We start from the raw sequence: 57,671 nt of genomic DNA on the forward strand, positions 1-57,671 counted from the left end.
CGGATAGTTTCGGGCTTTGTTTTGTTGTGCAAACTCACCCACATGGCATTGCCTGATCTGCTTCCTGTTCGTCAGGCCAGAGATTTACCGCCGGCTTCCTTCAGATTCCTCCTCGCGAAGGACACCCTTGCCTTGGGTTAACGCTTCCCACTATCAAGGCGCGTTCGGGACTTCCACCCTATAGTTTGCGCCCGTGCCGGGCGCACACAAAAGAGCCAATTGAAATAAATCTCAATTGGCTCTTTATATGTAACCGTAGTTAGACTAAGTGCCTAAGCCCGGCAATTCTATATAAAATATAGTTCCTTTGTCTACATTATTCTCGAACCAAATTTTGCCGTTGTGCAGCTCGATTATTTTTTTGGATATGGAAAGGCCCAGTCCAAAAGGCTGTTCGCCGTGTGTGCCGTTTCTTTTCGCCGGTGTAAACATTTCAAAGACCACTTCCTTTTGCTCTGGTGCAATACCCATCCCATTATCGGCAACCCAGATAAGTACCAGGTGATTATTTTCTTTTATGCCCACCTTAATCGTACTGTTTGAGTAGCTGAATTTAATGGCATTAACAATCAGGTTATTGACAACCCGCCATATTTTCTCGTGGTTAATTTCAGCCAAAACAGGCTTGTTATCATTTTCAAAAACAATTTGCTGGTTCTTCTCCTTTGCCCTAAACTGTAATAGTTCTACTGAGTCGTAAAGCAAGGAGCGCAAATCAAATTGCTGTTTTACTAATATTTCGTTATCGTCCTCAAGGCCCGATTTCAGCAACTCGTTTATCATTTCCATGGAATGGAGGCCAGTAGTTTCAATCAGTTTCAGCATGTACTTGCTGTCGTCCGAGAATTCTTCTTCGTCCATCAGCACACTGGCCAGCCCGGTTATACCCGAAAGCGGGTTACGCAGGTCGTGCGCCATTACTCTCATAATGCGCAGGTAGTTTTTATTTACACGCTCCAATTCCTCAAGCGATTGTTGCAACTGCCTGTTGTGCTGTGTAAGCACCGTCAGGTTTCCTTTAGAGTTCTTAAGTGTTCGGCTTATCATCAAAATATAGAATATGGTTAAGGTATATGATCGGTTTGAATGTTTTATATCAGCGTAAATTACCGGGTTAAACGGAAAACTTTGTGAAAGGGTTGTATTTTTTTATTGAATAAGCACACTATAATGATCAATGGCTTTTTATCATCCAATATTACCATGTATATTAACGCCGTAAACCGTTTCGCTGATTATGAAAAGCCTAAATAATATTTGCGCAGCCCTGCTGCTTTTTTTGCTAACAATCTGGTGTGAAAACACTAATGCCCAGGAGGTGCAAGCCGGTAAAAATTTCAGAGTGATCGGTTACCTGCCAGCCTTTGGGATGCGTATTGGTGGTAATGTTAATTTTGATTTTGGGCGGATAAATTACCTTAATATCGCATTTGTCAATCCGGATTCCACTGGTAATTTCAATGTTTCACCCGCGATAAGTACAATTGTTAACGCGGCCCATGCAAAACATACAAAGGTGTTGATATCCATAGGCGGTGGTTCGGCTCCGGCTTATTATTCAAAGTTACTGTCAGACACGCTGCGTAATGTCTTAATAACCAATTTGGTAAACCTTGCTGTTAAATACAACTTGGATGGAATAGATGTTGACCTGGAGGGTGAACGCATTGACAATAACTACGAGGCTTTTGTGACCGGACTATCGGCGAGTTTAAAACCCAAAAGTAAATTAATTACGTCAGCTGTAGCCACGGCCTACAAATCGCGTTATACCGACAAATCACTGGCTGTTTATGATTTCATAAACATCATGTCGTACGACAAAACCGGGCCATGGCGACCGCAGGATGCAGGTCCGCACGCGCCTTATGACATGGCTGTGGCCGATTTGGATTACTGGACTAATACCCGCCATATTGCAAAAGATAAGCTGAGCCTCGGCTTGCCTTTTTATGGATATGGCTTTGGTACCGGTGCACCGACCGATATCAACTTTAAAAACCTGTTAATCCAATATCCGGGTGCCGAAAATACCGACCAGTTTACCGTACCCGGCGGTGGGGTAATTTACTATAACGGCATCACAACTATTAAAAACAAAACCACGCTTGCCCTGCAAAAGGCAGGTGGCATAATGATATGGCAATTATTGGGAGATGCCGAGGGAGATAAGTCGCTTTTAAACGTAATCAACAACACCATCAGCAGCGTTAAATAATTGTGATTTCAACAGTATTTTTTGAATAATTTTGAAATCCGGCGTATTAAACACATCTTTAATAACCCAATTTAACCGATAAATATATTGAAACGGCTAATTGCCATAACCTTGCTGTCATTACACCTGTTTAATATAGGCGGGTATTTAGCGCTATATCAATATTTTTCGTACAAATCCGACAAGTTTTTTAACGAGCAAACCAGCAAAAACAAATATAACATTCACGACCTTACCGAAATTAAAATACCGGTGGATATGCCAACCGTTACGGAATGGCCGACTTACGAGAATGTGAGCGGGCGCATACAATTTGAAGACGCCAGTTACAATTATGTAAAAATGAGGGTAACGCGTACAGCCATTTACCTGATGTGCGTACCGAATTATGAAACCACCCGTTTAGTTGGCCATAACGTTATTAGTGCAAAACATATAAAAGATATTCCTGTACCCAAAAAGGATCATGTACCATTTGGTAAAATAAACGCTATTGAAAAATTTCAGTTTAACTTTATACAGTTTGCTTTTATTGTACCCGCTAAAAGCTTAAAAACTTTCGCTATTCAGCCCGTTCAAAGGGTACAATCAAATTCCCGGGACATCCCGGAGCAACCGCCAAAATCTGCCTGTTAATTCCTGCATTTATTTTTTCCGGAAAGGCTGTTACTGCTGCCAGCAATTTATTGCGTTACTTTTTTGAGTTTATTTTCATCTGTCTTGTTAAAAGGCGCAAACTCTTACACCGCATTAATTTATCGCGCAGCCAAAATACTTAAACCGTCTTTCCGGCCATTTCTCAAATTCTATTTCCTTAAAAAGACTATGGCACACATACCAGTTGAAGCACATCTGCCGGGTATTACCGGCTTGTTAGAATATCGTAAAGACACTGCTCAGCCAATTCGCGAGCTTACCCAGATTTTATTGCGTGGACCATCCACACTTACCGAAGGCGAGCGCGAATTGATTGCCACGGTAGTATCAAACGGCAACAAATGCAAATTCTGTACTGCCGCCCATACCGCTGCAGCCGATTTATATTTAGGCGATAAAGAAACATGCGAAATGGTCAAAACCGATATCAGTTCAGCACCGGTTAGCGAAAAGATGAAAGCCCTGCTGATAATTGCTGATAAAGTGCGGGAAGGCGGCAAGTTAGTGACCACGGCGCATATTGAAAAAGCCAAAGCCGAAGGCGCAACCGACCTTGAGATACATGATACTGTTTTAATAGCCGCGCTTTTTTGCCTTTATAATAAATATGTTGATGGCCTGGGTACCGCACTGCCCGAGGAAGCCGGCTACTTTGATGTGCTGGCCGATCGCCTGATTAACCATGGTTACATGCGCTTGCCGCAAGGATACGATCATTTAAAGAAAACTAATTGAATACTGAATAAACAACTATAGATCAGGTTTTTAAAACCAAGGAATTTAATATTAAGCAAAATTCTTTATAACCTTAGAATACAAAAATGGAGACATTAACTATTGACGTAGCCGAAAAGGCACAAATAAAATCGATTACCCTTTTTACCTTGTTTGTGATCTGTTTTTTAATTACTGCATTCGGCGGGGTAGTTTCAACACTTATGTCAACTTATTTACCGGCTGTAGTAAAAGATATGCCGGGCGACAATACCGCGGAACAGCTAAATTACCTGAGCGGCCTTGTCAATTCCCTGTTTATTTTTGGCTGGGCAGCAGGTGGCTTTCTTTGGGGACTTATCAGCGACAAAATAGGCCGAAAAAAAGCAATTATACTGGCTACAGCCAGCTATGGATTGTTTACCATACTCACCGGTTTTATGACAGGCTGGGGCGGTATTATGGTTTGCCGTTTCATGAGCGGCTTTGGCGTAGGCGGCGATTTAGTTATTGTTTTTACCTTAATCAGCGAGGTTTGGCCACAAAAAAGCAAAGCTGTTTACATAGGTATTCTATCCATTTCGTTCCCGGTCGGCATATTTTCTACGGGCCTTACCCGGTACCTGGCGACGTCGTGGCGTGAGGCGTTTTATGCGGGTGGGGTTCCGATTTTACTGGCACTGCTTACGTATTTGTTTATTTCAGAATCAAGTATATGGGTAAAAGACCGGTCGGATGATTTAAGCAAGCCAGAAACGGTAAACCAGCTATTTTCGGCTACAAACCGCAAATCACTTTTCATTGGTTCGGTAATTTTTGGCGCCATGCTTATCGGTTTATGGGGCATATTTTCGTGGATGCCAACCTGGATACAGAGCCTGGTACAAGGCGATGGCAGTAAGCAGGCCGGTTTAAGTATGATGTTTTTAGGCATGGGCGGCTTGGGCGGCGGCTTTATCTCGGGCTGGGTAATGAATTTAATGGGACTGCGAAAATCGCTGATAGCTTGTTTTGCAGTATGTACTGCAATGGCTTTTCTATTGTTCAAAACCAATTCGACTTTTTCGCCGGTTATCTACGCGGAAATTGCTGCTCTGGCAGTGTTTTTTGGGATAAGTCAGGGAGTACTATCGGTTTACATTCCGCATTTGTTCCCTACAAGCGTGCGTGCTTCGGCTACGGGTATTTGTTTTAACGCCGGCAGATTACTTACGGCTACTGCTGTATTGTTTGTTGGGGTGCTGGTAATTACCTTAGGCGGATACGGTAACGCCTTATTTATATTCTCGCTGGTGTTTTTACCGGGATTATTTATTGTACTTTTTGTAAAGAATATACAACCGGGTGACCACCCTTGAAAAAAGATACAAGAGGTTAAGAGTCAAGAGCCAAGAGAGAGAAAACGCAGATATTAGCTGTTTCCAGGTTATCGCATGGGCCTTTTTATCTTGACTCTTGGTTCTTGATTTCTTGACTCTTGTCCTAAAATTTATATAAAAATTAAATAACATGGCACATATTAAACTTGATAATGAATTGCCCGGTATACGCGGGCTGATGGCTTACCGGCCGGAGATGGCCGAGCCTTTGAATGCATTGGCAGAAGTGCTTTTGCGGGATGATAACAATACGCTAACCCGAGGCGAACGGGAATTAATTGGGGCCTACGTATCGTACCTGAACGATTGCTTTTTTTGCCAGAATGTGCACGGTGCTTTGGCCGGGCATTACCTAAAATGCGATATTGATGAAGTTGAACAGATTAAACAGGACTTCCAATCGGCAGAAATATCGCCTAAAATCAAGGCGCTGCTGAGCATTGCCGGCAGTGTTCAAAAAGGAGGGAAGCAGGTTACCGCTGGCCAAATTGAAAACGCGAAAGGCGCCGGCGCAACCGATATTGAAATACACGATACGGTGCTGATTGCTGCCTCGTTTTGTATGTTTAACCGCTATGTTGACGGCCTGGGTACCTGGGCGCCACAGGATAAACAATTTTATGTTGAACGGGCGCCACGCAGGGCCGAAGAAGGGTATAAATCAAGCGTTTATCGCTAAAATAATAAAACAAAACCATGGCACACATAGCACTAAAAAACGAAGAACTGCCAGGCATAGTAGGCCTGCTAAATTTTAGGCCCGAAACCGCCCGGCCATTGCTTGACCTCGCGGAGACACTTTTACGCGGCCCTTCAGACCTTACCAGTGGCGAGCGCGAAATAATAGCAGCATCGGTTTCGTATTGGAACCAATGTCATTTTTGCCACACGTCGCATGCTGCCGCTGCTTGCGCACATCTTGGCGCCGGGCTTGGTTTTATTGACGAAATAAAAGCAGGCTTGCCAAATACCCCGGTTTCGAATAAGCTGCGGGCTTTGTTGCACATTGCTCACCAGGTGCAAAAAGGCGGTAAAAATGTGTCGGATGCTGATGTTGCCGCGGCCCGCGAAGCCGGTGCAAATGACAGCGAAATACACGATGCGGTGCTTATTGCCGCTGCCTTTTGCATGTTTAACCGCTATGTAGATGGCCTGGGCACCTGGGCGCCGCAGCCAAATGAAGCTTACAAGGAAATGGGTGAGCGGATGGCTTTTGTTGGGTACGGAAAATCGTAGGTTTTTAGAACCAAGAGCCACGAATCAAGAGCCAAGATAGAAATGCCGGCAGTTTTCTTGACTCTTGGCTCTTGGCTCTTTTTTAATATTATTTGATAAAACCCTGTAAATCTCTATATTCAGTTCGCCAATATTAACCTGATTTTTTAAATGAAAAATACTACAACAAGTCCTTGGATATTTTGGACAGGCTTTTGTTTACTGCTTATCCCCGGGCTGGTACATGCTTACCTGTTGATGCCTTTTCCGGGTAGCCAGGATCTTAATGCTATAACCGCGTCATACTATCTTGAAAAAATAGTGACCCCGTTGCGCATTGCCGGTGCTTTAATAGTGCTTTACTATATCATAAAATACTTTACAGGCAACTCCACCAAAAACAAGATTATAAAAGTTGCCTGCTTAGTGCTGTTTTTGGGAAGTTATTATGTGAGCGATGTGATGTACAAAGCTGAAAGCATGTTCGAAGAACCGAAAACTGTAAAGTTTGCCGATGCTGCCGGCAATCATGTGCCGGGCAATATGGTGATATTGGGAGTGGTAAATAATGGCGTGGCAAAGGCTTATCCACTTGTTTACCTGGGTTATCACCACAAAGTGCAGGACGATGTAGGCGGCGAACCGGTGTTAGTTACCTATTGTACCATGTGTCGTACCGGTCGCGTGTATAGCCCTGTCGTTAACGGCAAACGGCAGCAGTTCAGGTTAGTTGGAGCCAGGCATTATAACGCAATAATTGAGGATGAGTCCACAAAAACCTGGTGGTACCAGGCAACGGGTATAGCGGCAGTTGGGGCATTGAAAGGGACTCATTTAAAAGAACTGAATTACGAACAGTCGACCCTGGCATCGTGGCTGGAGAAATATCCTGGCTCGCTGATCTTGCAGCCCGACAATCACTTTAAGACGGATTACGCCGACCTGGAAAACTACGATAGGATACAAGCCATCGACCGTGACAGCACTGTAAAAAATAAAGACACTATATTAAGGAAAAGCTGGGTACTGGGTGTTATCATAAACAACCAGGCAAAGGCATACAACTGGCGTAAGCTGGTTAAAACAAAAGTAATAAACGATAATTTTGCCAACACTCCCACTATGATTGGCCTTGAAAATGATAGTCTTACATTTCACGCGTACAATCGTATGGTAAAAGGGCGCGAATTACATTTCAACCTTGACTCTGTTGGCAGGCTTACAGATAAAGAAACCGTATCAACGTGGAACTGGAACGGCTTGTGTACCGACGGCTTAAATAAAGGCATACAATTGGATAAAATACAGGCTTACCAGGAATACATGCACTCATGGAAACATTTTCACCCAAAAACACTGTTTGAATAGTACCAAGGCCAGCAGCAAGTAAATATAACAGAGCCCGGTAAGCTTAAAGTGACCGGGCTCTGTTACGAAATAGAAACCTGAATTTATTTCAATCCTTATCTGCGCAAATTTTCCCCTTACCTGCGCACTTATCACAAACCTCGTAATTAGGTATGCTGCGGGTGTGGCTGTTTGATACGCTTTCAATTTCGGTGTGCCTGTTGCCATGGCTGTCAATAGAATAGCTACCGGGCACGGTGTACGAATATGTTGTAACTATAGGCTTGCTTAAAACTTTACGCCCACCGCATTTAGGGCATACCTCGAAATTTTTGCAGGGTTTTTCGCCCGGCAAATCGCCGTAAACAATTATAGCGCCCCGGGGAAGGTTTGCGGGTAAGGTATAAACAGGCTCTGGTGCAATAACCTGGCCATGGTCAAGTCTTATAGCTGTACCCGCAGGGTTGTAATATAATCCGTCGAACATATCACCTTTGCTGTCCCAACTTCCGGTAAACCTGTAGCCGTTATTAAACCGGTAGGTGCCGTTAACAATTGCGTTTGCATAAAAATTTCCTTCGAGTATATCACCGTTGGCAAAGGCCATGGTGCCTTTTCCCTGCCTACGTTCATCTACAAAATTGCCGGTATAAACATTCCCGCTTGGAAATTTGAAGGTACCGAAGCCTGTTTCACAATCACCGTTGATGCAACCCGCATTTGTTCCTTTTATTTCTTTCCAGTCTGCTGCGTTCACTTTGGCCGGTCCGGCTGCCGATTTTACCCCTTTGCTGTAAAGCACCGCTTCGGTTTTGCCGCTTTTATAGGTTATAACGCCTTGCCCGTCCTCTACGCCGTTGCTGAATGAGCCTGTATAGGTGTAGTCGTCATACTTCATCGTTCCATGGCCATCGGGCTTGCCATTTTTAAACTCGCCATTGTAAACGCACCAGCCAAAATCGTAAACTCCTTTACCGGTGGTGCAATCGCCGCTTTTGCATTGGGCGCCGGCAAGCTTAACTGCAAACAATAAAACAAACAAACAATACAGCCGTGCCATCGTCATTAATTTTTTGTGCCCAATTCCTTTGCCTTTTGATTATCGGCATCAGACATTGCTATATTGCCTTTAAACTTGTAAACCGCCGAACGTAGCGAGTAATACATATAATTATCAGGGAAAAGTTTAAGCCCATCGTTTATTGCCGCTATTGCATCATCATAACGCTCCATATTGCTGTAGGCGGTAGCTTTTAGCAGGTAGCCATCGGCGTTTACTTTATCCATTGCTATTACCTTTTCGGCCGCGGCCAGGCCTTCGGCGTTTTTATCGGTTCCTAATAAAATTTTTGCATAAACAGTGTAATAACTTGCTATCCTGTTGTTTATGGAAATGGCTTTTTCGATATTTTGCTGGGCGGGCGGGTAATTGCGTTGTTTTTGATAAAGCTTAGCTAATTCATAGTAGGCATCGTCAAAATTTGCATCAATAGTTTTTGCCTGGTTATAATCTGCCATTGCCTTATCGGCAGCGCCTGTTTCAGCATAAAGAATACCCCGGTTAACCAAAGCATATTTCTGGTCTTTATTAAGTTCTATAGCTTTTGAATAGTCAGCCATAGCTTCGGCATTTTTACCAAGCTTGTGATTGGTTGAGCCTCGCATATTATAACCTTCGTCGTTATCGGGTATCATTTCTATAAACTTGTTGTAATCGGTAAGCGCATTCTCATAACGGCTTATCGAGGCAAAATCTTCAGCACGGCTTAGATAAGCAAAAGGAAAGTCAGGCTTCAATTGTATCGATTTGCTGTAGGCGCCGATTGCCAACTGTATTTTGTTCTGGTCGTCGAGGACATTGCCTTTAATAACATAAAGTATAAATACATCATCGTGTTTAGTAATGGCGGCGTCCATAATGGTAAGCGCTTCATCATCACGGCTAAGTGCCATAGCGGCTTTAGCTTTTGTAATATTCAGGTCGATATTATCGGGGGCAATGCCGAGACCGCGTGTAGCGACATCATAACCCTGTTGGGCTTTATTGCTGCGTAAATAAAGCTGGCTAAGCACGTTGATGGCGTTAACGTTTTTGCCATCGGCGGTAATGATTTTCTCAAATGCAGCAATTGCTTCGGGGTATTTGCCCTGTTTTGCAAGTTCCAGCGCCGCCTGTTCTTCAGGCGATTGGCAAAATGCTGTTATGGATAAAATAAGGCAGCTAATGGTGATAAGTATCTTTTTCATAACAGGTTTTTTTTTGACTGAATTAATCATAACAAAAATGGCTTTGATTATGGCGGCAGACAATAATACATATGTAGTATTTTGATGTGGTGATGGCGATTTTTATGGTAGAGAACGCAATATTTTGCACATTAAACAAGATAGGTTTACAATTACCCCGGAGGTTATACCTGGTTTAAATAACTCATCGTAAATTAATAAGAATATCGATAAAAAATATCAACTACAATCAGTTATTAATATCCGCTTAATACCTAAAAAGTATATCCCCCATTATGGGTGATATTTTGACGCTATTTTTTGTTGATTTTTAAACTGATATCCATATTTTTAGCAACGCACATTATCATTACCGCCGCTACCTTATTTTGATGAAACTAAACAGTTACTTAAACATGATAAATTTAAAAAGGGGATTATACATCATTGCCGTTTTTATAATTACCTCCTGCAACAATTTATCAAACAAAAGCAACATAAACCTGCCACCGGCATTTAAAGAACCGGTTATCCAGCCATTAAAGTTCAGCAAAACAAAAAAAATAAACTGGGATGCTATTGTAACTGCACATGTACAACCCCTGTTCCGCAACCTTGATTTTAACAAATTGCCCGCTGAAACTTATGATACGACTGATTATAAACCATTTTCGAAGCCGGTTGAGCAGGCGACATTAAATTTCAAAGCACTACCCACTAAAAACCTTGATATAGATTTACTGCCGGCAAAGCCGCTGAAATTTAAAACCTACATTTTACAGCCGCCTAAACTTATTAAACGGGGACCGCTTGCCCGGGTAAATTCATCGCAGCTTATTTACGATTTTGGCGATATCCCCGGCCCGCAGGGCAATTCGGTTTCGTGCCTTTATACAGATCATGATGGTTTTTTGTGGTTTGCAACCTTCCAGGGCGGCCTTTTCAGGTACGATGGCGAAAATTTGCAGCAGTATCTCCCAGGTCCGCTTGATTATAGTATCGATTGTATTTTACAGGATAAGCAGGGGCAAATCTGGATAAGTGAGTTTGGTGGTGGCATATCGGTACTGGATATTAAAAATGGCATCATTAAAAAAACTGGTGTGGCGCAGGGCTTGAATAGCGACAAGCCCAACCGGATGATGATGGATAACGAGCAACGGATATGGGTAACTTATAGCACCGGCGGCGTTGATATACTGGATACACAATTATCGATTGTAAAATTCCTGGGTAAAGAAAACGGATTATCAACCGCGCTGGGGACAGTATCGACGCTTGAGGACGACAAGGGAAGTATATGGATCAGTACGTTAGGCGGTGGCCTGAATATCGTCGACCCGGTTAATAAAAAGATAAAATATCTCGATAAAGCGCATGGGTTAAAATCAGATTCGCTGACATGGTTGGTAAATGATCGCACTAACCATGTTTGGGCGGGCTATGCAGATGGAGTATTAAGCGTATTGGGCAGTGCTGATAACACCATACACAACATAAGAGAGGCACAACTGCCAAAAACTTTTGCCACGTGTTTGTTTGTAAATGATGACGGCAAGGTTTGGTGCGGCACCAACAGCGGCTTGTATATTTTTGATTTAAACAAACGCCTGGTGCGAACCATTAAACAGCATGACGGTTTAAGCAACGCGCTTATCCTGCGGATGGATAAAGATAATAACGGGCATATATGGATAGCGACGAACGGTGGGTTGAATGCAATTAATATTCATAAAACCGTAACCGAACGCATAGGCAGCGTGGGGACGGCCAGCGTATTTGAAGACAAAAACGGGCTGATATGGCAGGGTACAAATGATGGGGTTTATATCGTGAACCGTAAAAACAAAACTATAAGGCATTTGTCCAAATTACAGGGGCTTTTTAATGATACTGTACAGACTATAAGAGAAATACAGGGCGAAGTATTTATTTGCACTAACAATGGCCTGGATATAATTGATTCGGCGCACACTTCAATAGCTCATTTTGGTACTGAAGAAGGGTTTACTAACAGGAAAATTTTATCGGCAGCTGCTGATAAAAAGAACAGGCTGTGGATAGGCGGCGACCAGGACGGGTTGGATGTACTTGACCTTGGTGATTTAAGCCTAAAGCATATTGGCAAAGCAAGGGGATTAAGCAACGGGCAAAATATTGATGATATTAAGCTTGATCAGCAGGGCAATATATGGGTATCTACGCGTATCGGCGGTATAAATGTTATTGACCCGGATACATGGACTATAAAGTCGATAAATGCCACTAACGGCGTGAAAATGCTGCAAGCCGACGATAGTGGCAATATGTGGATAGGAACGGCAAAAGGCATTTTAATAAATGCTGCGAAAGACAACGAGTTAATATCCTTTTCTACGCCGCAGGGTCTCGTAGATGAGCGGGTAATTTCACTGATAAACCGTAACGGCAAAATGTATGCAGGCACCAACAAGGGGGTTAGCGAAATAACTCCGCCCGGGGCGGGTGTAACCACCGGGGATGGCTGGAAAGTAAGGTCGTTTGGCGAAGCTAACGGTATTATAAAACGCGCTAGAGGCAATTGGCTGACTGACATAATAACGCGTGATAATTATTTTTGCATGGGCGATTCGGGGCTGATAATGTTGAATCTTTCGCGTAAAAGCGTAGCGGCGCCGCAAGTATACATCAGCGGGCTTAATGTTATGGACGAGCCAGGTGCTTTTATGAACAAAACCGCCTACGATGTAACGGGCAAAGACACACTTTGGCTTAATGAAGATGTATCGTATATCAGCGGTCAGCACCCGGAAACTACCGGGTACACTTCGCAAAGCGGGATAAGATGGGATAGCGTTAAAACACCTTATAACATACCGGTTAATTTGCACGCGCGGTACGACCAGAATTTTATCCAATTTCAGTTTAATACGTTAAACCTCGCCAAACATGATACTACCTGGTATAGGTACCGGTTGCTTGGTCTTGATAAGGATTGGAACCAACTCACCAATTCAACAGCCAGCAGGAACTATTTCAGCCTTGCACCCGGCGAATATACCTTTGAAGTATCAGGCAAAACAATTGACAGGGACTGGACAGCACCGGCACGGTTAAGCTTTACGATCGACCCGCCGTGGTGGCAAAAATGGTGGGCTTATTTAATTTACCTGGGAGTTTTTGCAGGGTTGGTATGGGGCTTCACTCATATACGGGCGCTGCAACTGGTTAAGGATAAACGCAGGCTGGAGCAAAAAATAACAGAACGCACCGAAGAGGTGATGCAACAAAAAGAGGAAATTGAAACCCAGCGCGATCACCTTGAAAAGATGGTGGATGAGCTGAAGGTGGCACAATCACAACTGGTTCAGAGTGAAAAACTGGCATCGTTAGGTGAATTGACCGCTGCTATTGCGCATGAAATTCAGAACCCGCTTAACTTTGTAAATAACTTCTCGGAAGTAAGTATCGAGATGCTGAACGAACTGAAAGAGGCACAACAAAAAGAAAACCGGGATTTGGAGGATGAAAAAGATCTGTTTGACACGCTGGAGCAAAACCTGGATAAAATACAATTTCATGGCAAACGTGCCGACGGCATTGTTAAAACCATGCTGCAACACTCGCGTAACAACAGCAGCGAACGTGAACCAATCGACATTAACGCATTGACAGATGAGTACATGAGGTTATCATACCATGGGCTGCGCGCTAAGGATAAGTCATTCAACGCAGGCATGCTGATGGACCAGGGCAATAAAATACCTAAGCTAAATATCGTTCCGCAGGAGGTTGGCAGGGTTATGCTAAATATATTTAATAATGCGTTTTACGCGGTCCATCAAAAAAGCAAGCTAAATATTCCCAAATACCAGCCGCAGGTAACGCTATCCACCCGCGCCGAAAAAGGGTTTGTGAGCATAACCGTTAAGGATAATGGCACAGGTATACCCGACAGTATAAAGGACAAAATAATGCAGCCCTTTTTTACCACCAAGCCAACTGGGGAAGGTACAGGGCTGGGCCTTTCATTAAGCCATGATATTATTGTGAAAGGTTATGGCGGCGATATACGTATTAACACCAAAGAAGGGGAGTTTACTGAGTTTACGGTGATGATACCGGTGTAGGTAGAATAAGACTAAAAATTTCCGCGATTTTTTAGATCCAAAAACATGGAACAGGTTAATTTAAAATAAATTACAGCACAGCGTACACAAGTGTCAAATTTTATCACGTTTGATTATCAGCAACTTACAAATGTCAGAAAATTAAAGTAATTGATAATCAGAACGTTCCATAGTGTTCGGGGTGTTCCGCATGTTCAAAAATGGAACGCTTTGCCGGAATGTATTCACTTTAAACGGTCTGCACCCAGTAAAAGCCTGCTAAATCTGTGGAAGGAATTCCCCGATAATTACTTAATTGTCTAATAATCAATATATTAAATATTGTTAAAAACTTAAATGGCTGATAATTAGTATGTTCCGTAGTGTTCGGGGTGTTCCGCGTGCAAAAATGGAACGCTTTGGAACACTTATGCTTCTTCCTTAAAATAAACCTTATAATAATTCATTGCCTTGCCATCATCAAAACCTTTCTCAATCAGGTCCTTATTGCCGTGGATGTAAATGTGGAAATTCTTATCCAGTTTTAGCACGCTTTTATAAACTTTAGCCTGCTTCTTAACGGCGTTGTCTGATATTTCGAAGGTATCGGAGATAGGGGTATCAAACTCCTGTTCGTATTGGTTCTTGAAGTTTTTGAACGATTCTATTGCCTGCGGGTTGCCGATTACTTCACCCGTAAACTCATCCATATCAAAAGTTTCTTTTTCCTTAAAATATTTCATGGAGCGATTTAGCAGGTCAATTTTATCCGCTTTGCTCATTTCAAACTCATCATCCAGTTTATTGGTGACAAAGTTTTTGTAAACGCCCAGCGCATTGCTGGTTTGGTTGTAGCTATCGTTGCGAATTTTTAGCTGCAGGAAATTGTCTTTCCAATATACAGCGGCATCACTGCTGCCATTGCCGTTTTTATCAATTACTACCACTTTATAGCCGTTCTCTTTTTCAATGTTGAAAATCAGCGCGCCTTTGTCAAGCTTGTTAATATTGATAGCATTTTCCTCGTAATCAACCTGGAAACCGCCTTTGTCAGGGTAAACTTTCAGGTAAGTCTCTTTATTTTCGGATTTGAAGATGCCTATACAATCCAGTGGGTTACCCTCAATCTGCACCTTGTTAAAGTAAACCACGTAAAGTTCGCCGCCTTTTATATTGGGATGCGTGGTTACCTTAAAAAGGAACTTGGCAATCAGCTCAGATGCTTCATGAAATTTTTCTTTTTGCTCGAATATCCTGGTAACAAAATGGTGGATTTCGTTTAGGGCAAGGTCGCCGCTGCTGTGGGTGAGATGGTAAACCTCGTTCGCTTTTTCAAATGGCTTTAGAAAATACTGCATCAAAAGGTTGGGGATAACGTCGTCCTTTAATTCGAGCGGGTTATCAGATAGCGAATACAACTCATTTATCGACGGGTTGCCGACATGATGTACAGAAATAGTATCGAGCGAAGCTTCAAAAAAGGTTACCATAATAGGGCGAAAGTAGCTTTTTTAGTTCATGGTTCATAGTTGATTGTTCATAGCCGGAAATCACATCGAAGCGTAAGAAAGCTGTTTTATTGCGAAAGAATGCTACCAAATGCCGAACTTTGCGCCCTGTTTATCCGCTTGCTTCGCCGCAAACGCCCTAATGACTAATGACCCAATGACTAATGACCAAACAATCGTCGCCCTTGCCACCCCAACCGGAACCGGGGCTATAGGTATTATCCGCCTTTCAGGACCGGAAGCAATCACTATAGCCAACAGCGTTTTTAAAGGAAAGGATTTAACCAAACAGGCATCGCACACCATTCATTTTGGCAGCATTACCGATGGCGATATGATATTGGACGAGGTTTTGGTTTCGTTATTTATAGCCCCGCGTTCTTACACCAGAGAAAACGTAGTTGAGATTTCATGCCATGGTTCGGCGTACATAATTGAATCAATTATAAAACTGCTGATAAAGAAGGGGGCGAGGTCGGCTAAAGCAGGAGAGTTTACATTGAGAGCTTTTCTCAATGGTCAGCTGGATTTATCGCAGGCAGAGGCTGTTGCTGATTTAATCGCATCCAACTCCAAAGCATCACAACAGGTGGCCTTAAACCAGCTTAGAGGCGGCTTTAGCAATCAATTACAAGCACTGCGCGAGCAACTGGTACAATTCGCCTCGCTGATTGAGCTGGAACTGGACTTTGCCGAAGAAGATGTAGAATTTGCCAACCGCGATCAGCTTAAAAAGTTGATTAACGAAATTAACCGGGTAATTGGCAGTCTTATCCGGTCGTTCGAATTGGGTAATGCCATAAAGCAGGGTGTAAATACCGTAATTGCTGGTCGACCAAACGCTGGTAAATCAACGCTTTTAAACGCTTTACTCAATGAGGAGCGCGCTATAGTCAGCCATATCCCCGGTACCACCCGCGATACTATTGAAGAAGTCCTGAATATACAAGGAATCAATTTCAGGCTGATCGATACTGCCGGTATCCGTGAGGCCACTGATACCATAGAGCAGATCGGGGTGCAGCGGACGATGGAAAAAATCAGCCAGTCGGCATTGTTGATTTATGTTTACGATGCATCTGAAATGACAGAAAAACAGCTGAACCAGGATATTGAAAGCCTGCAGAAGCCTGGCATTAATATGCTGTTGGTGGCCAACAAAATTGATTTATTAAATGGTGCGCCTATCCTGCTGGATTTCCCTGCCTATGGCCTCTCAAACTTAATCTTTATATCAGCTAAAGAAAAACTCCATATCGACGAATTGAAAAGCAGTATTTATAACGCTGCCATAAAAAGCCGGCTGAACGATGATGAAACGCTGGTAACCAATATCCGCCACCTGGAGGCGCTGCAAAAAACCGAAGAAGCCTTAAGCCGCGTACTTAACGGCATGGATACCGTAACTTCTGATTTTTTAGCGATGGATATTAAACAGGCTTTGCACTATCTCGGCGAAATTACCGGGGCAGTTACTACTGATGATTTGCTTGAAAATATTTTTAGTAAGTTTTGTATTGGCAAATAGGACGTGCACAATAGCCAATATTTGCGAACGTTTCCGACAAGTAAACATCTCACTGTTAATAAGGTATGGCAATTCTTCTGGTCCAAGCTCTTGGGTAATTGTGCCTGTTTTTCCGACTTTTGTTAGCCAGTTGTTACTCAAAAACATATGAGCGTCCAGGTTATAAAATGATCCACGAATATCCGCTGGGCGGTAAGCCGCCTATGATGACCCACCTGTTTGAAAATGTAAAGGGACATCGGATCATCGCCGCTAAAGGCGCACCCGAAGCGTTGATCAACATCAGCCATTTAAACAGCAGCGAAAAGAAACAGATAGCAGGAGCAATTGAGGTGCTTGCCTCAGAGGGTTACCGGATATTGGCGGTGGGCGAAGCTGATTTTCCGGGAAGCGACTTCCCGGTTACCCACCAGGGATTTCATTTTGTATTTAAAGGGCTAGTCGCCTTTTATGCGCATCTGTTAGATATCCTGATCGATCAATGCGCTGACGGGAACTGGAGAATTGAACTGGAATGAGAATACGGTAACGAATCATTCCATCATAAAAAAGAGTTCAAGGTGAAACAGAATAAAATATTGTATTAAATGAAGCTATATTATAGTATCTTAAAAGCGATGTATGGACGGATTTAACCTAAAGCGCATAGGGATCATCATGCGGCCGGAACCCGGAAATGAGCTGGAGATCAAAGGCGTATTAAATCCGGCGGCCATACGTGGACCTGACGGCGACCTGTATTTATTTCCGCCGCTGGTTGGGAAAGGGAATTATTCCCGCATAGCAAAAGTAATGTTCGACGAAAAGGGTGACCCAGTTGCGGTTAAACGGCTGGGTCACCTATTTTGAGCCGATCGGGCAATATATCATGACCTATACTGCTTTTTCGTCAAAGGGGCCGCGCACATTGCTTTAGCGGTGTCAAAAGACCTGTTACAATGGGAACGCCTGGGCCTCGCCGATTTTGCAGATTATAAACAGATCACTTTTAATGACGTTTGTAATAAGGATGCCTGCATCTTCCCCAAACCCATGACCAGCCCGCATGGCGACACTTCCATTGTGATGCTTCATCGGCCCTTATTTCCCGGTACCCTGCCGGAGGATATCATGTGCGACACTGACGACCGCAGGGTCAGGGTCCACCATGAATGTATCTGGATATCGTATAGCGATCTCATGCTAAACGGCCGTGAGGCCGAACACCTGCAGGAGTTTGAATCTAATAGTACGCTGGCATTGCCAGAGGCGGCATGGGAAAAGATCAAGATCGGTGCAGGAACACCTCCGGTTTTATGCAAGCACGGCTGGCTGCTGGTCTATCACGGTGTCCACCAAAAGCTACCTGTCGGTGATCGGTCACACCATTTGGTTTATTCAGCAGGCGTAATGATCTTAGGTATAGATCAGCCGGATAATATCTTATACCGGTCCTCGCATCCCATATTAGAGCCGCAACTTTTAGAAGAACGTGTCGGGATTGTCCAAAGCGTGGTTTTTCCTACCGGTATTGACCGGCCTGACGATCTGGGTACACCCAACCGTTTTGACATTTATTATGGAATGGCTGATAATTATATAGGGGTAGCGCGATTGGATATTCCTGATGAATTGCTAATGGGTTAAGGTTTAACGGAGACCGTTATACTTAGGCCGTTCAGTTTTTATACAGAATTAAATGATCAGCAATTGACAATCAAGTGAATTAAATTTAAAAGCGATTGGTAATTATTCTCTATTTTTGCAGAAGTTTGAAAAAGTTTGCGGCCATATTGCTTTTAACAGCCTACCTGTTCTCAACAACTGAACTACACCAGTTGCTGAAATTGCCTGTGGTGTTTGAGCACTTTGCCGATCACCGGAAGGGGAATAAGAACATTTCATTTCTGCAGTTCCTGAACATGCACTACATGCATGGCAGCCCGAAGGATAAAGACTACAGCGAGGATATGAAACTGCCTTTCAAAACGGCGGATAATTGTGCAGCCACGGTTTCGCCCGTGGTAATTCCGCGACTGGTTCATATTTTCGGTACCCATGTTATACACATTCCTGAAAAGGAAGTGCATATACCCCAGGATGAATTGATCCCATCGTCCTATTTATCCCGTGTCTGGCAACCGCCAAAATCTTGTTAATTAGTGTTCCATTCAATTTTATGAATAGTGCTTAAGCATAGTTATTTCTGCTATGCGGTACTTTTTGAATTACTAATTTTTCAAGATCATATTTTATGTTAAATCATATTATCGCTTTTTCCGTGAGGAATAAGCTGATCGTGGGGCTTTTTATCATTGCTCTGATCGGCTATGGCAGCTATCAATTCACAAAGCTGCCCATTGATGCCGTACCTGATATCACCAATAACCAGGTACAGGTTATCACCATTGCCCCTTCATTCGGGGCTACTGATATCGAACGTTTAGTAACGTATCCTATTGAACAAGCCAACAGCAATATTTCGGGCTTAAAAGAGATCCGAAGCTTTTCGAGGTTTGGCCTTTCACTCGTGACCATCGTTTTTGACGATGCCACCGATATTTACTGGGCAAGGCAGCAGGTAGCCGAACGTTTGCAAAAAGTTCAAAACCAGATACCGGCAGGCATTGGCACACCCGAGCTTGGCCCGGTAAGCACCGGGCTTGGCGAGATTTACCAGTATGTGGTGCGCCCGAAAAAAGGTTATGCCGGGAAATACAACGAAACAGACCTGCGGACCATCCAGGATTGGATCGTTCGCCGGCAGTTACTGGGGGTGAAAGGTGTAGCCGAGGTGAGCAGCTTCGGCGGCAAGCTGAAACAGTATTCCATTGAAGTCGACCCCAACAAACTGCTTTCGCATAATATTACGATTACTGATGTTTTTAAAGCGCTGGAAAACAACAACCAGAATACCGGCGGCGCCTATATCGAAAAAGGGCCAACAGTGCTTTATATCCGTAGCCAGGGATTGATCGGGAGCATGGATGATATCAACAACACGGTGATTAAAAACACAACCGATGGATCTCCGCTTTTTATTAAAGATGTGGCTGATGTTAAAATAGGCTATGCCACCCGCTACGGGGCGATGTGTTATAACGACGAAGGTGAAGTTGCCGGCGCCGTTGTAATGATGCTCAAGGGCGCCAACAGCAGTGAGGTGATCAAAAATGTGAAGGAGCGTATCGTGCAGATCCAGAAAACCATGCCCGAAGGCGTGGTGATCGAGCCATTCCTGGACCGGACCAAAATGGTAAACAATGCCATCGGTACGGTAGAGCGTAACCTGCTGGAAGGCGCGCTGATCGTCGTATTTGTACTGGTATTATTCCTCGGAAATTTCAGGGCCGGCTTGCTGGTCGCCTCTGTGATCCCGCTGGCTATGCTGTTCGCCATTATTATGATGAACCTTTTTGGCGTAAGCGGTAACCTGATGAGCCTTGGCGCCCTGGATTTTGGTCTGATTGTGGATGGCGCCGTAATTATTGTGGAGGCAGTGATGCACACACTTAGTCATAGTAAGCATTTTACAAAGGTTGGTGCATTAGGCCAGGAAGATATGGACAAGGAGGTGAACAGCTCTGCCAGCAAAATGATGAATAGTGCCGTTTTTGGACAGATCATCATCCTGGTGGTTTATCTGCCAATCTTCACTTTACAGGGCATTGAAGGCAAAATGTTTAAGCCTATGGCGCAAACGGTAGCCTTTGCTTTATTGGGTGCTTTTATTTTATCACTTACCTATATCCCTATGATGAGCGCCGTGTTCCTGAGTAAGAAGATCAAGCATAAGCCCAATTTTTCGGACCGGTTGATGGCGAAGGTAGAAAGAGCTTATCAGTCAGCCCTTAACCGGGTAATTGCTTTTCCTAAAGTGATTTTGCTAACTGTTGTGGGGCTGTTTATATTTTCCGCTTATGTGTTAACCACGTTAGGCGGCGAGTTTATACCCGCGCTGGAAGAAGGTGATTTTGCGGTGGACACAAGGGTATTAACGGGCAGCAGCCTCAATACAACCATCGCCAATACCCAAAAAGCGGCTCATATCTTAAAAACACAATTTCCTGAAGTAGAAAAGGTGGTGACGAAAATAGGCAGCGGTGAAGTACCGACGGACCCGATGCCGATGGATGCCAGTGATATGATGGTGATCCTAAAACCCAAGGAAGAGTGGACATCAGCCAAGACCTTTAATGAACTATCTGAAAAAATGGGAAAGGCTTTACAGGCTGTTCCGGGCGTTACCGCGGGCTTCCAGTTCCCGGTACAAATGCGTTTTAACGAACTCATGACGGGTGCGCGCCAGGATGTAGTTTGTAAAATATTTGGTGAAGACCTGGATACTCTTGCAACTTATGCTAATAAGCTGGGTAAGATCATCAATACCGTAGATGGCGCTAAAAACCTGTATGTGGAGGCGGTTGCAGGTATGCCGCAAATCATCATCAACTACAATCGTAATGCCATTGCACAGTATAACCTCAATATTACCGATATAAATAAGGTGGTGAATACCGCTCTTGCCGGACAAAGTACCGGCACCCTGTTTGAAGGCGAAAAACGCTTTGAAGTAGTGGTAAGGATGAGCGGCGAGCAGAAAAAAAACCTGAAGGATATCCAAAACTTACTCATCCCGACACCGCAAGGAACCCAAATCCCATTATATCAATTGGCAGATGTACAGATCAAGGACGGCCCCAACCAGATCCAGCGCGAGGATGCCAAACGCCGTATCGTAGTCGGCTTTAATGTGCGTGGCCGGGATGTGCAAACTATTGTAAACGAATTGCAGGCCAAGGTAGATAAGCAACTCAAATTCCCGACCGGGTATTACGTTACCTATGGCGGTGCATTTGAAAATCTGAATGCGGCAAAGCAGCGCTTATTGATTGCCGTTCCCGTTTCGTTGCTGCTCATCTTTCTGTTGCTGTATTTTGCATTCAACTCTATTAAGCATGGATTATTGATCTACTCTGCAATTCCCTTATCGGCTATCGGAGGCATCCTGTTCCTGGCTTTGCGGGGCATGCCATTCAGCATCAGCGCCGGAGTGGGCTTTATAGCCTTGTTTGGGGTGGCTGTGCTCAACGGAATTGTACTGATAGCAGAGTTTAACCAATTAAAAAAAGAAGGAATGACCGATTTGAAACGTATCGTAATAATGGGTACTAAAGTAAGGCTAAGGCCGGTACTCATGACCGCATTTGTAGCCTCGTTGGGCTTTTTTCCGATGGCTATCAGCAATGGTGCAGGAGCCGAAGTACAACGTCCTTTGGCCACGGTAGTCATCGGTGGTTTGCTGATTGCCACTTTTCTTACCTTGTTTGTATTGCCGGTGTTGTATATTATGTTCGAAAAAGCGTTCCTAACAGCACCGGGCAAAAAAACAACTAAAATACTGTCGGTTTTCTTGTTAATGGGCCTCAGTCAGTTTGCAAATGCCCAAACGCCTATAACGCTTAAAGCTGCGTTAGACACGGCTCTAAAAAACAATTTGCAGGTGAAGCACGAACAGTTGAAGGCAAAATATCATCAAATGCTGATCGGCACTTCGGCTAATATCTCCCAGGCAAGCTTATTTGGCGAAGCAGGGCAGATCAACAGCAGCTATACGGATACCAGGTTTGGCATTTCTCAATCCTTCAGCTTCCCAACCATGTACAGCAGGCAAAAGGAACTTTTAAAAGAAGATTGGAAAAACAGTGTATTGAGCGTTGCTGTCAATGAGGCGCTGTTAAAAAAGCAGGTCAGCCAGGTGTACTATACCCTGGTTTATATGGAACAGAAAAAGTTGTTGCTACAGCATACCGATAGCCTGTACCTGGGGTTTTATAAAAAAGCGGAGTTACGGCTGTCTAAAGGAGAAACCAATATACTAGAGAAAACCAGTGCCGAAACCTTACTGGGGCAGGCACGAATGCAATTGAACCAGTTGAAAGAAGATGAAGCCATATTGCAATTACAATTCCAGCTGCTGCTGAATTCAACTAATCTATTCACAATAACGCGTGCCAGCCATAAATTAAGTCTTTCTGCTGCCGAAGACAGCCTGAATTTAAAGGAACACCCGGCGGTAAAATTAATAGCGCAGCAACAACAAATTGCGAATGCCGCAATCCGCGTGGAAAAAAGCAGGCTTTTGCCTGATCTGTCCATCGGATATAACAATACCAGTATCAAGGGTATCGGGGCTGATAATAAGCTGTATAATGGCTCAAACCGGTTTAATTCGGTGCAGGTGGGAATTGGTATCCCCATTTTCGCAGGCGCACAAAAAGCCAGGATCAACAGCGCCCGGGTGAACAAACAGATAGCGGAGAGTAATTTTGCGTTGGAGGTACAAAACATAACATCTGCTTATCGTGCGGCAAATCTCCAATACCAGAAATATCTGCAAACCGTATCCTATTTTGAAAGCAAACCCTTAAAAAATGCCGAATTGATCACCAATACGGCCAACCAGCAAATAGCGGCCGGGAATATCAACTACCTGGAATGGGCGCAGCTGCTTAACCAGGCTACCACGATCAAAAATGATTACTTGGAGGCTGTCCGCAGCCTCAATGAGGCGGTCATACAACTTAACTATTTTTCTAACAACTAAAATTCAGCTCATGAAATCCATAATATATTTATCAGCAATCATATTAACCCTATCAGCCTGCGGCGGTAAAAAACCGGCAGCAGAAACTACAGACAAAGCAGGCAATCCAAATATTGTCACTTTAACAGATGCACAGCTAAAAAATGCATCGATAGCAACCGGTAAGATTGGGCAACAGGAAATCTCGTCCATATTAAAACTCAACGGCAAAATTGACGTTCCCCCGCAAAACATGGTTTCCATCAGTGTGCCTTTAGGCGGGTATTTGAAATCTACCAAACTGTTACCGGGCATGCATGTGAACAAGGGTGAGGCGATCGCGGTCATCGAGGATCAGCAATACATCCAGTTACAGCAGGATTATCTGACCGCGAAAGCAAGGATCGGGTACCTTGAAAATGAATACAACCGTCAAAAGGATCTTAACCAAAGCAAAGCCAGCAGTGATAAAGTTTTTCAACAGGCCGAGGCTGAATACAGGAGCCAACAGGTTTTGATCAGCTCTTTAGCTGAGAAACTGCAGCTTATCGGGATCAACGTGCGAAACATCAGCGCGGCGAAAATATCGCGGAGCGTGAATATTTATTCTCCGATCAGCGGCTTTGTATCTAAAGTAAATGTCAACATCGGCAAATACGTATCACCTACCGAAGTGCTTTTTGAGTTGGTTGATCCGACAGATATCCACCTGGCACTGAAAGTGTACGAGAAGGACCTGGATAAATTATACATCGGTCAAAAGCTGGTCGCCTATACCAATAATGAGCCGGCAAAAAAGCATGCCGGGGCTATTTTACTGATCGGCCGAGACCTTTCCGCCGACAGGAATGCTGATGTACATTGTCATTTTGAAACGTATGATAAAACCCTCGTCCCTGGCACTTATATGAATGCCGAAATACAGGTTAAAAATAGCAAGGCCTCAGTCTTGCCGGCAGATGCAATTATTCAGTTTGAAGGTAAACAGTATGTGTACCGGGTTAGGGGTGGAAACCAGTATGAGATGACTGAAGTAAAAACAGGTGAAAGCGAAAATGGCGCTACGGAAATTATTACGCAGAACAGTGAAACGCTTTCGGGCGTTTATGTTACCAAAGGTGCATACTCGCTGCTAATGATGATGAAAAATAAGGCGGAATAAATGGAATTTTTTCAAAAAAATCTGTTAACGATGAAAAAAAAATCTAAAATAACACTGACCGTCTTTATGTTCAACATTATCATATTTCCCGGTTGTGAAAAGGCTGTGGTATATAATGGAAATATCAGCGTTACCCTAAAATACAATCAGCAGGCTGTACCAGATATTTACATTTACTACTATTCTGGGATACCTTTAAAAGACAGCTCGGGAAACACCTGATACCACGGAATGCAGCTTTCCGCTGCTGACGGGAGTACTATATTCAGACAATTAACACCGGGTTCATATCACTTTACAGCATCCGGCTTTCTAGAGAAAACCGGTAAAATCATGCGGGCAGATACCGATATTATTGTAAGAAAGCGTTACCGGGACGAAAGTAATTATCAAGTATTGCTTCAGCTTCGTTCAGTTCCGGCAAGATTTGAGAAGTTAATTAAATAACCAATTGGGTACAGGCTTAATTTGGAGAGGGAAATTAATGACCATGTTACGCTTGTATTAATTAAAATATGTGTACAATTCAAAAATTGCTTTAAAGATTTTAGACTCCGCAATATTGTAGAGTCTAAAATTAATTTCGTTATCGATTTCAAAATGATTTTCGATAAGCCTAAAACTTTTTTTTAACTTATACCTTATAATAAATATGTTGGTATTTGAGGAAACTTTTCAAAGTTATTCACATTCTAAACAATGAAAGTATCCTAAAAAAAAGGTCGGATTTTTTGCTGCCTATTTGTAATTCAAAACTTATAACTAACTGATAATCAACGCAAAATTGCTTTCTGTATCGGCAAATAGCCAATAATTATTTTACTCCAGCCTTTAAAGATGATTCCCTTATAATCAACTCCGACCGTAATACAAGGCTATGCGTGTTTTGCAGCTCGCCTGGATTTACTAAATGATTGATGATCATTCTTGCCGCAAACTCGCCCATTTCAAAGCCTTTATAGTCAATAGTTGTTAATTGGGGTTCAACCACGCAGGCCATCTGGTCGTTATTAAAACCTGCGAAGGCTATGTCTCCGGGTATTTTTAAGCCGGCTTTTTTTATTTCGAGCATACAATTTATTGCACAAAAGTCGCTTGCCGCAAATACTGCATCGGGGAGGGGGCGCATTTTTAAGATTTTTTTGGCGGCTTGTATAGCAGCAGCCTGGCTCAGGTCATTAACTATCAACAGTTCATCCTCAAAAGGTAGTTGGTTATCCTTTAAAGCCTGTTGATAGCCGCGTGTCCGGTCGGCGTAAACATTGCGTCTTTGATCGCCGCTAATGTGAACTATTCTATTGCAGCCTTGTTCAATAAGGTGGCTTACCAAAGTATTGGCCGCTTTATAATTGTCGATACAAATGGCCGGATATTTTTCGTGTTCTATTACCCTGTCGAAAAACACAACGGGTATATTGCGCCTGGTAAACTGCTCAAAATGACTGATATTGGTAGTGTCGTACGCCAACGAAACCAATATGCCGTCTACACGGTTGTTAAACATCGCTTTTGCGTTGGTTATTTCATGCTGCATCGATTCAAATGATTGGCTGATAAAGAGTGTATATCCAGCCTTGTTAACCACCTTTTCAATTCCGGCTATAACATCCGACATAAAGTTGCTGTTAAGGCGCGGAACGATTACACCGATGATATTACTATTTTTTTTACGAAGGTTGCTCGCGAAGGAGTTAAAACGGTAACCCATTTTCTCCGCGGTGGCAAGTATCTTCTTTTTCGTGTTTTTATTTATTCCCGGATGGTCTTTTAAGCCCCGGCTTACAGTTGCGGCAGATAGGTTAAGCTTTTGAGCAATATCGTAAATGGTTATTTCTTTACCTGCGTCAGCCATGTTATTTCTATATTATAAATATACATCCGGTTGGTAATTTCCCCCAACTAATTTTGCATGAAATTCTTTGCAATCGATTGCAAAACAAATATATTTGAGGGTATAAACTTATTGTTTTATTTTCAACTACCGCGTTAATATTTCTCCATAAATAGGCTATAAATGAAAAACTTGTTTTATGTGTTATTGCCTGTAGTTTTAATTGTTCCATGTGCATGCTACGGGCAATCATTAGCAAAAACTCCTCACATATCGTTTACAAACGGTGCCGGGTATTTTGCTGTTTCCACTAATGGCGAATCAACGACGTTGTACACAACCGATGCGGAGTTTCCGGGGGTTACGCTCGCAGTAAAAAGCCTTCAGAATGATATTAAATCCGTGACCAATTCGTCACCCGCTACTATAAATAAAATCGGCGCAGAAAAGCAATTGATAATCATCGGAACAATCGGTAAAAATGGGCTGATTGACAAAATGATAAAACGGGGAAAAATAGACGCCGGCAGTATAATAGGAAAGTGGGAAGCGCATATTACGCAAGTAGTTGATAACCCCATTCCCGGTGTTAAAAAAGCATTGGTTATAGTTGGTAGTGATAAGAGAGGGACTATTTACGGCATATATGACCTGTCTGCACAAATGGGTGTATCTCCCTGGTATTGGTGGGCGGATGTACCCATACCACATCACGATAATTTATATATAACGCCTGGGAAATGTATTGAAAAAGGACCGGCGGTGAAGTACCGGGGAATATTTATAAATGACGAAGCACCGGCTTTTTCGGGTTGGGCTAAGGAGAAGTTTGGTGGTGTTAACCATTTGGTGTACGAAAAAATGTTTGAACTTATTTTGCGCTTAAAAGGGAATTATTTGTGGCCCGCCATGTGGGGAAATGCATTTAATGACGATGACAAACTTAACCCCGTGCTGGCAGATAAATATGGCATAGTTATGGGCACCTCGCATCACGAACCTATGGACAGGGCGCAGCAGGAATGGAAACGTTATGGCGTAGGCGCATGGAATTATGAAACCAACGGCGCTGTATTGCGCGATTTTTGGCGAAAAGGCATCGAAAACATGGGTAGTAAGGAAACCATTGTAACCGTTGGGATGCGGGGCGATGGCGATATGCCGATGACTGAAGGCAGTAACATAGCCCTGTTAGAAAAGATAGTAAAGGACCAGCGGCAGATAATTGCAAGTGTTACCGGGAAAGATGCAGCGCAAACTCCACAAATGTGGGCGCTGTATAAAGAAGTTCAGGCTTATTACGATAAAGGCATGCGCGTGCCCGATGATGTAACGTTGCTGCTTTGTGACGATAATTGGGGAAATATCCGCAAGCTGCCCAGGTCAGGCGGCCCAGCCAGGAAAGGCGGTTATGGCATTTATTACCACTTTGATTATGTGGGCGACCCGCGTAATTATAAATGGGTTAATACTAATCAAATAAGTAAGACGTGGGAACAAATGCACCTGGCTTATGAATACAATGCCCGCCAGGTTTGGATTGTAAACGTTGGAGACCTGAAGCCCATGGAATTCCCAATAAGCTTCTTCCTGGATTATGCATGGTCGCCGGATAAGTGGCCGGTCACCAGCCTTGATAAATATACGGAGCAATGGGCGGCCCAACAATTCGGAACGGTGCACGCTGCAGAAATAGCCCATGTTTTAAATTTGTACACCAAATTTAATTCCCGCCGAAAGCCTGAACTGCTTAACGACAGTACTTATAGCCTGGTTAATTATAACGAGTTTGAAAATGTAGTAAAAGGTTATGAAAATCTTAGAGCTGCGGCTACAAGGCTTCGCGCGAAACTACCTCCTCAATTTAAAGATGCTTACTACCAACTGGTGTTGCACCCGGTGGAAGCTTGTGCAAACCTTTACGAAATGTATTACTACACGGCGAAAAATAAGGCTTATGCAACACAGCAAAGGGCGGCTACTAATGCAATGGCCGACAGTGTAAGAAAGTGTTATGAACGCGATTCCTTGATATCTGATTACTATAACAAGGTTATGGCCAATGGTAAATGGAACCACATGATGGATCAAACTCATATTGGTTATACCTACTGGCAGCAACCGGCTCATAACAAATTGCCGGATTTGAAAACGATTCAACTGCCGGCGGCCGCGCCGCAAATGGGGGTCAGTATTGATGGAACTGAATTGGGCCAGTCGAAACAATCGCTGGCTTTTTTCCAGGGTGAAAAGCGAAAGCATTATATCGAAATTTTTAACAAAGGGCAGGGCAGTTTTGGCTATAAAGTTTTGCTAAAAGCTGATTACATAACGATCGGGCCTGCAAACGGCAACATAATTGATGAGCAGCGACTTTGGGTAAATGTGGACTGGATAAAAGCACCAAAGGGAATAAGCAAGGTGCCTGTAGTTATTGATGGAAATAGTCAAAAAGTCGCGTTAGAGGTGCTTATAAATAAAACGTTACCGGCGAATGCTTCAGGCTTTTATGAAGAAAATGGCGTTGTTTCAATAGAAGCTGAGCATTATACCAAAGTTGTTGGGAACAAGAATGTGGCATGGACAATCATCCCTGGATATGGAAGGACACTATCCGGCGTAATGCCGGCTCCCGTTACCGCCAAAAGCCAAATCCCTGGTGGCAATGGTCCGCATTTGGAGTATACAATAAATTTAAGCGACACGGGCAGGGTAGAGTTTGAGGCCTATATTTCGCCTGCCATTGATTTTACAAACACACACGGTCTTCGTTATGCCATTTCAATAGATAATGAACAGCCGCAGGTGATTAATATCAACGCAGATCAGTCGCCACAGGCATGGAGCATCGATGTAAGCAATAATATCAAAAAGCTTACTTCTACTCACAGGATAAGTAAAACCGGGCGGCATGTTTTAAAATACTGGATGGTTGATCCGGGTGTGGTACTGCAAAAACTCGTGATTAATTGTGGTGGTGAAAAACCAAGTTATTTGGGCCCGCCGGAAAGTTTTTACCGGGTAACCAAATAATGTTTTCATTTGATCTATTTCCCAAGGTTAACAAAAATAAAATATTTATGCAATCGATTGCATAAATATTTTATACATTAGCATTTGTAAGCACTTTTTAGGCGGGTGATAATACCACGACCGCGACTAAAAACCCAAGTGATATTATAAATCTTATAAAATGAATATATCTCCTAAACTGGCCATAATAACTGGCGGGGCATCAGGAATAGGACTAGCCACAACGAAGGCTTTTGTAGCAAACGGCATTAAAACTATAATAATTGGGCGTAATGAGAAAAAATTGCAGGACGCTGCAAATGATTCCGGCGAATTATGTTGTTACAAGATTTATGATTTAAATAATACAGCTGGTTTACCGGATTTTGTTAACTCATTGGTAAAAGAGTTCGGCACGCCCGATATCCTGGTAAATAACGCAGGTATAAACATGAAGAAGTCGTTTACCGAAGTTACCGACCAGGATTTTCAACAGGTGATTCAAACCAATCTGCTCTCCGTATTTTCATTGACCCGTGAGGTTGTTAAATATATGCTGGAAAAGAGAAGTGGCAGTATAGTTAATATTAGCTCGATGGCTGCGCAATATGGTATACCGTTGGTAATTGCCTATACTGCTGCCAAAACGGCTATCGAAGGGATTACGAGGGCTATGGCGACCGAACTTTCGCCCCGTGGTATCCGTGTAAATTGCGTGGCCCCCGGGTTTATTGCTACGGCCATGTCGGGCACCGCATTGGAAAGTGATGCCGAACGAAAAAATAAAGTACTATCAAGAACTCCAATGGGCAAACTTGGTGATGTCGATGATGTTGCCGCAGCAATTTTGTATCTAACGTCGGATGCCGCTAAATTTGTTACCGGCGTTGTTTTGCCGGTAGATGGAGGCAATTCTATCGGTTTTTAATGTTTTCAGTTGTTAAATAATATGGCGAAACATTTGACAATCCAACAGGCAGGGCAAAGCAAGGGGAGAACAGTCTTCTTTACCGTTTGCACTTTTCTTACCCTGGCAGCCTGCATTTGCACCGCGCAGGTACGCTTGCCGCAGCTAATAAGTGATGGTATGGTGTTGCAACGCGATACGAAATTGAATTTATGGGGTTGGGCATCGCCGGGCGAGCACATCACAATTCAATTTAACCATCAAATTTCAAAAATCATTGCCGACGCCGCCGGGAATTGGAAAACAACAATGCTGCCAATGAAAGCCGGTGGGCCTTATCAAATGGATATCAATGCAAGGAACCATATCATTATCAAAAATATTTTAATAGGCGATGTTTGGTTTTGTTCCGGCCAATCAAACATGGTTATTAATATGGAGCGGGTAAAGGAAAGATACCCAAATGAAATAGCGACCGCGGAATATCCAAAGATCAGGAATTTTTTCGTTGCAACAGCCAGCGATGTAAGAAGTGTACATCAAGATTTGCCCGCGGGCAAATGGATAAGCGCCAATCCGACTGATGTGCTCACATTTGGCGCGGTGTCTTATTTTTTTGCGAGGGACTCGTATCTTAAATATCATGTCCCCATCGGAATCATAAACTCGAGCGTAGGGGGCACCCCCATCCAGGCTTGGACAAGCGCTGACGGGTTAAAGGGAATTCCTAAATACGCCGACCGTTTGGCTCAGCTTAAGGATACGGCGTATCTCAATAGATTACAAAACCCGGCGAAGCCTGCCATTGAACAGAAAGCAGGGATCAAACAACCAGATAAAGGACTCAGCGGTGAACTGAAGTGGTATGAGGTTAACTATCAACCAAAAGACTGGCACAAGTTCTGGCTTCCCGGTTACTGGGCCGACCAGGGCATAAAAGGGCTAAATGGTGTGGTATGGTTTCGTAAAGAGATACAGGTGCCTGCGCGCATGGCTGGTAAACCGGCAAAGTTGTTCGTTGGCCGGATTGTGGATGCCGACGAGACTTATGTTAATGGTGTAAAAGTTGGCAATATCACTTATCAATATCCGCCCCGAAGGTATACTATACCGGCCAGGGTGCTCAAGGCCGGGAATAACCTTATTGTGGTGAGGGTTACCAATACATCAGGAAAAGGCGGCTTTGTGCCCGACAAACGTTACGAACTGACTGACGATACTACTACGATCGATATTCGAGGCGATTGGCAATATAAGGTAGGGCAGGTGTTTGGTCCTGTGGAGGAGACGAGCAATACAATCGCGCCATTTTCAGCGCAGAACGAGCCGGCCGGATTATACAACACCATGGTTGCGCCTGTCATCAACTACGCAGTTAAAGGTTTTGTGTGGTACCAGGGTGAAGCAAATACTTTCAGCCCAAAAGAATACAATCAACTGTTGCCAGCATTAATTAGCGACTGGCGTGCAAAGTGGAAAATCCCAGACCTGCCTTTTTTGTACGCTCAGCTACCAAACTTTATGGAAGTTCAATACTCGCCATCCGAAAGCCAGTGGGCCGAAGTGAGGGAAGCTCAGTTGCATACTTTATCGGTACCAAAAACCGGGATGGCTGTGGCAATTGATGCCGGCGAGTGGAATGATATACATCCATTAAATAAAAAAGATGTTGGCGACCGCCTTGCACTTGCTGCCGAAAAGGTTGCCTATGGCGAAAAGCAACTTGTTTCTTCCGGTCCCATTTTTCAATCGGCCGCTATTGAAGGCAATAAAATTATCATCAGGTTTACCAGCGTAGGCTCGGGTTTGATGATAAAAGATGGTACCGAACTTAACCAGTTTGCGATTGCAGGCGCCGATAAAAAGTTTGTTTGGGCAAACGCGATAATTGATGGTGACAGGGTGGTGGTAACGAGAGAAGAAGTATCCAGGCCAATGTATGTGCGTTATGCCTGGGCAGATAACCCGGAGGGAGCAAACTTGTATAATAAAGAAGGTCTTCCTGCATCACCGTTCAGAACGGATAGTCAGTAGTAATTTGATTAGATATTAACAAAGTATTTACTATGAAAAAAGCAGTTTACTTACTTATTTTCGCCGCTTTCCAGGCCGCTGCGCAAAGTACAAGCCAGTCCTCGCCCGGTAATTATCCTGCACCGGTAAATTTTACCGCCGAACAGGACCATCAAAACATGATGGACCAACTGGGCATTAAGTCGCTTCGCCCCGGTCCAAGTGGTAACGAGAACGATGCCAATCATGCCAATTACGACGAATCAAAAGCAAATCTATGCCCTGCCTTGCCGGATGTGCTTACCTTAAAAAATGGCAAAAAAGTATCGTCGCCTGATGTATGGTGGAAAATGCGCCAGCCCGAGATAGTTGAAGATATGGAGCGGGAAGTGTATGGGCGGCTTCCTAAAATTTTACCTAAGGTAACCTGGGAAACCAAATATATTGATCATGAGTATATTGGTTTCACCCCGGTTATCGCAAAGCAACTGGTGGGGCATGCAGATAATTCGGCATATCCATTAATTAGCGTCGATATTGAGATGACTGTGGTTTTACCTGCAAATGCAAAAGGCCCTGTACCTTTGCTAATGATGTTTGGCCCGGCTCGCGCTCCTTCTCCGAGCCAACCTAACCCTGCCCAGATTGATGAGTTAAACAATGCGCTCAGAAAATTACTGGTGCAACAGGACCCAGCCCTGCAAAATGTATTTAATGAGCATCCTGCATATCAAATGGTTACGGCATCATATCCCTTTTTTGGCCCTCCAAGGCAGCCAACCCCGGGTCCGGTTGACCAACCTGGGGTAAATGGTGTGAATAACGACCCGCCAACCAACGAACAGCTGATTGCAGCCGGTTGGGGTTTTGCTTATATAAATCCGGGCAGCATACAGGCTGATAACGGTACAGGATTAACGCGCTGCATAATAGGCCTTGTCAACAAAGGCCAGCCACGCAAGCCCGATGATTGGGGCGCTTTGAGGGCATGGGCATGGGGTGCTGCACGCGGTTTGGATTACCTCGAGGCAAATGAGCCAAAGGTTGATGTTAAACATGTTGGTATTGAGGGCGTCTCAAGATATGGAAAAGCAGCGCTTGTTACCATGGCGTTTGAACCGCGATTTGCATTGGGGCTCATCGGTTCATCAGGAGAAGGAGGTACTAAACTAAACCGCAGGAATTGGGGCGAAGCTGTTGAAAGTTTAACAGGTGGTGAATACTACTGGATGGCAGGGAATTTTATGAAATATGGAGCCTCCGAGGCAAAGTTCGGCAGCAAAACAGCCTGTGATATACCTGTTGATTCGCATGAGTTAATTGCGCTGTGCGCGCCGCGATTGCTTTTAGTAAGTTATGGTATTCCCGAAAAAGGTGACGCCAAATGGCTTGATCACCAGGGAAGCTACATGGCCGAGGTTGCTGCAGGTACAGTTTACAAGTTACTTGGCGTAAAGGACCTTGGTGTTTCCAACGACTATAACACTGAAAAAATGCCACCGGTTAACACACCCATGCTTGACGGCCAGTTGGCATGGCGACAACACGACCAGGGGCACCAGGACCAGGCAAATATGAAATGGTTTTTGAAATGGGCGAATAAAAATATTGGTCGGTAGTAGTTCTTAAAGCGGCATTTATAAAAGGGCTATTGTTAATTAATTTACTAAGATAAAAGCCCTTTTGCAAAAACAGGAACTAATCCATCGTGCAATTAGTCCCTGTAGGCCATAGACGAAGGCGAAGTCGACTGGATGTTTATTCCAGTGACTTTCCAAAGGTGCACCATTGAAATTTGCTTTACCAGACGCCAATCTGGTAACAACATTGGTTGATCTTAACGCAATACGACAGAAATCTTTTACTCCAAAATCAAGTGAATCAATGATTTGGATAATTACAAAACTATAATAACACCCTCTTTTTCACTAATATCCATGTATTGTTTCAAGTTCTGTACGTCATCATCTACCAGCTTTTTGAACAGCGGATTAAACACGTGGGCCAGGCTTGCACCCAAGCCGCCGGCGGGTGGCTGGTAGCTGATAACCACGTCAATGAGCGTTCCACCATCTTCGGTATCGCGGAAGCGGACTTTACCTGCATTATCAATAATTGAATCGGGGAGCGAACTCCAGCCTATCATATACCCAGGCTCATCATGAACAATTTCAGCATCCCAACTCACGTTAGCCACGCCGGTTGGAAGCTTAAGTACCCAATGCGAACGCTTTTCGTCAATCACATCTACCTTGTCCAGGTGTTTCATAAACAGCGGTAGGTTATCCAGCTGACGCCAAAAGGCATAAACTTCCTGCCTTGGTTTATCGATACTGAATGCCGTACGAATATTTACATTAACAGGGGAGGTGCTTAGTTTACCCGCTTGTGAGTAAAGTTCGCAATGACCGCTAATGCCGCGATTTACAAGGTAACCGCCCGCTCCAAGCTTTAATATACTGGTAAAAGGGCTCTTAAAGATATTCCGGATACCTGAAAAACTAAGTTTTACACCTGCCGCTATCGATATGTACCGCTCGGGCCAGTTTAAATTTATTGTTGCGTTACCATTGTGCCGGATACGCTGTAATGCTGTGGTTGCCATAATAATTGTTTAAATAGGTAATAGATATTTAACAATGGATATGGGAAGTAGTTTTATTTATTGTGATTTCACCGATTTTAACCACTGATTTGGGATGATTACGCTAATTTTGGATTGCTGATTTTGTCTGAACCTTGATTCGCCAGATTAAATGATTACCAGGTTGTATCTTTTTATTCAACTTAAACTTAATCAACTCAATCCAACTTAATCAACCCAATCAACTCCTAATACTTGAACTTAAAATTGGACAGATCGGGCACATACTTCTTAGTACGGCTCAACTCGTACTGATAAATTACCTGCCCCAAGTTTTTCATGAAAGGGAGGCATACAGTGGCATATTCGTACTTGTCGTCATTATAGATGCCGTCCTCGTTTGATTGTACAACTGCTGTTAATATGAATTCCACATTGTGCTTGAAATCAACAATATAAGCATTATCAATATTGTAGCCGTATGAGTCGCCCACCTTGTTGAATATCCTGATATACGGGTTAATAGTTGCTGTGCTGTCGCCATCGTAGAAGAGGAACTTGCAGTAGGCTGGGTAGTATTCGGGCCGGTTGTAGGTAGGCTTGGTGCTTTCGCCGGGAAACATGCTCATGTAGCGGTAGATAAATTTATAATGGTCAGCCGTTAGGTTAAACTGTTGTTCTTTGGGAAACACACCCGGAAACAGCAAGCGTTTTAACACCGTTTGCATATCGGCAATGGTGTAAACATTTTTCTCGCTGAAATCGAAAGGCTTGTTTATCAGCTTGTCGTTTTTATCCAGGTAGCCAATTCCCTGTATCATATTGTCAAGATGCATGGGATATTCGCTAGCATCATATTGCGCGGGTTGGTGGTAAACCAGCTTATCTCCGTTATAAAAGTCAATAGAATTGGTGTGTTTAGCATTTTCACCGGCATCGTAAATAGCCAGTCGGCCAATAATTCGGGTATTGTTAAGTCCGTATTTTTTTAGCTTTTGATTGATTTCGGCCCGGCCAACGAACTCATATAAGCGATTATAGGCAAAGTTATCGCTAACCAGCAGTATTTTTTTGATGTAGTTTTCAATACTTGGCAATCCGTTAGTTGATGAAGTATCTTCCAGCATTTTAGTTTCGCCGGTAAACGAACTGTCAGTTTTCATGACGGATTGCATCGTCAACCCGGGTATATTCAATTCGTTCAGTTTTTCAAGTGCAAATATGGCAGTAGGTAATTTCACTGTACTGGCAGGATAAAAATAGTGGTTGGCATTAAGGTGATAGCTGTATGATTTGAAGTGTGGCACATTGTTTTTGTCGCGGTTAATTTGCGTATACAATATCTGCACTTCATTATTGGTGCGATGTTTTAAAATGCCTGCAAACAGCTCGGGGTGTGATTGCAGCAGGCTTTTAAGGAAAATGGTGTCGGGCTGTTGCGCAAAAGCGGTAATATTCATCATCAAAAACAAATAAAGTAAAATGTATTTCTTCATGGTGCCGGGCGTTGTTAAATCAAACTTAATCAACGCAATTAACCCAGTCAACTTAATCAACAACAATATTTGAGTTTTTAAATTCTTATCCTACTTTTGCAGCGCTTAAGGTTCCTGGTTTATCATCAGGATTAAAAGGGAATATGGTGTAAATCCGTAACTGTCCCGCAGCTGTAAGCTCTATAACCAATGCCCATTCAAATGGTCACTGTTCGCCAACCGGCGGATGGGAAGGCCGGGCAAGAGGGGAGCAAGTCAGAATACCTGCCAAAGGCATTAATATTATTCATAGCTTTCGGGGATTGAAGCTTGAATGTGAATGCCCGTCCGGAGGTGTGTTTCCATTCCAAACTTTCCATTTCTGTGATGCTGTGGGTTTAAACTCACAACAACATGAAAAAAAATTACTTTGTTGCTGCAGGCCTGGGGTTTGCACAACTCGCGCTGTTGAGTACAGCTGCGCATGCCCAGGATACATCCAGGGTATTGAATGATGTGGTAGTAACTGCCACGCGGTCGCCAAAAAAATTGAGCGAAATTGGCAGGGTAGTAGCCGTTATTACTGCCGAACAAATCAACAAGTCAACAGGTAAAACCTTGCCACAGTTGCTAAACTCGGTGCCGGGTATTACATTTTCGGGAGCCAACAACGCGCCGGGAATAAGTTCGTCCATTTTTCTTCGTGGCGCCTCAACGGGCAATACGCTCATTTTAGTTGATGGTTTTGCAGTTAACAACTCGTCGTCTATCGATGGTAGTTATGATTTAAATGCATTCCCGCTCGATCAGATTGAACGCATCGAAATTTTAAAAGGAAGCGGCTCAACCTTATACGGTTCGGATGCGGTTGCAGGTGTAATTAACATCATTACCAAACATCCCAAACAACGAGGGCTTAAGGCTAACCTGCAGGCAAGTGGTGGTACTTATAGTACATTTAATGAGTCAGCCGGCTTAGACGGGCGGATTAAGAATACAGGCATCGCCATAAACCTTTCAAATACCGACTCAAAAGGTTTTGCGGCTGCTACTGATACTACAGGTAACGGCAATTTTAAGAAAGACGGCTTTCACCAGCGGTCGGCAAGTGTGAATTTAACCCAACAGATATCGGAGAAATTTATACTGAACGGGAATTTGCAGGCAAGTTATAACAAAGGTGATTTACCAGCTGCGGCCTTTAAAGATGATAAAGGATACACCTATGCCAACACTTTTATATTCGGCGGCTTAGGAGGTAAACTTAAACTGGAGAAAGGAGATTTGAGATTTAATATCAGCCAAAATAGTGTGAAAAACCGCTATAACGATTTGGCGGGTCCGTCTAACTTTAATTTCCCTTTTTACCAAAAAAACACAGGTAACATTACGAATGCCGACGCTGTTTTTAATTATGGGATTAACAAATACCTTGATATTACCAGTGGTGCGAATTTCAAATACAGCAAAACCGACCAGTTTAATACCTACGATACGCTAAAGGATAAACACAACAGTATTGCCAGCGTATACACTACCCTGTTTTTTAAAACCGGTATGTTCCATTTAGAGTTAGGTGGCCGGTACAATCACCATAGCAAATATGGCAGTAACTTTACTTATACCGTTAACCCTTCGCTTTACCTTGCCGACCAATTTAAAGTGTTCGGAACCATTGCATCAGCATTTAAAGCGCCATCATTATACCAGTTATTTTCTCAATACAAAAATCCAGACCTGAAACCGGAAACAACCACATCTTACGAGGCCGGTTTCGATTGGCAACTGGTTAAAAATACATTATCTTTTAATACCGTGTTTTATAAATATGATACAAAGGATGTTATCTATTTCAAAAATTTAAACGACCCGCCGTATGGTGTTTACGAAAACGGCGCATTTCAGAAGGATAAAGGATTTGAAAGCGAACTGAAATTAAACATTGATAAACTTACCGCATCGGCATTTGCTGCTTATGTAACCGGCAAACAAACCGATGTTAACGGTAAGCAAACAGCTAACCTTTTCAGAAGGCCTAAAAACACATACGGAGCCTCAGTTGCTTATCAATTTATTAAAAGCTTTTCGGCCGGTTTAGATTATAAATATACCGGTGACAGGAGCGATACCAAATTTAATCCTGATTTCTCATCCAGTATTGTTAACTTAAAACATTATAATCTGGTTGATGCACATCTGCAATATGACGCTAACAAACGAATTGTTTTATTTGCTGATTTAAAGAACCTGTTTGATGCAAAATATATTGATTGGGTAGGTTACAATACCCGCGGATTTAACTTTATGGCCGGGATTAAGTACCAAATAAACTAACATTTTTATTTAACAGGATAATACGTAATTTTACAGCATAAATAAAGATATGTCATTAAAGAAAATACACACCCGCACCATAGTACTTATTGCGTTAATGCTGATAGTATCGTTAGGCAGGTTAGTTAGTTATAACTTTCCTTATACCTTAAGTAATTTTACCCCGATTGGCGCAATAGCTTTGTTTGGCGGTGCTTACTTTACTGATAAGTGGAAAGCATATCTTACTGTTTTTTGCACTTTATTTTTGAGCGATATCCTGATTAACTATTTATATACATCTAAACTAATACTTTGGTATTCGGGTGCGGTATGGGTTTATCTGCCATTTTTGCTGATGGTGTTTATAGGGACTTTTATTAAGAAAGTCTCGGTTGGAAACGTTGCTTTTGCAGCATTGATTGCTGTTCTATTCCATTGGTTATTTACAGATTTACCTTTTTTCTACGGCGCACAATATCCGCATACCCTTGGCGGCTATGCTTTATCGCTGGTAGCTGCGATACCTTTCGAGCGGAATATGCTTTTGGGTGACCTGGTATTTGGCGCTATACTATTTGGCGGCTTTGAGCTGGCGAAAAGCAAATACACCGTTTTACGCACTAAAAACGAACTCGCTGTTTGATATAACATAGTATTAAAAATAAAAGCGGTTCACTAAAAAGGGTCGCTTTTTTTTGTGGGATGATTTTTCTGGTAGAAACACAATACTTTGTATCCCTATTCTGGTTGGTTCAAAAAATAATAAATCCAGAGATGCATTGCTTCTCTAAAAAGAAACATCATGAAAAAAATTGTTGTATTAACCGGCGCCGGCATAAGCGCCGAAAGTGGTTTAAAAACATTCAGAGACAGCGATGGCCTTTGGGAGGGTTATAATATACAAGACGTGGCAACCCCCGAAGCATGGCGCCGCAATCCAGACCTGGTGCAGGACTTTTATAACCAACGCCGCAAATCGGTATTGGAGGCAAATCCTAATGCTGCACATTATGCGCTGGCCAGGCTCGAGGAAAAATACCATGTAACTATCATCACCCAAAATATCGACGACTTGCACGAGCGCGGAGGCTCAAGCAATGTGGTGCACCTGCATGGCATTATCACGCGGTCGCAATCGAGTCGGAACTCCAATCTAACTTATCCGATAAACGGCTGGGAAATTAAAATGGGGGAGAAGTGCGAGATGGGTTCGCAGTTGCGTGCCCATGTGGTTTGGTTCGGCGAGGCTGTGCCCATGATTGAAAAAGCCGCAAGAATTTGTACAGAAGCCGATATCTTTATCCTTGTCGGCTCGTCACTGGCGGTGTACCCGGCCGCCGGGTTGGTTGATTATGTTCCAAATGGAGCTCCGAAATATATCATAGATCCCAAGATTCCTTATCTGGGTGATGATAGTTCCTTTATAAAGATTGAAGAGAAGGCGACAATGGGTGTTAGTAGGATCGTAGAAAAATTATTGCGCTAAAATGGTCGATTCATTAATAAACCAGCCCGTAATATGCTGTAATCATTAATATTTCCTAATAAAACAGCCCTGTATTAACAATATTTAATAAAAAATCGAATTTTACGCCTGGGATTTGAAAGAATTTAGATATAAACCTATATACTATACCTTTTATGTGGAATTTATTTACAATAAATGGTAATTTTTAGTAAAAAAATGGTAAAATATTGATAAATTATGTCTTTAAATTAGCTTATATGGTCATTTAGTTAAGAAAAATTGAATTTACTAGCTAACGGTGGCGCGCCATTTCAGTTTTTTTTATCAGAAACAAAATTTTCGCATATTTCTATTCAATATTTTCATTAACAGTCCTTTTTTTTTAAATTAACTATATGGTTAGTTATATTAATATATTATTATTGTAACAATAAATTTACATAAATAATATATTTATTGCAATAATTCTTTTGAAATCACGGATTTAATACGATTTCGTTAAAAATTCATTAGCTATTTGTAATGCAAATGTTACAACATAGATTGTGGATTAATTAACTATTAACTATTAACTAACTAATCATTTCAGAATGAAGAAAAATCTACTCCTCAGTATTTTCTTTCTTTTGCTTTTTGCGGCCGGCAATTATGCCCAGGCGCAAACCCGTACCGTTAGCGGAACGGTTATTGCAAAAGATGATGGCTTACCCATGCCCGGGGTAAGTGTTGTTGCTAAAGGTTCCAAAATCGGAACACAGACCTCTGTACAAGGAAAATTCTCGTTAAGTGTGCCGTCTTCGGCTACTACGTTAACATTTACTTTTATCGGGTACCAAAAAACAGATGTACCAATACCCACAAGCGGAGTTGTGAATGTAACATTGAACCCCGACTCAAGGCAATTAAACGAAGTTGTTGTTACCGGTTCGGGTATCGCAACAAGTAAGGCCCGGTTAGGTATAGCCGTTGAGTCGGTTTCGGGTAAAGCATTAACTTCTTCGCCGCAAGCGTCAATTGACCAGGGTTTGATTGGCCAGGTTGCCGGTGCCCAAATTTCGTCGGTTGATGGTACTCCGGGAGCACGGACTAACATTATTCTGCGTGGTATCAATACTGTACAGGGTAGTACATCGCCTATGATCCTGGTTGACGGTATCGAATCGCGCACGACTGACATTAGCCAGATCGATCCGGCGATAGTTGACCACATCGAAATTGTTCAGGGTGCTGCTGCCTCTACAATTTATGGCGCGCAAGGCGCAAATGGTGTTGTCCAGATATTTACAAAAAAAGGTAAATCTGGTAAAAACCATATTGACGTTTCGTCGAGCTATAGCGGCAGCAACTATATTAACCAGGGAGATGTTCACCAGGCTAAATTGAGCAGTTTTAAGGTAGATGCCAATGGTATTTTTATTGATGCCAGCGGAAACCCTATTGTTAGAAACCAGGACGGCAGGTACCTTGGCATTCAATGGGCCCACGGCGCCGATCCATCAATTGGTGCACCAACCGCTATGTCGAACCCGCTGAATATTGCGCACCAGCAGTATGGAACAAACCTAAAGTACTACGATCACCTTGCGCAATTGTTCAAAACCGCATACACATCTAATAATAGCGTTGCTTTTTCAGGCGCTACCGACAAATCTGATTATGCCTTAACGCTGTCAAACAACCACCAGCAAAGTAACATCAAGAATAATGGCTACAACGACAGGACGAACTTAACGGCAAATATTGGCGCCGAACTGTTTAAAGGGTTTACAATCCGTTCTGTAACCCAACTTATTTATACTAAAAACACATTGAACCCCAATTATGGCATCGGCAACGCCGGTGGTATATTCGATGTGTTAAATGCATCGCCGTTTTATGATTTCAATCAAAAAAATCCGGATGGCAGCTACCCGTTATCATTAAACTCGGGCACCATCAGCGTTAACGGATCTAATCCTAATTACTACACGCAATGGGCAAACCGGGTTACTAACCGCGAAGACCTGCTGCAAAGTATACAGGCTGATTACAAGATCAATAAGTTTGTAACCTTGAATGCTAAATATGGTCTGAATTATCAGCATACTGAACAAAACACTATTTTCAAAAATCAGGCTGCAACACTTACCGCTATCGACCTTGGTTCGTACTATGGAGCTTTCGCCTCCGATCCAAATGGTGAGTTAGATAAAAGCACCAACAGCACAACTTTTCAAAACTTTAACGGATCGGCAGTTATTAAAACTGATTTTGAAAAAGACTTTCATATCAACCTGCCAATTACTACAAGTACGTTGTTAGGGTATGATTACCGGAAAAACGTAGATAAAATATTCAACAGCTACGGTTTGGAGTTGCCGGTGTATGCCATTTATAACTTTAACCAAACGGCTACCCAAGCAGTATCATTTGATTATACCACCCCTTTTATAACTTACGGTTTTATAGTAAACCAAAAAATTGATTTTGGCGACTATGGTGGCGTTGCAGGTGGTTTCAGGAGTGATTATTCATCAGCGTTTGGCGGGGGTTCAAAACCGTTTACATTCCCTAACGTGAATGGTTACATCAGGCCTTCGTCTTTTGGTTTCTGGAAAAATTCAGGTTTAGGAAATTTGTTCCCTGAATTTAAGATAAGGGGCGGTTTTGGCGAAGCTGGAACACAGCCACAGCCATTTGACCGGTATCCTACTATAAACCCCGGAAACTTGGGCTCAAGTTTAACGTTTAACCTGCCAACCTCACTTGCCAACCCCGACTTAAAGGTGGAGGTATCGAAGGAATACGAAATTGGAACCGACCTGTCTATAAAAGGTGCATCAGGTAACTGGTTCAGCGAAATTAATATCGGCGCCACCTACTGGAGCCGTAAAGCAAGTAACGTTATTTACAGCATAAATACTGCTCCTTCAACAGGTGGTTCACTTATAAAAACAAATGCTATTGGTCTTTCTTCGCATGGTTTCCAGGCATCGTTGAACCTTGGGGTATTAAGAACAAGAGATTTTAACTGGAATTTCACCACCAATTTCAGTAACCAAACTACCACCATTACCAATACAAGCGGGCCGCCAATTATCCTTACCACCGCTGCGGGCAGCACCCAGTTAGCCCTGGTAGCAGGTCAAAAAATTGGCCAGATATACGGTAATAAAGCTTTAACCAGCGTGAACGAAACAAACAGCAAAGGCGTGCCATATATACAGCCGGCTGATTATGGTAAGTACACTATTGTTGATGGCCGGGTTGTAGATATAGCTACAAAAGGCATTCAATTTGCAAATGAGGTTAGTTCTTTTGGTGATCCAAACCCAAAGTTTAACGCGTCTTTTATAAATAATTTTAATTATAAGTCGCTTTACTTTGGTTTCCAGTTTGACTGGGTTTATGGCAGCCACCTTTATAACCAAACCAGGGAATGGCAATACCGTGATGGTATCAGTGGCGATTATGATAAATCTGTTGATATCGGCGGAACTTCTGGTGCTTATACATCTTATTATAGGAGCGCTTATGCCAATATTATAGGCGGCATAAACGGTGCAAGAAACGGCACGAAGGATTATTTTTATGAAAGTTCATCATTCCTGCGGTTAAGAAATATCTCACTTGGGTATGATTTTTCCAAAGTACTGGGCAATAAAGTGTTTAAAAAGGCCGTGTTAACCTTTACAGGGCGCAACCTGTTGACCATTACCAAGTATAAAGGCTTCGACCCCGAAATAAGCTCTGGTGCATCAAACTCACCGTTTGACAGGGGAGTGGATCATGATTCAACGCCTAACAGTAAATCTTATCAAATTGGCTTAAATCTTGGATTTTAATCGACTTAAATCAGAAAAAAATGAAAAAATATAAACACATTATAACAACGGTTTTTGTTGCTGGTTTAGCAATGACAACCGCCTGCAAAAAGGAATTGGATGTAAAAAATCCCAATTCACCCACACTTGAACAGGCAAAAACAGAATCGGGACTAACATCACTTGCCGCCGGCAGTATTTATATTAATGGTTTTGTTAATGGCGATGGCTGGTTAGGCGATAGTTTTTTCTCGTTATGCTACGGATTCCATGAATTACTGGCAGACGATGTTTCTGCACAGGCGGCAAACCAGAACGTGAACCTGGTGAATGTACCGGATTATGCAATATTGGATGACGGTACAAAAGTGGTGAACACTCAGCCACAAATAGCAAATTTAAGGCTTAATAACACCCGCGACAAGCAAAGTCAAAACATGTTCTACTATGAATGGCAGAGCATGTATGGGTTAAATAACGCTTGTAATCAGATCCTGGCACTTGCCGGCACAGTTCCGCTGTCCGGGGACGCTGGCACTAAAGTCGCTACATTTAAAGCTTGGGCTTACTGGTGGAAGGGTTATGCTTATGCTCGGCTTGGTTCGGTTTATTATTCCGGTATTATTAATAATGGAATAAGTGTTACCAACCCAACATATGTTAACAGTGCAGCATTAATTGCAGAGTCGAACAAAAACCTGCAGCAGGCAGCTTCTATTTTAAGTGGTATAACCGCTAACGATACCTATATTGCATTGATGGGTAAATTAATACCGTCATTCTTCCAGGTAGGTAATGGCCAGGTACCAAGCCCGGCAATGTTTGTCCGTAGTATTAACACCCTAATGGCACGCAACCTGCTGGCAAATACGCGCACAAGCGTAATGACTGCGGCCAACTGGCAGGCTATACTAGCCCTTGCCAATACTGGTATCCAGGCATCTGACAATGTTTTTGCCGGATTTACAACAACCAACAACTTTGTGTTTTCGCCGGGTGGAGGATCAGTTGCCGCAAACACTTCCGGCGACGAAACTGCCAGCAGCTTTACCATAAGTGAGCGGCTTGTGCAGGATATTAAGCCAAACGACAAGCGCCTTGCTGAGAACTTCCAGCAGGTTACCCCATTCTTTAACCAGGTTGGCGGATTTACATTTAGTACACGTTGGAAACTATATGATGCAAAAATTGACGTGGTGCCTCATAATGGCGCCATTCAGTTAGCCGACAAAACGCCAGGCAACCAGGAAGTTTACATCGGTCCGTCATACGAAGAAAACGAGCTGATGAAAGCCGAAGCATTAATCAACACCGGCCAGATAGAATTAGGTTTGGCAAGCATTGAAAATGTTAGAGACTACCAGGGCGCCGGGTTACCAAAAGTTACAAACACTGGCCTAAATTTAGCCCAGGCGCTTGAAGAACTGCGGAAAGAACGCCGCCTGTCATTGCTATTCAGAGGCACGGCGTTTTATGATGCCAGGAGATGGGGTGTGATCTATGATATTTCTGAAGGTGGTGGCCGCACCAATGCGGTAGTACTGTCACCAAACGGCGTATTAAGCACACATGCAACAATCAACTACAATTTCCTTGATTATTGGGACGTTCCTGCGGACGAAGTGGTTTTAAACCCACCGGGGGCCGGAAGTGCGCCTGTTAAGAATCCGAAATAATACCTCGTTCTTATAATATCAGTTAATGTTTACAATGATGGTCGTACATGAAAATTGTGCGGCCATTTTTTGTTTAACGTTACGTGAGTTCGATATAAGAGCGCGATGCTTTGGTTTGCGGGCGACACCACAATAGCTGGTCGTCGCCTCACCCCGCCCTCTCCAAAGGAGAGGGTTCTGAAATGGAATTTCCGAAGAGCGAAGCTCAAGTCCTCTCCTTTGGAGAGCATTATTACATGAGGGCTTCGCCGTTTAGGTGAGGCGAAGTAAGGTTTTGTGGTGTACCAATTCTTATATCGAACTCACTTTAACGTTAAAATTTTTTAGGATATGTTTGCCATAGGCAATTGCCATAAAAGATTATTATGTTAAAGTGTATTTTCAATTGGAGCGGAGGTAAAGACAGTAGTCTGGCTTTATACCATTCCCTTCAAAACCCGGACATCGATATTAAATACCTTGTCACCACCATAAATGATGTGGCCGACAGGATATCAATGCACGGCGTGCGGGTTGAGCTTTTAATTGCGCAGGCTGAAAGCATTGGTATTCCACTATATCAAATTCGCCTGCCCGAAATGCCGGACATGGAAACCTATGATAATGCCATGCGCGGGCACCTGGATTTTTTCAAACAGCAGGGGATAACCCACTCTATTTTCGGTGATATATTTTTAGAGGATTTGAAAGACTATCGCGACGCGCGTTTGGCCGAAGTAGATATGCTTGGAATTTACCCATTGTGGAAACGCGACACTCATGAGCTGATAAACGAGTTTTTAAGCCTGGGTTTCGGCACCGTAATAGCCTGCACCCAGCAACAACTGGGCGAACTGGCAGGGCAGGAGGTAAGCCCTAATCTTATTGCCTCATTGCCTGCTGGTGTTGATGTTTGCGGCGAAAACGGTGAGTTTCATACCTTCGCATTTAAAGGACCGATCTTTAAAAACGAAATAAAATATAAGTTGGGGGAGAAGGTGTTTAAAGAATTTAAATCACCTAAAACAGATGACGACGGCGTGCATTCACAAGCTGAAAACAAGCTCACCGGATTTTGGTATCAAGACCTAATTTTGGCTTGACTTCCTATTTATTTGGCACTTTTAGGGCACAGAATTAAATTTGGTAAGGATTTTAAATTGCACATAATAATTTAATAATCAATTGTTTAAATCTGTATTCCCAAATGATTTATTAGAACTTAAGTTGTTAATTGAAGTCAAAAACTGACATTTTTGCCAAATAAAATTTTGTAGTCTTTTATTATATGGGCTAATTTATTATTTATCAATTAGTTACAGTAGGTTAAATAAATTAATAGTTATAGCGACTGTAGGTTTCCTTAAAGTCTGACCGCATGGCGGTAAACCGGGTGGCAACGGTTTTTAAAAACTCTTCATCCAATAGTTCGAATACACTGTTTACACCGTCAAGTAAATCGGCTTCGGCAATTTTGTAGGTTTGTTCGTAGCTCCCCTGCTCTATCTTAACTATAAACTTACGGTTCATATTGAGGATAGATATTTTGAATTCGGGATGGGGGAGTTCGGCGATGATTCTCATGGCATAAATTTAGTAACGGATTGCTATTTTGCTAAATAAAACATTAAATATGAGATTGGGCTTATTAACTTTAGCCGGGGCTTGTCTATTTTTGTATTATGGCAGAAGATTTAAACATCACCACATCAACTAATAAAGCGGAGCAATACCGATCGTTACTCCCGCAGATTGAAGCCTTGTTAACCGGTGAACCGGACTTAATTGCCAACCTCGCCAATGTATGTGCCGCGCTAAAGGAGCAGTTTAAATGGTTTTGGGTTGGATTTTACCTTGTTAAAGGTAATGAACTGGTACTTGGGCCATTCCAGGGGCCGGTTGCCTGCACACGTATTGGTTTAGGCAGGGGAGTTTGCGGGGCCGCGTGGCAACAGGAAAAAACCTTGATAGTTCCGGACGTGGATGCATTTCCCTGTCATATTGCCTGCAGTTCGCTTTCAAAATCGGAGATAGTGTTGCCTTTTTTTAACGATGGCAAAGTTGTTGGAGTACTGGATGTGGACAGTAGCGAATTAGACGAGTTTGATGATACCGACGCTGTATATCTTCAGCAGATCATAGAGTTGGTAAACTTTAAATGAGCAAAATATTTGTAATACCCGGGCTTGGCGCTGATAGCAGGGCCTACAACAAAATTGATTTAAGCGGCCATGATGTTGTTAAGGTTGATTGGGTTGAACCCGATAAAACAGATACTTTAAAAACTTATGCCCAAAGGCTTATCTTACAATACAATATAACGCCATTATCGGTGGTTATCGGCAATTCGTTAGGCGGAATGCTGGCCATTGAAATTTCGAAAATCCTGCCGCTAAAAAAAACAGTCCTTATATCCAGCGTTAAAACAATTGACGAAGCACCTGCGTATTTCTCGCTGTTTCGCATATTGCCTGTTTACAAATTAATCCCCGGAAAACTGGTAACGTCATTGGGTTTTATGATAAGGTTTGTATTTGGCAAAATGAATGAAGCCGATGAATGGCTGTTTAATGATATGTTAAAAAACTCATCGCCAGGATTTGTAAAATGGGCTATGGGAGCAACGGTGACCTGGAATAATAAAATCATCCCGCAAAATGTATGCACCATTACCGGTAATAAGGATCATGTTTTTGATTACCGGCGAATAAGGGACGCGATTATAGTAAAGGGCGGTACCCATATTATGATATTTAACCGGGCGGATGAGATCAGTAAAATACTAAAAGATATCCTCGCAGAATGAAGTTACCCGCAACCTATTACCATAACCCGGATGTGGTTGCTTTAAGTCGCGACCTGATTGGTAAGTATTTATTTACCTGTATCGACGGTGTATTTACCGGCGGTTATATTGTTGAAACAGAAGCCTATAACGGCGTTATTGACAGAGCTTCACACGCTTATGGCAACCGGCTTACCCCCAGAACAAAAACAATGTACAAGGCCGGTGGAATTGCTTACGTTTATCTTTGTTACGGTATTCACGAGATGTTTAATATCGTTACCAATGTTGAAGGCAACCCAAACGCAGTTCTAATCCGCGCCATACAGCCGACTGAGGGTTTGGAAGTAATGCAGGTAAGGCGCAACATGCCGGTTAACAAACCAACTATTAATATGGGGCCGGGCTCGGTTGCAAAAGCACTGGGAATCTCGCGCGCTATTAATGCCTTTAGTCTTCAGAGTGATACCATTTGGATCGAGGACAGGGGATTAACTTTCCCGGATCAAAGCGTTGCCGCCGTTCCGCGCGTAGGCGTTGACTACGCCGGTGAAGATGCATTGCTGCCTTATCGTTTTTATGTAAAAGGGAATATTTACGTGAGCAAACCCAACAAATAAATCATCTCTGTTTGGTTTTTTGTAATATTGAACCATGAATTTCCAAAACACTTTGGAGTATGCCATCAAATTGGATGAGCAGGATCCGCTAAAAGATTTCCAGGGTAAATTTTTTGCGCCGAAACACAATGGGAAGGACGCGATTTATTTTTGCGGTAACTCCTTAGGATTGCAGCCTGTAACTGCCCGGCAGTATATTAACGACCAAATGAGTAACTGGCAAGACCTGGCTATTGATGGTTTTTTCGCGGGAGATGATCCCTGGCTTGGTTATCATAAACAACTCACCGGCACACTTGCAGGTATTGTGGGCGCAAAAAGCGAAGAAATAACCATTATGAATTCGCTTACAGTAAATCTTCACTTGCTTTTGGTAAGTTTCTATAAACCAACGAAAAAGCGTTTTAAAATATTGATGGAAGGCGGCGCCTTTCCATCTGACCAATATGCTTTAGCCAGCCAGGTCAGATTTCATGGCTACGACCCAAAACAGGCGATTATTGAACAATTTCCGCGGACTGGTGAGCACACCTTACGGACTGAAGATATCCTTAAAACGATCGCCGACAATACAGACGAACTTGCACTGGTGTTATTTGGCGGCATAAACTATTATACCGGCCAGTGTTTTGATATGCCCGCAATAACCAGGGCTACCCATGATATCGGCGCCATTGCTGGTTTTGATTTGGCACATGCCGCGGGCAACGTGGTTTTGAAGTTACATGACTGGGATGTGGATTTTGCCTGCTGGTGCTCGTACAAATATATGAACTCGGGGCCTGGCGGGATAAGTGGAGCATTCGTGAATGAAAAGCACTTTAGCGATAATTCATTGAACCGTTTTGCCGGTTGGTGGGGCCACCGCGAGGATCGTCGGTTTTTAATGCCGCCTGTATTTGAAGCCGACGGCGGCGCCGCAGGATGGCAAGTAAGCACTAGTCCAATAATGCTCCTGACGCTACATAAAGCCGCCCTGGACATTTTTGAACAAGCAGGTAACATCGAGCCTCTCCGGAAAAAAAGCGAGCTCCTGACGGCTTATTTGGAGTTTATTATAAACGAAGTTAACAAGGCTAACGGCGACGAACTTTTTAAGATCATCACCCCCCAAAATAAACAGGACCGCGGTTGCCAGCTTTCTATTATTTGCAAGCAAAACGCAAAAGCCACTTTCAATTACCTTACCGATAACGGCGTAATAGGCGACTGGCGCGAACCAAACGTTATCCGCATAAGCCCTGTACCATTGTATAATAGTTTTAGACAGGTATTTGAATTTGGGCAGATATTGAGTGAGGGAGTGAAGTTGTAAATGGAATAAACAACTTTGATTTATTAAAGGGTATGTGACTTTTTAACCTGTCGTTTATCATGGAGCGGCAAATTTCGGAAATAAAAATGAGGAAATACTGACACGGTTTTGTCAGTAATTTTTGCGTTTTTGACGATGTATTAAGACTAAAAACAACTTCTCTGGCCCATGAATGAACTTTTTGACGAAGGGTATCGACGTTTTACCGTTCCACCCTGTTCTATATGTTTCACTGTGAACAGCAACGTTTTTTGGGTTATTATCACAACCGATTGTGTAACATTATCCGCAAACCAGCAGATAGTGTTACTACTGAAGTCTCCTGCGTTCAGTTAAGGCTTAAATAAAACAGAGTTGAATGACCAATGACAGTGCAGCGAATTACTTATGACCAATTTAAAAATAGCTTACGATCCGATTTATGCACATCCTTTACCAGAAGGCCATCGTTTCCCCATGCTGAAATATGAGCTGATACCGGGACAGTTGTTACATGAAGGACTTATTGATGCTGATAATTTATTTTCGCCGGGCTTGCTTGATGAGCAAATTATTCTGTGGACACACAATGAAACCTACTGGGAACAGCTGCGCGATTTAACCCTTCCGCCGCGCGAACAAAGGCGCACGGGCTTTCCATTGTCGGCCAGGCTTGTCGAGCGCGAAATACGGATAGCAAAGGGCACAATTGATGGCTGCCATTACGCAAAAGAATTTGGAGTTGCCTTTAACGTTGCCGGCGGCACCCACCATGCGGGTACAAACTGGGGAGAAGGCTTTTGCCTGTTAAACGACCAGGCGATTGCTGCTAAATATCTATTAAATAACAATTTGGCCTCCTCTATCTTAATAATAGATTTAGATGTGCACCAGGGAAATGGCACTGCCCAGATATTCGCCGGGAATCCAAAAGTGTTTACATTTTCGATGCATGGCGCCAACAACTTCCCATTCCGGAAAGAGCAATCTGATTTGGACATTGCGCTGCCGGATGGTGTGGCAGATGAAGAATATTTACATTTACTAAAACAAACGCTGCCCGGTTTGATAAATCGGCAAAAGCCGGATTTTATATTTTACCTTGCCGGCGTGGATGTTTTGTCGTCCGACAAATTAGGCAAGATGGCATTGACAATTGAGGGCTGTAAAGAACGGGACCGGTTTGTTTTTGAGCAATGTATAACCAATAAAATACCGATACAGGTTAGCATGGGTGGCGGATATTCGCCGGACATCAGGGATATTGTAAACGCGCATTGCAATACTTACAGGCTGGCGGCAGAAATGTATTTTTGACAACACAACTAACACATTTATAATAGAATGCGGAAATTTATTAAACTGATTATTGCTACGATTTTAACGCTGACTCACGTGAGTGGAATTGCCCAGCCTGGAGTTCATGACCTAAAGTTTGATTCTCTTGCAGCCCGGTGGGACGAAGGTATTCCCCTGGGTAACGGAACATTGGGGGCGCTCATCTGGCAAAAACAAAACCACTTGCGCTTCTCGCTGGATAGGGCTGATCTCTGGGACGAACGCCCAATGAAAGGTCTGCACCGGAAAGAATTCAGTTACCAATGGGTGCACGAACAGGTTGTGCAAAAAACCAACTATGAGCAGGTACAAAAATATTTCGACGAGCCTTACGACAATGAACCTGCACCATCAAAAATACCGGGCGCAGGGCTCGAGTTTGATACCAAAGCATGGGGGAAAGTTAAATCGGTACACCTGTCAATAAACAATGCTCTTTGTGAGGTAAAATGGATAAATGGCACTATATTAAAAACTTATGTGAAAGCTACGACCCCCGTTGGCTGGTTCAGATTTGAAAACGTGCCGTTAGATTTCGTTCCTCAAATAGTACCGCCTTTATACCAGGCCCCACCGACAAAAGGCGAGGTAAATTCGCTGGTTGGGGATGATCTATCCAAATTGGGGTACAAACAGGGTACAGTAAAACGACAGGAAAACAGTATTACTTACGAGCAGCAGGGATGGGGTGGTTTTGAATATGAAGTTAACGTGCGGTGGAAAAGAACAGGTAACAGCGTGGAAGGTGTTTGGTGCATATCTTCGCAAAAAGCCGATAAAAAAGTAAATCCACTAGCATCGGTACTGACCGAACAAGCTTTACAACATACCTTTAAAGATGATTTTTCCAGCCATCAGTCATGGTGGAGAAAGTTTTGGAGCAAATCGGCCATCCATGTTCCGGACAGTATTCTCGAAAAACAATGGTACCTGGAGCAGTATAAATTTGGTTCGGCGGCCCGGGCTGACGCCCCGCCAATTTCATTACAGGCCGTATGGACGGCCGACAACGGCCGTATACCACCCTGGAAAGGTGATTACCACCACGATTTAAATACTCAGCTTAGCTATTGGCCATCATACAGCAGCAATCATTTGGAAGAGGGTATGGGCTACCTCAATCACCTGGATGCCAATAAAGCCAATTATAAGCGGTATACCAAAATGTATTTTAATGAACCGGGTCTTGCTGTACCTGGTGTAACAACCCTGGATGGTACCGAAATGGGTGGGTGGATACAGTATTCACTGTCTCCTACGGTGTCGTCGTGGCTCGGTCAGCATTATTACCTGCAATGGCGCTATAGCATGGACAGGCAGTTTTTAAAAAACAGGGCTTATCCCTGGATTAAGGACGCGGCAACTTTTCTGGAACACCTAACAATTACCGGTAAAGATGGTAAGCGCCAATTGCCCATGAGCTCGAGCCCTGAGATTAACGACAATTCATTAAGTGCCTGGTTTCCTCAAAATACTAATTATGATTTGTCGCTGATGAAGTTTACGTTCCGCGCTGCGGCCGAGCTGGCAACAGAACTTGGACAAAATGCAGAAGCCGCCCACTGGCGTAAGATATCCGCTGAATTCGGTGATTTTGCCCTTACCGCAAATAATGAGCTGAAGTTTGCACCAACCATGGCCTATAATCAATCGCATCGGCATTTTTCTCATGCTATGTCAATTTATCCGTTAGGTCTAATAAAATGGGAGGACGGCCCGATGTCACAAAAGATAATTAAGAATACCATCCATCAATTGGATAGCATTGGCCCGGCATATTGGTGTGGCTACTCTTACGCATGGCTGGGCAGCATGAAGGCCCGTGCAAAAGATGGGGCAGGAGCCGCCAACGCATTAGGTATTTTTGCAAAAGCATTTTGTTCTGTAAATAGTTTTCACCTAAACGGCGACCAAACAAAATCAGGGCTGTCAAAATTTACCTACCGGCCGTTTACCCTAGAAGGGAACTTTGCTTTCGCTTCCGGCCTTCAGGAAATGCTATTGCAAAGTTATGCCGGGTTTATAGAAGTTTTCCCGGCAGTAACTGATAGTTGGAAAGATATTTCCTTTAAAACGTTAAGAGCCGAGGGGGCATTTTTGGTGAGCGCTAAAAAATTAGGGGGGCAGGTAGACGAAGTAAAGATAATGTCCGAAAATGGTGGTTCAACTAAATTTAAGCTACCATTTAAAACCTTTATTGTGCGATCCAAAAAGGGAGTGCGGGTAGTAAGCAATAAAGCCGGCTACCTTAAATTAGCGTTTAAAACTAAAGGCGAGATAACCATAAAAAATGGCACTAGGTCGACAACTTAATCCTGCGCAATAATTGCGATGGTTTTATCCCTGTGTTTTTTACTTATAAACTGAAAACGCAAAAATAGCAGGATGGCTGATACCATTAGTCCTAGTGTTAAACCATACCAGATGCCTTTAACACCTAGATTAAATATAATACCAAGCAGGTAACCGACCGGCAAGCCAAAAACCCAGTACGCTAAAAAGGTGATAAACGTAGGTAAATTCACATCGCCCATGCCGCGTAGTATGCCCAGGCCAACAACCTGTGTGCCGTCAAATAACTGGAATACTGCGGCTATTATAAGTAGCTGTGATGCAATAGATATAACTACTTTATCTGTAGTATACATCCATGGTAGTAGCTGATTGCCAAGTGTGAAAATGCATGCTGTCACCAGCATAAACATCAATACGATATGGTAGCTCGATATAGCCGAATGCCGGAGGTTCTGATGATCGTTTGCACCAAAGTGGTTACCTGCTTTTATTGCCGCTGCTGCCGAAAGTCCGCTGGCCATCATGTAGGTCATTGATGCAAGGTTGATGGCTACCTGGTGGGCAGCCTGCTCATGATAGCCTATTGTACCGATTAAAATGGCCGCGCCGCTAAAAGCGCTAATCTCAAAGGCATACTGTAATGCCACCGGAGCCCCGATGCGCAAAATTTGCAGGCAACGTTCCCAGCTTACCCGTGTAAAAACGAAACTTTCCAGGTATTTTTTAAAGCGGCTTGAATTAAATACATAGAATCCCATTGCAGTTGCCATAACACAGCGGTCTATCAGCGTACTATATCCAACGCCTTTTATTCCCATGGGCGACACACCAAATAATCCCTTTACAAATATTATCCCCAGGCAAATGTTCAATACGTTTCCCCATATTGATATCAGCATGGCTTGTTTAGTAAAGCCCAGCCCCTCGGCAAACTGTTTAAAGGTGTTAAAAACCAGCATAGGAATAACAGACAGCCCAAGTAATATTAAAAATGGTTTGGCTTGGAGCATAACTGCATTATTTTGATGGAGGTGCTCCAGCAAAAAAGACGAGCAGCCTGCAATGGCCGCAAAAAGTAAAACGCCGGTTATTAAATTTATAAACAGGCTGTTGGACAGTAATTTACCACATTCATCGAAATCACTTCTTCCATTTAGCTGCGCTATCAAAGGCGTTGAGCCATAGGAGATACCGATACCAATTACCATTACAATAATAAAAATGCTATTTGCTAAGGACACAGCTGCCAGGCTTATGGTACCTGCAAAATGGCCAACAATTACACTATCAGAAAACTGTACCAACGTATGGCCCAATTGCGATATTACAACAGGAATAGCCAGCGCAAGGTTAGTTTGGTAATGTGGTCTATATTTTTTAAAAAAGGTCATGAATAAAAGTCGGCGATTTGAGGCTAAGGTAGTACATACTTATTAATCAAAAATTGCCCTGAGAAAAGAATTTCAATTATTATTCCAGTCTCAGAATTCTGACTATTGATCTCTGAATACTGATTTAAGCCGCAGTATAGAACTCTTCTTTTTCCGTGGTATTTATCCTGATGATACCGGAAAGTATTAAATCAACCAATAGCTTTTGGGCTTTACGCCTGCCAATCTTTAGCAAATCGCAACATTCTTTTATGGTGATACGGGCAGTAGTTTCAAGATATTGAAGCAGTGCTTTTTCGTTGGTGGAGTATTCGATCAGGACGCCCTCGTCGCCAGATGATCGTTTAAGCACGTCAACAACAATCTTGCTGGCCAGCACGCTTTTGTCTTTCACCCTAACGTAAACCCACCATTTACCGTCCTCAGCCAATGCGTAATGTGGTTTTATGGTACTTTCAGCAATATCAACTACCAGCACCAGCTTATCATCAACATAAACTTCTTCAAACATAGGCTCAAGTGCTGGCCTGGCGAACAGATGCGCTGCTCTGGTAATCATGTACCGCTCTTCGTCTTCTGATTTTACACCTTTTATGGTGCCGTCATCAGCCACGCCAATCAGTAGCTTGCCGCCCTTGTTATTGGCGTAGCTAACCATGGTGCGTGCGATTTTCTCGCAACTGGTAATGGTTTTTTTAAAGTCGAGTTTAACACCTTCGCCCTCAAAAATCAACCGCTTCACATTCATAATTCTTCCTTCTCTGTTTTAAGCGCTTTATAAGGTGCATGTATTTCCATCCAATTTTGGGGCTTACTCAGTTCGCTAAAACCAAACTGTTTGTAAAGCCCGTGTGCATCTGCAGTGGCAAGCGACCACCGCCTTAAGCCCTGTAAACCGGGATGTTTAACAATTGTTTGTACCAGCCATTTCGATAAGCCGATACGGCGATATCCGGAAAGGATAAAAACATCGCAAATGTAGGCAAATGTGGCATTATCAGTCACCACGCGGGCAAAACCTGCTTGTTTACCCTCATGGTAAACCCCAAAGCATAATGAGCCCTTAATTGCCTTTTTCAGCGTTTCTGCCGGGATGCCCTGGGCCCAATACGATTCCTGGTCTAAATAATTATAAATTAATTCAAAGTCGAGCAGGCCTTTATCGGTTGAAATTTTATAATTTTTTTTAAGAAAAGCTTCGTCGTTTATTACGGTATACATTGTTTATCTGTAGATTAAATACAAAACGAGTAGGAGAGTATCAACAAAAGTGATATATGCCCAAGTAGTTAAATATCAGAAATTTCTGCTGAAAAAGCCATTTAAAATTGTTGGAGGGAGGTAATTTTTTGATTTTATTGCATAAACAGCAAAGGCTTTAGAGCTTACCAGAGCCTTTGTTGTATTTCAAAAATAGTTAAAACGGGCTCTTTACCAAGCCGCCATCAGCTCTAATTGCGGCACCGTTGGTGCCAATTGATAAATCGCTGGCTATATAAACAACGGTACTGGCTATTTCGTCCGGCGTTAAAAACCGCTGAAGGATTGATGTTGGGCGGGCTGTTTTAAAAAACTCTTTTTCCATTTCTTCAACCGTGATATTTTGTTGCTTCGCCATGTCTTTAACAAATGTGCCTGCGCCTTCAGAAAATGTTGGGCCAGGCAATACGGCGTTTACCGTTACATTGGTGCCTTTGGTTAGTTCAGCAAGGCCGCGGGCAACGGCAATCTGGGCAGTTTTCGTCATCCCGTAATGAATCATTTCTTCAGGAATTTGAATAGCCGACTCACTTGAAATAAATATGATACGTCCCCAATTTTTAGCCAGCATTTTATTAAAATATGCCCTCGACAAACGCACGCCGCTTAATACGTTTACCTCGTAAAATTTGATCCAGTCCTCGTCCGGTATATCACTAAATTGCTTTGGTTCAAAAATTCCTACATTATTTATCAGTATGTCAACCTCAGGCAATTGATCAATTAATTTATTAACCTGGTATACGTCGGCAAAATCTGCCACCAAGCCTTTAATCGCCGCATTTCCCGTTTCCCGCTTTAAGTTTTCCACGGCGAGGTTAACGCGCTCCGCCGTGCGTCCATTTACAAAAACATTTACACCTTCATTAGCTAACGCTTTTGCAATTGCATAACCGATACCCGCAGTTGAGCCGGTTACCAGCGCTGTTTTATTTTTTATTTTTAAATCCATAGTTAATTCTGCTTTTAACAAGTTTAAGGATGTTTTTTCAATATGTTAAGATTTGCAAAAAAGAT

The 57,671-nt window shown here is 43.0% G+C and carries 44 protein-coding genes and 1 riboswitch; of the genes, 32 read left to right on the forward strand and 12 right to left on the reverse strand.

Going from position 1 to position 57,671, the window contains the following annotated elements:
* Positions 1-264 precede the first annotated feature (264 nt).
* Positions 265-1,047 (reverse strand): sensor histidine kinase, encoded by a 783-nt coding sequence (locus NAF19_RS11490; RefSeq protein ID WP_252790194.1) that lies wholly within the window; start codon positions 1,045-1,047, stop codon positions 265-267.
* Between the two features lie 190 nt (positions 1,048-1,237).
* On the opposite strand from NAF19_RS11490, the gene NAF19_RS11495 reads away from it, so the two are divergent.
* From NAF19_RS11495 to NAF19_RS11525, 7 genes are all read left to right on the forward strand, one after another.
* Positions 1,238-2,218: a glycosyl hydrolase family 18 protein gene (locus NAF19_RS11495; RefSeq protein ID WP_252790195.1), complete on the forward strand. Its 981-nt coding sequence runs from the start codon at positions 1,238-1,240 to the stop codon at positions 2,216-2,218.
* An 87-nt stretch (positions 2,219-2,305) separates the two neighbouring features.
* Entirely contained in the window at positions 2,306-2,854 is a 549-nt protein-coding gene (locus tag NAF19_RS11500; RefSeq protein WP_252790196.1) for a hypothetical protein, read from the forward strand.
* Positions 2,855-3,043: 189 nt separating this feature from the next.
* Complete coding sequence (locus tag NAF19_RS11505) at positions 3,044-3,610, forward strand: carboxymuconolactone decarboxylase family protein (protein ID WP_252790197.1); 567 nt, start codon at positions 3,044-3,046, stop codon at positions 3,608-3,610.
* A gap of 86 nt (positions 3,611-3,696) precedes the next feature.
* A complete protein-coding gene (locus tag NAF19_RS11510) occupies positions 3,697-4,947 on the forward strand; it encodes an MFS transporter (protein ID WP_252790198.1) in 1,251 nt (416 codons plus the stop codon).
* 151 nt (positions 4,948-5,098) lie between these two features.
* Positions 5,099-5,647 carry a carboxymuconolactone decarboxylase family protein gene (locus NAF19_RS11515; RefSeq protein WP_252790199.1) on the forward strand — a complete coding sequence of 183 codons (549 nt, stop codon included), beginning with the start codon at positions 5,099-5,101 and terminating at the stop codon, positions 5,645-5,647.
* A gap of 17 nt (positions 5,648-5,664) precedes the next feature.
* A complete protein-coding gene (locus tag NAF19_RS11520) occupies positions 5,665-6,204 on the forward strand; it encodes a carboxymuconolactone decarboxylase family protein (protein ID WP_252790200.1) in 540 nt (179 codons plus the stop codon).
* Between the two features lie 150 nt (positions 6,205-6,354).
* Positions 6,355-7,551: a DUF3179 domain-containing (seleno)protein gene (locus NAF19_RS11525; RefSeq protein ID WP_252790201.1), complete on the forward strand. Its 1,197-nt coding sequence runs from the start codon at positions 6,355-6,357 to the stop codon at positions 7,549-7,551.
* A gap of 88 nt (positions 7,552-7,639) precedes the next feature.
* On the opposite strand, the gene NAF19_RS11530 is transcribed toward NAF19_RS11525, so the two are convergent.
* Positions 7,640-8,590, reverse strand: coding sequence for an MORN repeat-containing protein (locus NAF19_RS11530; protein WP_252790202.1), 951 nt, complete (start codon positions 8,588-8,590; stop codon positions 7,640-7,642).
* 5 nt (positions 8,591-8,595) lie between these two features.
* Complete coding sequence (locus tag NAF19_RS11535; protein ID WP_252790203.1) at positions 8,596-9,777, reverse strand: tetratricopeptide repeat protein; 1,182 nt, start codon at positions 9,775-9,777, stop codon at positions 8,596-8,598.
* A 395-nt stretch (positions 9,778-10,172) separates the two neighbouring features.
* Here NAF19_RS11535 and NAF19_RS11540 point away from each other — a divergent pair, with 395 nt between their 5' ends.
* Positions 10,173-13,865, forward strand: a complete 3,693-nt coding sequence (locus NAF19_RS11540) for a two-component regulator propeller domain-containing protein (protein WP_252790204.1) — start codon at positions 10,173-10,175, stop codon at positions 13,863-13,865.
* Positions 13,866-14,272: 407 nt separating this feature from the next.
* Here NAF19_RS11540 and NAF19_RS11545 read toward each other — a convergent pair whose 3' ends face one another.
* Positions 14,273-15,334 carry a nucleoid-associated protein gene (locus NAF19_RS11545; RefSeq protein ID WP_252790205.1) on the reverse strand — a complete coding sequence of 354 codons (1,062 nt, stop codon included), beginning with the start codon at positions 15,332-15,334 and terminating at the stop codon, positions 14,273-14,275.
* Positions 15,335-15,494: 160 nt separating this feature from the next.
* Here NAF19_RS11545 and mnmE point away from each other — a divergent pair, with 160 nt between their 5' ends.
* The 8 genes from mnmE (at position 15,495) to NAF19_RS11585 (ending at position 24,829) form a co-directional block, all read left to right on the forward strand.
* Positions 15,495-16,880: a tRNA uridine-5-carboxymethylaminomethyl(34) synthesis GTPase MnmE gene (mnmE, locus tag NAF19_RS11550; RefSeq protein ID WP_370362871.1), complete on the forward strand. Its 1,386-nt coding sequence runs from the start codon at positions 15,495-15,497 to the stop codon at positions 16,878-16,880.
* A gap of 167 nt (positions 16,881-17,047) precedes the next feature.
* A complete protein-coding gene (locus NAF19_RS11555; RefSeq protein ID WP_252790206.1) occupies positions 17,048-17,398 on the forward strand; it encodes a hypothetical protein in 351 nt (116 codons plus the stop codon).
* A 103-nt stretch (positions 17,399-17,501) separates the two neighbouring features.
* Positions 17,502-17,729, forward strand: coding sequence for a hypothetical protein (locus NAF19_RS11560; protein ID WP_252790207.1), 228 nt, complete (start codon positions 17,502-17,504; stop codon positions 17,727-17,729).
* Between the two features lie 57 nt (positions 17,730-17,786).
* Positions 17,787-18,506 carry a glycoside hydrolase family 130 protein gene (locus NAF19_RS11565; RefSeq protein ID WP_370362875.1) on the forward strand — a complete coding sequence of 240 codons (720 nt, stop codon included), beginning with the start codon at positions 17,787-17,789 and terminating at the stop codon, positions 18,504-18,506.
* 125 nt (positions 18,507-18,631) lie between these two features.
* A complete protein-coding gene (locus NAF19_RS11570) occupies positions 18,632-19,018 on the forward strand; it encodes a hypothetical protein (RefSeq protein WP_252790209.1) in 387 nt (128 codons plus the stop codon).
* 95 nt (positions 19,019-19,113) lie between these two features.
* Complete coding sequence (locus NAF19_RS11575; protein WP_252790210.1) at positions 19,114-23,466, forward strand: CusA/CzcA family heavy metal efflux RND transporter; 4,353 nt, start codon at positions 19,114-19,116, stop codon at positions 23,464-23,466.
* Positions 23,467-23,476: 10 nt separating this feature from the next.
* On the forward strand, positions 23,477-24,607 hold the full coding sequence (locus NAF19_RS11580) for an efflux RND transporter periplasmic adaptor subunit (protein ID WP_252790211.1): 1,131 nt from the start codon (positions 23,477-23,479) through the stop codon (positions 24,605-24,607).
* 30 nt (positions 24,608-24,637) lie between these two features.
* A complete protein-coding gene (locus NAF19_RS11585; RefSeq protein WP_252790212.1) occupies positions 24,638-24,829 on the forward strand; it encodes a hypothetical protein in 192 nt (63 codons plus the stop codon).
* Between the two features lie 592 nt (positions 24,830-25,421).
* On the opposite strand, the gene NAF19_RS11590 is transcribed toward NAF19_RS11585, so the two are convergent.
* A complete protein-coding gene (locus NAF19_RS11590) occupies positions 25,422-26,459 on the reverse strand; it encodes a LacI family DNA-binding transcriptional regulator (protein ID WP_252790213.1) in 1,038 nt (345 codons plus the stop codon).
* A 162-nt stretch (positions 26,460-26,621) separates the two neighbouring features.
* Between NAF19_RS11590 and NAF19_RS11595 the strand changes: the two genes are divergently transcribed.
* The 4 genes from NAF19_RS11595 to NAF19_RS11610 all read left to right on the forward strand — a co-directional run bounded on the left by NAF19_RS11595 (position 26,622) and on the right by NAF19_RS11610 (position 33,989).
* Positions 26,622-29,471: a glycosyl hydrolase 115 family protein gene (locus NAF19_RS11595; protein ID WP_252790214.1), complete on the forward strand. Its 2,850-nt coding sequence runs from the start codon at positions 26,622-26,624 to the stop codon at positions 29,469-29,471.
* A 160-nt stretch (positions 29,472-29,631) separates the two neighbouring features.
* Positions 29,632-30,378, forward strand: a complete 747-nt coding sequence (locus tag NAF19_RS11600; protein ID WP_252790215.1) for an SDR family NAD(P)-dependent oxidoreductase — start codon at positions 29,632-29,634, stop codon at positions 30,376-30,378.
* 21 nt (positions 30,379-30,399) lie between these two features.
* Entirely contained in the window at positions 30,400-32,391 is a 1,992-nt protein-coding gene (locus tag NAF19_RS11605) for a sialate O-acetylesterase (RefSeq protein WP_252790216.1), read from the forward strand.
* A 32-nt stretch (positions 32,392-32,423) separates the two neighbouring features.
* Entirely contained in the window at positions 32,424-33,989 is a 1,566-nt protein-coding gene (locus NAF19_RS11610; protein ID WP_252790217.1) for a glucuronyl esterase domain-containing protein, read from the forward strand.
* A gap of 278 nt (positions 33,990-34,267) precedes the next feature.
* Here the strand turns inward: NAF19_RS11610 and NAF19_RS11615 are convergent, their stop codons facing one another.
* Together NAF19_RS11615 and NAF19_RS11620 are read right to left on the reverse strand one after the other, a co-directional pair.
* On the reverse strand, positions 34,268-34,975 hold the full coding sequence (locus NAF19_RS11615; RefSeq protein WP_252790218.1) for an SRPBCC family protein: 708 nt from the start codon (positions 34,973-34,975) through the stop codon (positions 34,268-34,270).
* A gap of 227 nt (positions 34,976-35,202) precedes the next feature.
* Positions 35,203-36,450, reverse strand: a complete 1,248-nt coding sequence (locus NAF19_RS11620; RefSeq protein ID WP_252790219.1) for a serine hydrolase — start codon at positions 36,448-36,450, stop codon at positions 35,203-35,205.
* 91 nt (positions 36,451-36,541) lie between these two features.
* Positions 36,542-36,736, forward strand: a riboswitch (cobalamin riboswitch).
* 107 nt (positions 36,737-36,843) lie between these two features.
* On the opposite strand from NAF19_RS11620, the gene NAF19_RS11625 reads away from it, so the two are divergent.
* The 6 genes from NAF19_RS11625 to NAF19_RS11650 all read left to right on the forward strand — a co-directional run bounded on the left by NAF19_RS11625 (position 36,844) and on the right by NAF19_RS11650 (position 46,774).
* Positions 36,844-38,763, forward strand: a complete 1,920-nt coding sequence (locus NAF19_RS11625) for a TonB-dependent receptor plug domain-containing protein (protein ID WP_252790220.1) — start codon at positions 36,844-36,846, stop codon at positions 38,761-38,763.
* A gap of 49 nt (positions 38,764-38,812) precedes the next feature.
* Entirely contained in the window at positions 38,813-39,388 is a 576-nt protein-coding gene (locus NAF19_RS11630; RefSeq protein WP_252790221.1) for a DUF6580 family putative transport protein, read from the forward strand.
* 159 nt (positions 39,389-39,547) lie between these two features.
* Positions 39,548-40,231 carry an SIR2 family NAD-dependent protein deacylase gene (locus NAF19_RS11635; RefSeq protein WP_252790222.1) on the forward strand — a complete coding sequence of 228 codons (684 nt, stop codon included), beginning with the start codon at positions 39,548-39,550 and terminating at the stop codon, positions 40,229-40,231.
* A 572-nt stretch (positions 40,232-40,803) separates the two neighbouring features.
* The gene (locus tag NAF19_RS11640) at positions 40,804-44,037 is read left to right on the forward strand and encodes a SusC/RagA family TonB-linked outer membrane protein (RefSeq protein ID WP_252790223.1); all 3,234 of its coding nucleotides are present in this window, start codon (positions 40,804-40,806) and stop codon (positions 44,035-44,037) included.
* Between the two features lie 20 nt (positions 44,038-44,057).
* On the forward strand, positions 44,058-45,692 hold the full coding sequence (locus tag NAF19_RS11645) for a RagB/SusD family nutrient uptake outer membrane protein (protein WP_252790224.1): 1,635 nt from the start codon (positions 44,058-44,060) through the stop codon (positions 45,690-45,692).
* A 365-nt stretch (positions 45,693-46,057) separates the two neighbouring features.
* Positions 46,058-46,774: a Dph6-related ATP pyrophosphatase gene (locus NAF19_RS11650; protein WP_252790225.1), complete on the forward strand. Its 717-nt coding sequence runs from the start codon at positions 46,058-46,060 to the stop codon at positions 46,772-46,774.
* Positions 46,775-47,006: 232 nt separating this feature from the next.
* Here NAF19_RS11650 and NAF19_RS11655 read toward each other — a convergent pair whose 3' ends face one another.
* Entirely contained in the window at positions 47,007-47,255 is a 249-nt protein-coding gene (locus tag NAF19_RS11655) for a hypothetical protein (RefSeq protein ID WP_252790226.1), read from the reverse strand.
* A 98-nt stretch (positions 47,256-47,353) separates the two neighbouring features.
* Between NAF19_RS11655 and msrC the strand changes: the two genes are divergently transcribed.
* From msrC to NAF19_RS11685, 6 genes are all read left to right on the forward strand, one after another.
* Entirely contained in the window at positions 47,354-47,833 is a 480-nt protein-coding gene (msrC, locus tag NAF19_RS11660; RefSeq protein WP_252790227.1) for a free L-methionine (R)-S-oxide reductase MsrC, read from the forward strand.
* The gene (locus NAF19_RS11665; RefSeq protein ID WP_252790228.1) at positions 47,830-48,477 is read left to right on the forward strand and encodes an alpha/beta hydrolase; all 648 of its coding nucleotides are present in this window, start codon (positions 47,830-47,832) and stop codon (positions 48,475-48,477) included. Before msrC ends, NAF19_RS11665 begins: the two co-directional genes overlap by 4 nt.
* Entirely contained in the window at positions 48,474-49,076 is a 603-nt protein-coding gene (locus NAF19_RS11670; RefSeq protein ID WP_252790229.1) for a DNA-3-methyladenine glycosylase, read from the forward strand. Before NAF19_RS11665 ends, NAF19_RS11670 begins: the two co-directional genes overlap by 4 nt.
* Before the next feature lie 34 nt (positions 49,077-49,110).
* Positions 49,111-50,391: a kynureninase gene (gene kynU / locus NAF19_RS11675; RefSeq protein ID WP_252790230.1), complete on the forward strand. Its 1,281-nt coding sequence runs from the start codon at positions 49,111-49,113 to the stop codon at positions 50,389-50,391.
* A gap of 387 nt (positions 50,392-50,778) precedes the next feature.
* Positions 50,779-51,687, forward strand: coding sequence for a histone deacetylase family protein (locus NAF19_RS11680; protein WP_252790231.1), 909 nt, complete (start codon positions 50,779-50,781; stop codon positions 51,685-51,687).
* Positions 51,688-51,714: 27 nt separating this feature from the next.
* The gene (locus NAF19_RS11685; protein WP_252790232.1) at positions 51,715-54,021 is read left to right on the forward strand and encodes a glycosyl hydrolase family 95 catalytic domain-containing protein; all 2,307 of its coding nucleotides are present in this window, start codon (positions 51,715-51,717) and stop codon (positions 54,019-54,021) included.
* Here the strand turns inward: NAF19_RS11685 and NAF19_RS11690 are convergent.
* From NAF19_RS11690 to NAF19_RS11705, 4 genes are all read right to left on the reverse strand, one after another.
* Positions 54,018-55,394: an MATE family efflux transporter gene (locus NAF19_RS11690; protein ID WP_252790233.1), complete on the reverse strand. Its 1,377-nt coding sequence runs from the start codon at positions 55,392-55,394 to the stop codon at positions 54,018-54,020. The two genes, NAF19_RS11685 and NAF19_RS11690, sit on opposite strands and share 4 nt — an antisense overlap.
* A gap of 124 nt (positions 55,395-55,518) precedes the next feature.
* A complete protein-coding gene (locus tag NAF19_RS11695; protein ID WP_252790234.1) occupies positions 55,519-56,142 on the reverse strand; it encodes an RNA-binding domain-containing protein in 624 nt (207 codons plus the stop codon).
* The gene (locus tag NAF19_RS11700) at positions 56,139-56,615 is read right to left on the reverse strand and encodes a GNAT family N-acetyltransferase (protein WP_252790235.1); all 477 of its coding nucleotides are present in this window, start codon (positions 56,613-56,615) and stop codon (positions 56,139-56,141) included. The genes NAF19_RS11695 and NAF19_RS11700 overlap by 4 nt, the downstream gene beginning before the upstream one ends.
* A gap of 196 nt (positions 56,616-56,811) precedes the next feature.
* A complete protein-coding gene (locus NAF19_RS11705; protein ID WP_252790236.1) occupies positions 56,812-57,606 on the reverse strand; it encodes an SDR family NAD(P)-dependent oxidoreductase in 795 nt (264 codons plus the stop codon).
* Between the last annotated feature and the right edge of the window lie 65 nt (positions 57,607-57,671).

It is taken from the genome of Mucilaginibacter flavidus, from assembly GCF_024055575.1.
GTDB lineage: Bacteria > Bacteroidota > Bacteroidia > Sphingobacteriales > Sphingobacteriaceae > Mucilaginibacter > Mucilaginibacter flavidus.

Coding starts and splice junctions, on each gene's coding strand:
- NAF19_RS11490 (WP_252790194.1), bottom strand. CDS start 1,047: ATGATAAGCCGAACACTTAAGAACTCTAAAGGAAACCTGACGGTGCTT.
- NAF19_RS11495 (WP_252790195.1), top strand. CDS start 1,238: ATGAAAAGCCTAAATAATATTTGCGCAGCCCTGCTGCTTTTTTTGCTA.
- NAF19_RS11505 (WP_252790197.1), top strand. CDS start 3,044: ATGGCACACATACCAGTTGAAGCACATCTGCCGGGTATTACCGGCTTG.
- NAF19_RS11510 (WP_252790198.1), top strand. CDS start 3,697: ATGGAGACATTAACTATTGACGTAGCCGAAAAGGCACAAATAAAATCG.
- NAF19_RS11515 (WP_252790199.1), top strand. CDS start 5,099: ATGGCACATATTAAACTTGATAATGAATTGCCCGGTATACGCGGGCTG.
- NAF19_RS11520 (WP_252790200.1), top strand. CDS start 5,665: ATGGCACACATAGCACTAAAAAACGAAGAACTGCCAGGCATAGTAGGC.
- NAF19_RS11525 (WP_252790201.1), top strand. CDS start 6,355: ATGAAAAATACTACAACAAGTCCTTGGATATTTTGGACAGGCTTTTGT.
- NAF19_RS11530 (WP_252790202.1), bottom strand. CDS start 8,590: ATGGCACGGCTGTATTGTTTGTTTGTTTTATTGTTTGCAGTTAAGCTT.
- NAF19_RS11535 (WP_252790203.1), bottom strand. CDS start 9,777: ATGAAAAAGATACTTATCACCATTAGCTGCCTTATTTTATCCATAACA.
- NAF19_RS11540 (WP_252790204.1), top strand. CDS start 10,173: ATGATAAATTTAAAAAGGGGATTATACATCATTGCCGTTTTTATAATT.
- NAF19_RS11545 (WP_252790205.1), bottom strand. CDS start 15,334: ATGGTAACCTTTTTTGAAGCTTCGCTCGATACTATTTCTGTACATCAT.
- mnmE (WP_370362871.1), top strand. CDS start 15,495: ATGACTAATGACCCAATGACTAATGACCAAACAATCGTCGCCCTTGCC.
- NAF19_RS11555 (WP_252790206.1), top strand. CDS start 17,048: ATGATCCACGAATATCCGCTGGGCGGTAAGCCGCCTATGATGACCCAC.
- NAF19_RS11560 (WP_252790207.1), top strand. CDS start 17,502: ATGGACGGATTTAACCTAAAGCGCATAGGGATCATCATGCGGCCGGAA.
- NAF19_RS11575 (WP_252790210.1), top strand. CDS start 19,114: ATGTTAAATCATATTATCGCTTTTTCCGTGAGGAATAAGCTGATCGTG.
- NAF19_RS11580 (WP_252790211.1), top strand. CDS start 23,477: ATGAAATCCATAATATATTTATCAGCAATCATATTAACCCTATCAGCC.
- NAF19_RS11585 (WP_252790212.1), top strand. CDS start 24,638: ATGAAAAAAAAATCTAAAATAACACTGACCGTCTTTATGTTCAACATT.
- NAF19_RS11590 (WP_252790213.1), bottom strand. CDS start 26,459: ATGGCTGACGCAGGTAAAGAAATAACCATTTACGATATTGCTCAAAAG.
- NAF19_RS11595 (WP_252790214.1), top strand. CDS start 26,622: ATGAAAAACTTGTTTTATGTGTTATTGCCTGTAGTTTTAATTGTTCCA.
- NAF19_RS11600 (WP_252790215.1), top strand. CDS start 29,632: ATGAATATATCTCCTAAACTGGCCATAATAACTGGCGGGGCATCAGGA.
- NAF19_RS11605 (WP_252790216.1), top strand. CDS start 30,400: ATGGCGAAACATTTGACAATCCAACAGGCAGGGCAAAGCAAGGGGAGA.
- NAF19_RS11610 (WP_252790217.1), top strand. CDS start 32,424: ATGAAAAAAGCAGTTTACTTACTTATTTTCGCCGCTTTCCAGGCCGCT.
- NAF19_RS11615 (WP_252790218.1), bottom strand. CDS start 34,975: ATGGCAACCACAGCATTACAGCGTATCCGGCACAATGGTAACGCAACA.
- NAF19_RS11620 (WP_252790219.1), bottom strand. CDS start 36,450: ATGAAGAAATACATTTTACTTTATTTGTTTTTGATGATGAATATTACC.
- NAF19_RS11625 (WP_252790220.1), top strand. CDS start 36,844: ATGAAAAAAAATTACTTTGTTGCTGCAGGCCTGGGGTTTGCACAACTC.
- NAF19_RS11630 (WP_252790221.1), top strand. CDS start 38,813: ATGTCATTAAAGAAAATACACACCCGCACCATAGTACTTATTGCGTTA.
- NAF19_RS11635 (WP_252790222.1), top strand. CDS start 39,548: ATGAAAAAAATTGTTGTATTAACCGGCGCCGGCATAAGCGCCGAAAGT.
- NAF19_RS11640 (WP_252790223.1), top strand. CDS start 40,804: ATGAAGAAAAATCTACTCCTCAGTATTTTCTTTCTTTTGCTTTTTGCG.
- NAF19_RS11645 (WP_252790224.1), top strand. CDS start 44,058: ATGAAAAAATATAAACACATTATAACAACGGTTTTTGTTGCTGGTTTA.
- NAF19_RS11650 (WP_252790225.1), top strand. CDS start 46,058: ATGTTAAAGTGTATTTTCAATTGGAGCGGAGGTAAAGACAGTAGTCTG.
- NAF19_RS11655 (WP_252790226.1), bottom strand. CDS start 47,255: ATGAGAATCATCGCCGAACTCCCCCATCCCGAATTCAAAATATCTATC.
- msrC (WP_252790227.1), top strand. CDS start 47,354: ATGGCAGAAGATTTAAACATCACCACATCAACTAATAAAGCGGAGCAA.
- NAF19_RS11665 (WP_252790228.1), top strand. CDS start 47,830: ATGAGCAAAATATTTGTAATACCCGGGCTTGGCGCTGATAGCAGGGCC.
- NAF19_RS11670 (WP_252790229.1), top strand. CDS start 48,474: ATGAAGTTACCCGCAACCTATTACCATAACCCGGATGTGGTTGCTTTA.
- kynU (WP_252790230.1), top strand. CDS start 49,111: ATGAATTTCCAAAACACTTTGGAGTATGCCATCAAATTGGATGAGCAG.
- NAF19_RS11680 (WP_252790231.1), top strand. CDS start 50,779: ATGACCAATTTAAAAATAGCTTACGATCCGATTTATGCACATCCTTTA.
- NAF19_RS11685 (WP_252790232.1), top strand. CDS start 51,715: ATGCGGAAATTTATTAAACTGATTATTGCTACGATTTTAACGCTGACT.
- NAF19_RS11690 (WP_252790233.1), bottom strand. CDS start 55,394: ATGACCTTTTTTAAAAAATATAGACCACATTACCAAACTAACCTTGCG.
- NAF19_RS11695 (WP_252790234.1), bottom strand. CDS start 56,142: ATGAATGTGAAGCGGTTGATTTTTGAGGGCGAAGGTGTTAAACTCGAC.
- NAF19_RS11700 (WP_252790235.1), bottom strand. CDS start 56,615: ATGTATACCGTAATAAACGACGAAGCTTTTCTTAAAAAAAATTATAAA.
- NAF19_RS11705 (WP_252790236.1), bottom strand. CDS start 57,606: ATGGATTTAAAAATAAAAAATAAAACAGCGCTGGTAACCGGCTCAACT.